Annotated in this window: 55 protein-coding genes (2 of these 55 only partly in view); 33 read left to right on the top strand and 22 right to left on the bottom strand. The window is 71.3% G+C overall.

The annotated features are described in order from the left end of the window. Nucleotides 1-79: the end of an FAD-binding protein gene (locus AQJ64_RS14525; protein WP_055632038.1), read on the top strand. 1,421 nt of this gene lie to the left of the window's left edge; 79 of the gene's 1,500 nt are visible here — the last part of the coding sequence; its start codon lies beyond the left edge, outside the window; it ends in the stop codon at nucleotides 77-79. An 18-nt stretch (nucleotides 80-97) separates the two neighbouring features. Next, nucleotides 98-541, top strand: a complete 444-nt coding sequence (locus AQJ64_RS14520; protein WP_055632037.1) for an SMI1/KNR4 family protein — start codon at nucleotides 98-100, stop codon at nucleotides 539-541. A gap of 6 nt (nucleotides 542-547) precedes the next feature. On the opposite strand, the gene AQJ64_RS14515 is transcribed toward AQJ64_RS14520, so the two are convergent. The 6 genes from AQJ64_RS14515 to AQJ64_RS14490 all read right to left on the bottom strand — a co-directional run bounded on the left by AQJ64_RS14515 (nucleotide 548) and on the right by AQJ64_RS14490 (nucleotide 5,502). Further along, complete coding sequence (locus tag AQJ64_RS14515) at nucleotides 548-1,147, bottom strand: Uma2 family endonuclease (RefSeq protein ID WP_055632036.1); 600 nt, start codon at nucleotides 1,145-1,147, stop codon at nucleotides 548-550. 167 nt (nucleotides 1,148-1,314) lie between these two features. Then, nucleotides 1,315-2,076 carry a succinate dehydrogenase iron-sulfur subunit gene (locus tag AQJ64_RS14510; RefSeq protein WP_055632035.1) on the bottom strand — a complete coding sequence of 254 codons (762 nt, stop codon included), beginning with the start codon at nucleotides 2,074-2,076 and terminating at the stop codon, nucleotides 1,315-1,317. Beyond that, a complete protein-coding gene (sdhA, locus tag AQJ64_RS14505; protein ID WP_055632034.1) occupies nucleotides 2,076-3,833 on the bottom strand; it encodes a succinate dehydrogenase flavoprotein subunit in 1,758 nt (585 codons plus the stop codon). The genes AQJ64_RS14510 and sdhA overlap by 1 nt, the downstream gene beginning before the upstream one ends. A gap of 19 nt (nucleotides 3,834-3,852) precedes the next feature. Further along, complete coding sequence (locus AQJ64_RS14500) at nucleotides 3,853-4,335, bottom strand: succinate dehydrogenase hydrophobic membrane anchor subunit (protein WP_055632033.1); 483 nt, start codon at nucleotides 4,333-4,335, stop codon at nucleotides 3,853-3,855. 5 nt (nucleotides 4,336-4,340) lie between these two features. Then, on the bottom strand, nucleotides 4,341-4,721 hold the full coding sequence (sdhC, locus tag AQJ64_RS14495) for a succinate dehydrogenase, cytochrome b556 subunit (protein ID WP_079061657.1): 381 nt from the start codon (nucleotides 4,719-4,721) through the stop codon (nucleotides 4,341-4,343). 190 nt (nucleotides 4,722-4,911) lie between these two features. After that, on the bottom strand, nucleotides 4,912-5,502 hold the full coding sequence (locus tag AQJ64_RS14490; protein ID WP_079061656.1) for a 2-oxo-4-hydroxy-4-carboxy-5-ureidoimidazoline decarboxylase: 591 nt from the start codon (nucleotides 5,500-5,502) through the stop codon (nucleotides 4,912-4,914). 201 nt (nucleotides 5,503-5,703) lie between these two features. On the opposite strand from AQJ64_RS14490, the gene AQJ64_RS14485 reads away from it, so the two are divergent. From AQJ64_RS14485 to AQJ64_RS14450, 8 genes are all read left to right on the top strand, one after another. Beyond that, complete coding sequence (locus AQJ64_RS14485) at nucleotides 5,704-7,368, top strand: beta-N-acetylhexosaminidase (protein WP_079061655.1); 1,665 nt, start codon at nucleotides 5,704-5,706, stop codon at nucleotides 7,366-7,368. Between the two features lie 128 nt (nucleotides 7,369-7,496). Then, entirely contained in the window at nucleotides 7,497-8,048 is a 552-nt protein-coding gene (locus AQJ64_RS14480; RefSeq protein ID WP_055632031.1) for a hypothetical protein, read from the top strand. Between the two features lie 200 nt (nucleotides 8,049-8,248). Then, entirely contained in the window at nucleotides 8,249-8,689 is a 441-nt protein-coding gene (locus tag AQJ64_RS14475) for a hypothetical protein (protein ID WP_055632030.1), read from the top strand. 87 nt (nucleotides 8,690-8,776) lie between these two features. After that, nucleotides 8,777-9,229 (top strand): hypothetical protein, encoded by a 453-nt coding sequence (locus AQJ64_RS14470; protein WP_240512484.1) that lies wholly within the window; start codon nucleotides 8,777-8,779, stop codon nucleotides 9,227-9,229. 122 nt (nucleotides 9,230-9,351) lie between these two features. Then, on the top strand, nucleotides 9,352-9,987 hold the full coding sequence (locus AQJ64_RS14465) for an RNA polymerase sigma factor (protein ID WP_055632029.1): 636 nt from the start codon (nucleotides 9,352-9,354) through the stop codon (nucleotides 9,985-9,987). Between the two features lie 130 nt (nucleotides 9,988-10,117). Continuing rightward, nucleotides 10,118-10,873 (top strand): hypothetical protein, encoded by a 756-nt coding sequence (locus AQJ64_RS14460; RefSeq protein ID WP_055632028.1) that lies wholly within the window; start codon nucleotides 10,118-10,120, stop codon nucleotides 10,871-10,873. A gap of 345 nt (nucleotides 10,874-11,218) precedes the next feature. Further along, nucleotides 11,219-11,878 carry an RNA polymerase sigma factor gene (locus tag AQJ64_RS14455; protein ID WP_055632027.1) on the top strand — a complete coding sequence of 220 codons (660 nt, stop codon included), beginning with the start codon at nucleotides 11,219-11,221 and terminating at the stop codon, nucleotides 11,876-11,878. Next, nucleotides 11,878-12,957, top strand: a complete 1,080-nt coding sequence (locus AQJ64_RS14450) for a hypothetical protein (RefSeq protein WP_055632026.1) — start codon at nucleotides 11,878-11,880, stop codon at nucleotides 12,955-12,957. The genes AQJ64_RS14455 and AQJ64_RS14450 overlap by 1 nt, the downstream gene beginning before the upstream one ends. A gap of 228 nt (nucleotides 12,958-13,185) precedes the next feature. On the opposite strand, the gene AQJ64_RS14445 is transcribed toward AQJ64_RS14450, so the two are convergent. After that, nucleotides 13,186-14,034 (bottom strand): L,D-transpeptidase family protein, encoded by an 849-nt coding sequence (locus tag AQJ64_RS14445; RefSeq protein ID WP_397800730.1) that lies wholly within the window; start codon nucleotides 14,032-14,034, stop codon nucleotides 13,186-13,188. Between the two features lie 56 nt (nucleotides 14,035-14,090). On the opposite strand from AQJ64_RS14445, the gene AQJ64_RS14440 reads away from it, so the two are divergent. Both AQJ64_RS14440 and leuE read left to right on the top strand, forming a co-directional pair. Beyond that, a complete protein-coding gene (locus tag AQJ64_RS14440) occupies nucleotides 14,091-15,671 on the top strand; it encodes an acyl-CoA mutase large subunit family protein (protein WP_055632043.1) in 1,581 nt (526 codons plus the stop codon). Nucleotides 15,672-15,701: 30 nt separating this feature from the next. Next, complete coding sequence (gene leuE / locus AQJ64_RS14435; RefSeq protein ID WP_055632025.1) at nucleotides 15,702-16,349, top strand: leucine efflux protein LeuE; 648 nt, start codon at nucleotides 15,702-15,704, stop codon at nucleotides 16,347-16,349. Between the two features lie 99 nt (nucleotides 16,350-16,448). Here the strand turns inward: leuE and AQJ64_RS14430 are convergent, their stop codons facing one another. Then, entirely contained in the window at nucleotides 16,449-17,792 is a 1,344-nt protein-coding gene (locus AQJ64_RS14430; protein ID WP_055632024.1) for an FAD-dependent monooxygenase, read from the bottom strand. 94 nt (nucleotides 17,793-17,886) lie between these two features. Between AQJ64_RS14430 and AQJ64_RS14425 the strand changes: the two genes are divergently transcribed. Continuing rightward, the gene (locus AQJ64_RS14425; RefSeq protein ID WP_055632023.1) at nucleotides 17,887-18,543 is read left to right on the top strand and encodes a TetR/AcrR family transcriptional regulator; all 657 of its coding nucleotides are present in this window, start codon (nucleotides 17,887-17,889) and stop codon (nucleotides 18,541-18,543) included. Between the two features lie 15 nt (nucleotides 18,544-18,558). On the opposite strand, the gene AQJ64_RS14420 is transcribed toward AQJ64_RS14425, so the two are convergent. Beyond that, a complete protein-coding gene (locus AQJ64_RS14420) occupies nucleotides 18,559-19,701 on the bottom strand; it encodes an acyltransferase family protein (protein WP_240512485.1) in 1,143 nt (380 codons plus the stop codon). Between the two features lie 338 nt (nucleotides 19,702-20,039). On the opposite strand from AQJ64_RS14420, the gene AQJ64_RS14415 reads away from it, so the two are divergent. The 3 genes from AQJ64_RS14415 to AQJ64_RS14405 are packed head-to-tail and all read left to right on the top strand — an operon-like array spanning nucleotide 20,040 to nucleotide 25,427. Continuing rightward, complete coding sequence (locus AQJ64_RS14415) at nucleotides 20,040-21,422, top strand: glycosyltransferase family 29 protein (RefSeq protein ID WP_240512483.1); 1,383 nt, start codon at nucleotides 20,040-20,042, stop codon at nucleotides 21,420-21,422. Then, on the top strand, nucleotides 21,419-23,746 hold the full coding sequence (locus AQJ64_RS14410; protein ID WP_055632020.1) for a glycosyltransferase: 2,328 nt from the start codon (nucleotides 21,419-21,421) through the stop codon (nucleotides 23,744-23,746). Before AQJ64_RS14415 ends, AQJ64_RS14410 begins: the two co-directional genes overlap by 4 nt. Before the next feature lie 4 nt (nucleotides 23,747-23,750). Further along, complete coding sequence (locus AQJ64_RS14405; protein WP_055632019.1) at nucleotides 23,751-25,427, top strand: hypothetical protein; 1,677 nt, start codon at nucleotides 23,751-23,753, stop codon at nucleotides 25,425-25,427. 70 nt (nucleotides 25,428-25,497) lie between these two features. On the opposite strand, the gene AQJ64_RS14400 is transcribed toward AQJ64_RS14405, so the two are convergent. From AQJ64_RS14400 to AQJ64_RS14380, 5 genes are all read right to left on the bottom strand, one after another. Further along, the gene (locus tag AQJ64_RS14400) at nucleotides 25,498-26,760 is read right to left on the bottom strand and encodes an NAD(P)/FAD-dependent oxidoreductase (RefSeq protein ID WP_240512482.1); all 1,263 of its coding nucleotides are present in this window, start codon (nucleotides 26,758-26,760) and stop codon (nucleotides 25,498-25,500) included. Continuing rightward, on the bottom strand, nucleotides 26,757-27,182 hold the full coding sequence (locus AQJ64_RS14395; protein ID WP_079061654.1) for a GtrA family protein: 426 nt from the start codon (nucleotides 27,180-27,182) through the stop codon (nucleotides 26,757-26,759). The genes AQJ64_RS14400 and AQJ64_RS14395 overlap by 4 nt, the downstream gene beginning before the upstream one ends. Continuing rightward, complete coding sequence (locus AQJ64_RS14390) at nucleotides 27,175-28,173, bottom strand: glycosyltransferase family 2 protein (RefSeq protein ID WP_055632017.1); 999 nt, start codon at nucleotides 28,171-28,173, stop codon at nucleotides 27,175-27,177. Before AQJ64_RS14390 ends, AQJ64_RS14395 begins: the two co-directional genes overlap by 8 nt. 111 nt (nucleotides 28,174-28,284) lie before the next feature. Then, on the bottom strand, nucleotides 28,285-29,610 hold the full coding sequence (locus tag AQJ64_RS14385) for a polysialyltransferase family glycosyltransferase (protein ID WP_055632016.1): 1,326 nt from the start codon (nucleotides 29,608-29,610) through the stop codon (nucleotides 28,285-28,287). Next, nucleotides 29,610-30,596 carry a glycosyltransferase family 2 protein gene (locus tag AQJ64_RS14380; RefSeq protein ID WP_055632015.1) on the bottom strand — a complete coding sequence of 329 codons (987 nt, stop codon included), beginning with the start codon at nucleotides 30,594-30,596 and terminating at the stop codon, nucleotides 29,610-29,612. Before AQJ64_RS14380 ends, AQJ64_RS14385 begins: the two co-directional genes overlap by 1 nt. A 197-nt stretch (nucleotides 30,597-30,793) precedes the next feature. On the opposite strand from AQJ64_RS14380, the gene AQJ64_RS14375 reads away from it, so the two are divergent. The 4 genes from AQJ64_RS14375 to AQJ64_RS14360 are packed head-to-tail and all read left to right on the top strand — an operon-like array spanning nucleotide 30,794 to nucleotide 35,485. Beyond that, on the top strand, nucleotides 30,794-32,164 hold the full coding sequence (locus AQJ64_RS14375; protein WP_059202676.1) for a DUF6716 putative glycosyltransferase: 1,371 nt from the start codon (nucleotides 30,794-30,796) through the stop codon (nucleotides 32,162-32,164). A 20-nt stretch (nucleotides 32,165-32,184) separates the two neighbouring features. Further along, a complete protein-coding gene (locus tag AQJ64_RS14370) occupies nucleotides 32,185-33,402 on the top strand; it encodes an N-acylneuraminate cytidylyltransferase (protein ID WP_055631420.1) in 1,218 nt (405 codons plus the stop codon). A 13-nt stretch (nucleotides 33,403-33,415) separates the two neighbouring features. Continuing rightward, on the top strand, nucleotides 33,416-34,354 hold the full coding sequence (locus AQJ64_RS14365; RefSeq protein WP_055631421.1) for an N-acetylneuraminate synthase family protein: 939 nt from the start codon (nucleotides 33,416-33,418) through the stop codon (nucleotides 34,352-34,354). Between the two features lie 39 nt (nucleotides 34,355-34,393). Continuing rightward, entirely contained in the window at nucleotides 34,394-35,485 is a 1,092-nt protein-coding gene (locus tag AQJ64_RS14360) for a hypothetical protein (RefSeq protein WP_055631422.1), read from the top strand. 53 nt (nucleotides 35,486-35,538) lie between these two features. On the opposite strand, the gene AQJ64_RS14355 is transcribed toward AQJ64_RS14360, so the two are convergent. Beyond that, complete coding sequence (locus AQJ64_RS14355) at nucleotides 35,539-36,204, bottom strand: class I SAM-dependent DNA methyltransferase (RefSeq protein WP_055631423.1); 666 nt, start codon at nucleotides 36,202-36,204, stop codon at nucleotides 35,539-35,541. A gap of 295 nt (nucleotides 36,205-36,499) precedes the next feature. On the opposite strand from AQJ64_RS14355, the gene AQJ64_RS14350 reads away from it, so the two are divergent. The 10 genes from AQJ64_RS14350 to AQJ64_RS45685 all read left to right on the top strand — a co-directional run bounded on the left by AQJ64_RS14350 (nucleotide 36,500) and on the right by AQJ64_RS45685 (nucleotide 47,514). Beyond that, nucleotides 36,500-37,741, top strand: a complete 1,242-nt coding sequence (locus tag AQJ64_RS14350) for an amidohydrolase (protein ID WP_055631424.1) — start codon at nucleotides 36,500-36,502, stop codon at nucleotides 37,739-37,741. A 320-nt stretch (nucleotides 37,742-38,061) separates the two neighbouring features. Next, nucleotides 38,062-39,099: a BMP family lipoprotein gene (locus AQJ64_RS14345; RefSeq protein ID WP_079061653.1), complete on the top strand. Its 1,038-nt coding sequence runs from the start codon at nucleotides 38,062-38,064 to the stop codon at nucleotides 39,097-39,099. Between the two features lie 243 nt (nucleotides 39,100-39,342). Further along, a complete protein-coding gene (locus tag AQJ64_RS14340) occupies nucleotides 39,343-40,395 on the top strand; it encodes a BMP family lipoprotein (RefSeq protein ID WP_055631426.1) in 1,053 nt (350 codons plus the stop codon). Nucleotides 40,396-40,618: 223 nt separating this feature from the next. Then, nucleotides 40,619-42,271, top strand: a complete 1,653-nt coding sequence (locus AQJ64_RS14335) for an ABC transporter ATP-binding protein (RefSeq protein ID WP_079061652.1) — start codon at nucleotides 40,619-40,621, stop codon at nucleotides 42,269-42,271. Further along, entirely contained in the window at nucleotides 42,268-43,383 is a 1,116-nt protein-coding gene (locus AQJ64_RS14330) for an ABC transporter permease (protein ID WP_055631428.1), read from the top strand. Before AQJ64_RS14335 ends, AQJ64_RS14330 begins: the two co-directional genes overlap by 4 nt. Continuing rightward, on the top strand, nucleotides 43,383-44,645 hold the full coding sequence (locus AQJ64_RS14325) for an ABC transporter permease (protein WP_055631429.1): 1,263 nt from the start codon (nucleotides 43,383-43,385) through the stop codon (nucleotides 44,643-44,645). The genes AQJ64_RS14330 and AQJ64_RS14325 overlap by 1 nt, the downstream gene beginning before the upstream one ends. Continuing rightward, nucleotides 44,642-45,055, top strand: a complete 414-nt coding sequence (locus tag AQJ64_RS14320) for a cytidine deaminase (protein ID WP_055631430.1) — start codon at nucleotides 44,642-44,644, stop codon at nucleotides 45,053-45,055. Before AQJ64_RS14325 ends, AQJ64_RS14320 begins: the two co-directional genes overlap by 4 nt. 97 nt (nucleotides 45,056-45,152) lie before the next feature. Next, entirely contained in the window at nucleotides 45,153-46,436 is a 1,284-nt protein-coding gene (locus AQJ64_RS14315; RefSeq protein ID WP_055631431.1) for a thymidine phosphorylase, read from the top strand. A 95-nt stretch (nucleotides 46,437-46,531) separates the two neighbouring features. After that, on the top strand, nucleotides 46,532-47,116 hold the full coding sequence (locus tag AQJ64_RS14310; protein WP_055631432.1) for a Uma2 family endonuclease: 585 nt from the start codon (nucleotides 46,532-46,534) through the stop codon (nucleotides 47,114-47,116). A gap of 44 nt (nucleotides 47,117-47,160) precedes the next feature. Further along, on the top strand, nucleotides 47,161-47,514 hold the full coding sequence (locus AQJ64_RS45685) for an STAS domain-containing protein (protein WP_157880794.1): 354 nt from the start codon (nucleotides 47,161-47,163) through the stop codon (nucleotides 47,512-47,514). Here the strand turns inward: AQJ64_RS45685 and AQJ64_RS14305 are convergent. The 3 genes from AQJ64_RS14305 to AQJ64_RS14295 form a co-directional block, all read right to left on the bottom strand. After that, the gene (locus tag AQJ64_RS14305) at nucleotides 47,398-48,423 is read right to left on the bottom strand and encodes a sigma-70 family RNA polymerase sigma factor (RefSeq protein WP_055631433.1); all 1,026 of its coding nucleotides are present in this window, start codon (nucleotides 48,421-48,423) and stop codon (nucleotides 47,398-47,400) included. The genes AQJ64_RS45685 and AQJ64_RS14305 overlap by 117 nt on opposite strands. A gap of 109 nt (nucleotides 48,424-48,532) precedes the next feature. Then, nucleotides 48,533-49,678 (bottom strand): DNA polymerase III subunit beta, encoded by a 1,146-nt coding sequence (gene dnaN, locus AQJ64_RS14300; protein ID WP_059202709.1) that lies wholly within the window; start codon nucleotides 49,676-49,678, stop codon nucleotides 48,533-48,535. A 107-nt stretch (nucleotides 49,679-49,785) separates the two neighbouring features. Beyond that, nucleotides 49,786-51,066 carry an MFS transporter gene (locus AQJ64_RS14295; RefSeq protein WP_059202675.1) on the bottom strand — a complete coding sequence of 427 codons (1,281 nt, stop codon included), beginning with the start codon at nucleotides 51,064-51,066 and terminating at the stop codon, nucleotides 49,786-49,788. Between the two features lie 63 nt (nucleotides 51,067-51,129). Between AQJ64_RS14295 and AQJ64_RS14290 the strand changes: the two genes are divergently transcribed. Beyond that, nucleotides 51,130-52,089 carry a LysR family transcriptional regulator gene (locus tag AQJ64_RS14290; RefSeq protein ID WP_055637977.1) on the top strand — a complete coding sequence of 320 codons (960 nt, stop codon included), beginning with the start codon at nucleotides 51,130-51,132 and terminating at the stop codon, nucleotides 52,087-52,089. A 61-nt stretch (nucleotides 52,090-52,150) separates the two neighbouring features. On the opposite strand, the gene AQJ64_RS14285 is transcribed toward AQJ64_RS14290, so the two are convergent. Next, nucleotides 52,151-52,912 (bottom strand): prolyl oligopeptidase family serine peptidase, encoded by a 762-nt coding sequence (locus AQJ64_RS14285; RefSeq protein ID WP_055637976.1) that lies wholly within the window; start codon nucleotides 52,910-52,912, stop codon nucleotides 52,151-52,153. Between the two features lie 113 nt (nucleotides 52,913-53,025). On the opposite strand from AQJ64_RS14285, the gene AQJ64_RS14280 reads away from it, so the two are divergent. Beyond that, complete coding sequence (locus AQJ64_RS14280) at nucleotides 53,026-54,189, top strand: adenosine deaminase (protein ID WP_055637975.1); 1,164 nt, start codon at nucleotides 53,026-53,028, stop codon at nucleotides 54,187-54,189. A 138-nt stretch (nucleotides 54,190-54,327) separates the two neighbouring features. Beyond that, nucleotides 54,328-54,705, top strand: a complete 378-nt coding sequence (locus tag AQJ64_RS14275) for a hypothetical protein (protein WP_055637974.1) — start codon at nucleotides 54,328-54,330, stop codon at nucleotides 54,703-54,705. A gap of 80 nt (nucleotides 54,706-54,785) precedes the next feature. On the opposite strand, the gene AQJ64_RS14270 is transcribed toward AQJ64_RS14275, so the two are convergent. From AQJ64_RS14270 to AQJ64_RS14260, 3 genes are all read right to left on the bottom strand, one after another. Beyond that, entirely contained in the window at nucleotides 54,786-54,986 is a 201-nt protein-coding gene (locus AQJ64_RS14270) for a PspC domain-containing protein (protein ID WP_055637973.1), read from the bottom strand. Nucleotides 54,987-55,114: 128 nt separating this feature from the next. Beyond that, nucleotides 55,115-55,666 carry a VanZ family protein gene (locus tag AQJ64_RS14265; RefSeq protein ID WP_055637972.1) on the bottom strand — a complete coding sequence of 184 codons (552 nt, stop codon included), beginning with the start codon at nucleotides 55,664-55,666 and terminating at the stop codon, nucleotides 55,115-55,117. Between the two features lie 173 nt (nucleotides 55,667-55,839). Next, a protein-coding gene (locus tag AQJ64_RS14260) for a hypothetical protein (RefSeq protein ID WP_055637971.1) crosses the window boundary here: on the bottom strand, nucleotides 55,840-55,954 show its final stretch. The gene runs 491 nt beyond the window's last position; the window shows 115 of its 606 coding nt (coding positions 492-606); its start codon lies beyond the right edge, outside the window; it ends in the stop codon at nucleotides 55,840-55,842.

The following is a 55,954-nucleotide window of genomic DNA, read 5'->3' as shown; positions in this document are numbered from 1 at the left end:
CGCCTGGCCCGCCTTGGAGAGGGCGAAGCACACTTACGACCCGAACGGAATCCTGACCCCGGGTCAGGGCGTCTTCTGACTCATGAAGGATCACCGTATGTGGACCGAGCTCATCTCCTCGCTGTCGTCGGACGTGGACCTCGCCCACGGTCCCGGATGCGAGGAGCAGATGCGGGTGGCGGAAGTGGTGCTGGGGCACCCGCTGCCCGGGGCGCTGAAGGAGTTCTGGAGCGTGGCGGACGGGGCCCGGGACAAGTACGGCACCGGGATCGTGTGTTCCGTCGGCGAGGTCGTGGACCGGAACCTGGAGTTCAGGAGCTCGGCCGACTTCCGGGAGCTCTACATGCCGTTCGATCCGCTGCTGCTCTTCGGCGAGAGCGCGGGGGGCGACCTCTTCGGTTTCGTCGTCAGGCCCGAGCGGCCGGACATCTTCGTCTGGGAACACGAGAGCGACAGCCGCCGCTGGGTGGCCGGCAATCTGGAGGACTATCTGCGCCGCCGCCTGGGCAGCGGGGATCCGGAGTGGTACGCGTCCTGGTGACCGGGGTCAGTCCTCTGTCTCCGGGCGTCCGGCCTCCAGCAACCGGCTCACGTCCAGGACGACCTTGCCGCCGATGGATTCGGGCAAGGTGACCGACTCGCCGGCGGTGTGGATGTGGTGGGTCGTGTAGCTGTCCCGGACCGGGGCGGTGAGGACGTGGAGGCGCTGATGCCGCCGGTCGATGATGACGTAGACGGGGATTCCGGCCCTGGCGTAGGACGTGACCTTGGTCCGGAGGTCGGTCTTCCAGTTGCTGGAGGTGACTTCCATGACGAGCCGGAAGCAGGCCGGGTCGTAACAACTGTTCTCGACCCGGTGGTCGCGGTAGTCGTCGTCGACTACCGACAGGTCGGGGATCACATAGTCCTCCGGTCCTGTCGGCAGCCAGAGGCCGATACCCGGAAGCGCTCGCACCAGACCGAGTTGCAGGAAAGGAACGGCGAACAGCATCAGGGCTTCGGAGTGCGGGCCGTCCGGTGCTGGGCTCACGAGGATCTGGCCTCCGATGATCTCGACGCGGCGGCCAGGAAGACTCTCCATGATGAGGTTCGCCTCGGCGATCAGCGGCCGGTTCTCTCGGGGCCGCTCGACAGCTGCTGAGGACATCTGGCGCCTCCTGTGGGCTGGTGTCGAGGCCATCATCGTAGGCCGGACGCCCCCCGGATGTCCCTCTTGATCACGTTCACCCGATCGTGGTGTTTGAACGCCCGAGGGCCCCGCCCCCGGTGACGAAACCGGGAGACGGGGCCCTCGTGGACGTACCGGAACGCAGCTCAGAAGCGGCGCGTGATCAGGGCCTTCTTGACCTCGGCGATCGCCTTGGTGACCTCGATGCCGCGCGGGCAGGCGTCCGTGCAGTTGAACGTGGTGCGGCAGCGCCAGACGCCGTCGCGGTCGTTCAGGATCTCCAGGCGCTGCTCGCCGGCCTCGTCACGCGAGTCGAAGATGAAGCGGTGCGCGTTGACGATGGCCGCCGGGCCGAAGTACTGGCCGTCGTTCCAGAAGACCGGGCACGAGGACGTGCACGCGGCGCAGAGGATGCACTTCGTCGTGTCGTCGAAGCGCTCGCGGTCCTCCGCCGTCTGGAGGCGTTCGCGGGTCGGCTCGTTCGTGTCCTTCGTGATGAGGAAGGGCATGACGTCGCGGTACGCCTGGAAGAACGGGTCCATGTCGACCACGAGGTCCTTGAGCACCGTCAGGCCCTTGATGGCCTCGACCGTGATCGGCTTCTCGGGGTTGATGTCCTTGATCAGCGTCTTGCACGCGAGGCGGTTCTTGCCGTTGATCCGCATCGCGTCCGAGCCGCAGATGCCGTGGGCGCAGGAGCGGCGGAAGGTGAGGGTGCCGTCCAGGTCCCACTTGATCTTGTGGAGACCGTCGAGGACGCGCTCCTTCGGGTCGATCTCCAGCTGGAAGTCTTCCCAGACCGCCTCGGCCGAGACCTCGGGGTTGAAGCGGCGGATCCGGAAGGTGACCGTGATGTAGGGGGACGCCGCGGCCTCCGCCTCGACCTTGTCCAGAACAGGGGTTGCCATCAGTACTTACGCTCCATCGGCTGGTAGCGGGTCTGGACGACCGGCTTGTAGTCGAGACGAATGGAATCCGTGCCGTCGTCGCCGACCTCGCGGTACGCCATGGTGTGCCGCATGAAGTTGACGTCGTCGCGGTTGGGGTAGTCCTCGCGGTAGTGACCGCCGCGGGACTCCTTGCGGGCGAGGGCCGACACGGCCATCACCTCGGCCAGGTCGAGCAGGTTGCCCAGCTCGATCGCCTCGAGGAGGTCCGTGTTGAAACGCCTGCCCTTGTCCTGGATCGAGACGTTCTTGTAGCGCTCGCGCAGCTCCGCGATCTTCTCGACCGCCGTCTTGATCGTCTGCTCCGTGCGGAACACCATGACGTTCGCGTCCATGGTCTCCTGGAGCTCCTTGCGCAGGGTCGCCACCCGCTCGGTGCCCGTGGAGCTGCGCAGCTGCTCGATCTGGTCCACGACGAGCTGCGCCGGGTTCTCCGGCAGCTCGACGAACGTCGCGGTCCGCTGGCTGTACTCCGCCGCCGCGATGCCGGCCCGGCGGCCGAAGACGTTGATGTCCAGCAGCGAGTTCGTGCCGAGGCGGTTGGCGCCGTGGACGGACACGCAGGCGACCTCGCCGGCCGCGTACAGGCCCGGCACGACGGTGGTGTTGTCCGCCAGGACCTCACCCTCGACGTTGGTCGGGATGCCGCCCATGGCGTAGTGCGCGGTGGGCTGGATCGGGATCGGGTCCGTGTACGGCTCGATGCCGAGGTAGGTGCGCGCGAACTCGGTGATGTCCGGGAGCTTGGCGTCCAGCTGCTCCGGGGGAAGGTGCGTCAGGTCCAGGTAGACGTGGTCGCCCTCGGGGCCGCAGCCACGGCCTTCGCGGATCTCCGTGTAGATCGAGCGGGAGACGACGTCACGGGACGCGAGGTCCTTCATGACCGGCGCGTACTTCTCCATGAAGCGCTCGCCGTCCTTGTTGCGGAGGATGCCGCCCTCACCGCGGGCGCCCTCCGTCAGCAGGATGCCCATGCGCCAGATGCCGGTCGGGTGGAACTGGAAGAACTCCATGTCCTCCAGCGGCAGCCCGCGCCGGTAGACCGCCGCCTGGCCGTCACCGGTCAGCGTGTGCGCGTTCGACGTCACCTTGAAGAACTTGCCGCAGCCGCCGGAGGCGTAGATGACGGCCTTCGCCTGGAAGACGTGGATCTCGCCGGTGGCCAGCTCGTAGGCGACCACACCGGCGGACTTCCTGACGCCGTCCTCTTCGGTGATCAGCTGGTCGAGGACGTAGAACTCGTTGAAGAACTCCACGCCCTCCTTCACGCAGTTCTGGTACAGCGTCTGGAGGATCATGTGACCGGTGCGGTCGGCCGCGTAGCAGGAGCGGCGGACCGGGGCCTCGCCGTGGTTGCGGCTGTGCCCGCCGAAGCGGCGCTGGTCGATCGTGCCGTTCGGGGTCCGGTTGAACGGCAGGCCCATCTTCTCCAGGTCGAGGACGGAGTCGATGGCCTCCTTCGCCAGGATCTCGGCGGCGTCCTGGTCGACCAGGTAGTCACCGCCCTTGACCGTGTCGAAGGTGTGCCACTCCCAGTTGTCCTCCTCCACGTTGGCCAGCGCGGCGGCCATGCCGCCCTGCGCGGCGCCCGTGTGGGAGCGGGTGGGGTAGAGCTTGGTGAGCACAGCGGTGCGGCTGCGCTTCGTCGACTCGATGGCGGCGCGCATGCCGGCGCCGCCCGCGCCGACGATGACGGTGTCGTACTTGTGGATCTTCATGAGTCTCGTAACCCCGTGCCTAGCGGATGTTCGGGTCGAAGGTGAAGATCACCAGCGTGCCCAGCAGGATGGTGAACACCGTGGCGGTGTAGAGCAGGCCCTTCAGCCACAGCCGGGTGTTCGCGCGCTCCGCGTAGTCGTTGATGACCGTGCGCAGGCCGTTCGCGCCGTGCAGCATCGCGAGCCACAGCATCAGCAGGTCCCAGACCTGCCAGAACGGGGACGCCCAGCGGCCGGCCACGAAGGCGAAGCCGATCTTCGACACACCGCCGTCCAGCACGAGCTGGATCAGCAGGTGGCCGATGACCAGGACGACCAGCACGACGCCGGACAGCCGCATGAACAGCCACGCGGCCATCTCGAAGTTGCCGCGGGTCGAGCGCGGGGTCTTCTTGGTGCGCTTGCGCGGGGCTTCGATGAGGGGCGCCGGGTTGTCGACGTTGTAGATCGAGGGGCCCTCGACGGGGCCGATCCCGGACGCGGTGGTTTCAGTGGTGGCCATCGGTCTCAGCTCCCGAACAGTTCACGAGCGGCGTGGCCGAGGACGGGGTAGATCGCCCCGAGCATCAGCACGACCCAGATGCCCACGACACTCCACAGCATCTGCTTCTGGTAGCGCGGGCCCTTCGACCAGAAGTCGACGGCGATGACCCGCAGGCCGTTGAGCGCGTGGAAGAGGATGGCGGCCACCAGGCCGTACTCGAGGACGGCGACGATCGGGGTCTTGTACGTGGCTACGACCTTGTCGTAGTCCTCGGGGGAGACACGCACGAGAGCGGTGTCCAGCACGTGTACGAACAGGAAGAAGAAGATGAGGACGCCGGTGACTCGGTGAGCCACCCAGGACCACATTCCTTCCCGGCCGCGGTACAGCGTTCCAGCCGGCACGGAAGAACCCTCCGGGAGCGGGGATTGGGGCCTGCCGGCTTGTGCTGTCGGACGGGCCCGGCCGGGTACGGTCCACCGGCCCCCAGCATCGTAGCCACGCCGCGGCGCTGGGCTTACAGCGGGCCTACCGGTGTGATCAAAGTGGCACGCGGATGGGTGAGCGGTGCGGCTTCTGTGGGGGGTTGTGCCGTCATGTGCCGGGTGTGGTGCCGTCTGGGCTGGTCGCGCAGTTTCCCGCGCCCCGCAGGCGGGACATCAATCGCCCTCGTGCGAGGCGGCGGAGTTCGTCTGCCGCCAGTACCCGTTCGTCCTCCGGATCGTTTGTCAATCGTGACCGGATGCCTTCCAGGACGCGGTCCAGGGCCTCGTTCCGGGGTGTGCCGTCCAGGCAGATGACGAAAGCGTGTCCGAATCTGGCCTCGTATGCGGCGTGTGCCGCGCTCAATGCCGTGTGGGCCGCTTCATAGGCGTCTTCCGGCAGAACCGGCGAGGTCTCGGCGGCCAGCGCTTCGGTGAGGTCGGCGGCCGTGAGGTCGTAGGCCGCCTCGTCGCAGGCGGCGAGGAGGGCGTCGACCGTGGGGTAGGGGCGGTGGTCCGCGACTCTGCGTGCCCAGCAGAGGCTGTTCAGGCAGGCGAGGAGGGAGGCGAGGGCCTCTTCGGCCGGGACGGTGTTGAAGGTGTCCACCAGGGTGGCCGGGGGTGTCCGGGTCTGCGCCGGTATCGGAAGGCGGCCGGTGAGGTGGGGAAGACGGTGCGCAGGCAGCGTGGATCCTCGCGTCACGAGTGATGTGGCAGGGGATGTGGTGAAAGGTGTGGCGCAACGTTATCGGGAGTGGTCATCCGGTGTCCGACGCTTGCCCGAATTTCACTCGAACGAGAGAGTTTCGGAACCGTTGGTGGACGCTCTCGGTGACCGTTCGGTGACGTGTTCGGTGAACCGGTCGGCGCGCCCCCGTCACCCGGGCGACGTACGGTTGGCGGGATGAGCAGGCACAGGCATCGGCGTCCGGCGCCGCGGAAGAAGGCCAGGGAGCGGGTCGCGCTGCGGGCCCTGATAGCCGGCGGGCTGGTCGCCGCCCTCGGGGCCGGGGTGGGGCTGTGGGCCTCCGGCGGGGACGACAGCACGCCCACCGCGTCGGCGGCGGGGCAGACCTCCCGGAGCGCGTCCGGCGGTGAGCGGTCCGCCGCCGCCGCGCCGTCCGCCAGTCCCCGCCCGAGCCGCACGTATCCGCTGTCCACCGCCCCGCGCACGATCCCGGCCGTCCGGGGCTTCACGGCGGCGCGCGGACCCGGCTGGCGGCCCGCCGCCGGGCACCGGGTGGTCGTGACCGACCCGCGCCTCGCCGACGAGGGCCGGCTGATCGCCGGTGAGCTGGGGATGTCGTACGCCGGGCAGAAGGGCGACAGCCGGTCCGGGGATCTGCGGCTGACGCTCGGCGGGGGCGGCGGCGCGGAGTCGTACACCCTGACCGTCCGGGACGGGCGGGTCACCGTCAGCGGGCCCTCCGACGCCGGGGTGTTCTACGGGACGCGCACGCTCAAGCAGGAGGTCCGCAAGGGCGGCACGGCCCCGGAGGGCGTCGTCAAGGACGCGCCGGCCAAGCCGCAGCGGGCCTTCTCGCTGGACATCGCCCGCAAGTACTTCTCGCCGGGCTGGATCGAGGACCGGATCCGTGAGCTGGGGGACCTGAAGTACAACCAGTTCGGGCTGCACTTCTCCGACGACCAGGCCTTCCGGATCGAGTCCGACACCCATCCCGAGATCGTCGCCGCGCAGCACCTCACCAAGGCGCAGGTGAAGCAGATCGTCGACCTCGCCGCGTCCCGGCACATCACCGTCGTGCCCGAGATCGACTCGCCCGGGCATCTGGGGGCCGTGCTCGCCGCCCACCCCGAGCTCCAGCTGCGCAATGTCAACGGGGTCGCCAGGCGCGGGGCCATCGACATCTCCAAGGACGCCTCCGCGAAGCTGCTCGACGACCTGCTCGGCGAGTACGCGGGCCTCTTCCCGGGTGCGCAGTGGCACCTCGGCGGCGACGAGTACCAGGCGCTGACCGTGTCGAACCCGGCGGCCTCCTTCCCGCAGCTCGCCGCCGCCGCGCGGCAGCGCTACGGCTCCGGGGCGGGCGTCGCCGACCTCGCCACCGGGTGGCTCAACGACCGCGCCGACACGATCCGGGCCCATGACCGGACCATGCGGGTCTGGAACGACGGCTTCTTCCGCAACTCGACCGTGAAGCCGGCCTCCGACCTGGTGGTCGCGTACTGGACCGGCAAGGAGATCGGGGCGCGGGTGCCGGCCGAGTATCTGAGCGCGGGGCGCAAGGTGCTCAACTACAACGACGAGTACCTGTACTACGTCCTCGGCGAGCCGCAGACCTTCGTCTATCCGACGGGGCAGCGGATCTACGAGCAGTGGACCCCGCGGGTGCTGCGCGGGAGGACGCCGGTGTCCTCGGCGTACGACGCCCAGATCCTCGGCGGGTCCTTCTCCGTCTGGTGCGACCTCGCGAACTCCCAGACCCAGGACCAGGTCGCGGCGGGGATCCGGATGCCGTTGCGGGCCACCTCGCAGAAGCTGTGGGACGCGCGCACGCCGGCCCTGACCTGGGCGCAGTTCAGGACACTCGCGGGGCGGCTGGGCTGAGGCGGGCCCGGTCGGCCCGCCGATCACCCCTTGGCTGAAAATCCACTATGTGACAGTCTTCCTCCGTCGCACGCAGTAAGGGAAAGTGCGGGCTCCGTGAGGGCGGCGCCCTGGCGAGGGAGACGTGGATGAGCCTGGTGGAACTGATCGCTCAGGCCGACGAACGCGGACTGGCCGCCAGTGGGCTGGCTTGTTTGGACCGGTGTGTGCCGCTGCTCGGCGGTGACGACGGGATCCTTCGGCCGCTGTGGGCGAGCCTCGCCGAGGCGGGTGCGGACGAGGACTGGGACAGCGGGCTCGAACAGGTGCGCGGGAAGCTGGAGTCCGGGGAGAACGGCGGCGAGGCGGCGCTGCTCGCCCGCCGGATGCTCGACGCGGCCCCCGCCCGTCGGGCCCCCGCCGAGGTACGGGTGTGGGCCGACGCCTGCTCCGTCGCCTCGCTCCAGATACACCGCCTCCTCGACCCGGCCGAGGACGCCGACTCGGTCGACTCCCGCCGCGCGGGCCGCACGGAGGGCATGCCGCCCCTCGTCGCCGCCGAACTGCGCCGCCAGATCACCGTCCTGGAACTCCTCGCGACCCACGGCCCGGCCGGCCTGCGCCGCGCCCTGGACGTCTCCACGGAGGGCCGCCGAGTCCTGCGGGCCGTGGTCTCCCGCCGAGCCCGCGGCCGCATCTGACCCCACGCCCCACGCCCCTGCGCCGCCGCGGGGAACGCGGCGACCTGCGCCGTCCGCGCCGCCGGGCCCGAGGCGCGCGCTCGTCACCCAAGGAGCGCACGAGGACGCGGAACCCTCACTCCTGTGCGGGTTCCGGGCCGGTTCCGGGAAGGTGCCCGGAACCGCGTGACGGATCATGGCCGCGTGACGCTCTCCCGTACATGACCTGGACGACTCACCCGTTCCCCGCCCGGCCCCAGGCCGCCGTGAAGCCGGTGCGCTGGGCCGCCGACACGCTGATCGCGCTGCGCGAGGGCGCCCGCCTGCACCTCGACCACTCCGCGCAGAGCCTGTGGCGCGTCGACCGGCTGATCGAGGACCTGCGCGCCGAGGACACCCCGTACCCGGCCGTCGAGAACGTGCTGCGCGGCCTCGGGGCGTACGCCGGTGAGGTGGTCGTCCGCCACACCGGCGCCGAGTGGTGGACGGCCGGCGGCGACCACTGGATCCGCACCCCCGACGGCCGCCTCTGGGACCCCATCGACGAGGCCCGCCGGTGCTTCGGCGGCCATGGCTCGCTCCGGCTGCTGTGCCGGGACGCGATGCGGGGCGGACGGGAACAGCGCGACGGACGTGACGGACGACACGTCGGTGACCTGTGATGCTCCGGCGCCGCCGTCCGCTGGGACAGCGGGGAGCCGAGCCGGTTCCCCCTGGACCGAGCGGGCCGAGCGAAGGGGTGGGGACCCATGGGCAGCAGGACGGACGAGCAGCACGGAACGGACCCGTGGGACAGGGGCGCGGCGGACATGCGGGCATGTGCCGGCGCGTTCGTCGAGCGCGCCACCGCACGGCACCGGCTGCCGCTCGACTACTCCCCGGCCAGCCTGCGCCTGGTCGACTTCCTGGCCGACGGGCTGCGCAAGGGCGGCGCCGACCGGGCGCGCGCCCACGACACGCTCGTGGGACTGGGCGCGTACGTCGGTGAGGTGCTGGTCCGCCGCGCGGGCGCGGTCTGGGTGGACCTGGACGAGCCGCAGCGCGGCTGGTTCGGGCAGCCGGTCGGGGTGCGGATGCCCGACGGCCGGGTCTGGAACCCGCTCGGCAAGGTCGTCAACCGCTTCGAGACGGGTGCCCCCGAGGAGTCCCTGCGGACCTTCTACCTCACCCTGCACGGCCGCTCGCGCCGGGTGGCGGCCTGAACGCGGTGAAGGGCCCGCCCCTGACCGGGGCGAACGGCCCACCCTGTGACACTTCTGTGCGGCCGGGCGCTGAAGACCGTGGGGGTGCACCCCCAGCGAATTCCGTACGAACGAGGACAGTCTTGGGCCAGGGAGGGGAACCCCGGCGCGCACAGGCGTACGACGGGGAACTGGGCGCGGCCGTGGCACGGGCCCAGGACGGCGACGAGAGTGCGTTCGCCGTCGCGTACCGGATCGTCCAGCCGGGGCTGCTCGGCTATCTGCGCGGGATCGTGGGGGACGACGCCGAGGACGTGGCCTCCGACGCCTGGCTGGAGATCGCCCGCGACCTCGGGCGGTTCAAGGGCGACGGTGCCGGGTTCCGCGGCTGGACGGCGACCATCGCCCGGCACCGGGCCCTGGACCATCTGCGCCGGCTGCGGGTGCGGCCGAGGGCGGCGGCGCTGGAGCACGAGGTGGTCATGGACCTGCCCGGTCCGCACACCACGCACGACCAGGCGCTGGAGTCGCTCTCCACCGCGCGGGCGCTGGAACTGGTCCGGGGGCTGCCGCGGGACCAGGCGGAGGCCGTGCTGCTGCGGGTCGTCGTGGGGCTGGACGGCCCCGCCGCGGCGCGGGTCCTCGGCAAGCGCCCCGGCGCGGTCCGCACGGCGGCGCACCGCGGCCTGAAACGGCTGGCCCGCCAGCTCGGCGTCACGGACACGAACGGCCGAGGTGTGACGGATGACGGACCCCGCACGCTGGGGGAGTCGAAATGAACGGCCACGGCCGAGCGGTCGGCGGGGCAGCCCGCGGCCACCTGAACAGTCATGATCTCGGGCCGTGTGCACCAGCGGCCGGATCGGCGGCACGCGCGGACGCACGCACGGGACAGAGGCGGAAACGGACATGGGTGAACGGCTGAACGACGGCGGGGAGCCGGTCCGTCGGCGTCCGCACCCGGCCGGGACGGGCCCGGCGGCGGACACGGTCGACCAGGAGCTGGAGGCGCTGCTCGCCGAGGTCCTGCGCGTCACGGGCGGCCCCGTCGCACCGCCCGCGGGCAGCGAGGGCGAGCTGCGGGCCGTGGCCGCCTTCCGGGCCGCCCGGGACGCGGGCGCGCACACGGCCCGTACCCGCCGCCGGGACGACTGGCGGCCCCGTACCCGCCGGTCCGCCGCCCGCTCGCTGCGGGCCACGCTCTCCGTCGCCGTCGCGAGCCTCGCCCTCGGCGGGGTGGCGTTCGCCGCGATCGGGTCCGCCGGCGGGGACCCGGCCGACGCCAAGCGCCCGGAGCGGTCCGCGAGCGCGTCCGAGGGCCGCTCGCAGGCACCGTCGCTCACCCCGTCCCCGGCCGCCCCGGGCACCCCGGCCGGCCGGGACCGCCCGGTGACCGCCGAGGACACCGCGGCCCACTGCCGTGCCTACGAGCGGGTCAAGGACCGGGGCAGGGCGCTGGACTCCACGGCCTGGCAGCGGCTGGTGACGGCGGCGGGCGGCGAGGAGAACGTCGAGGCGTACTGCGCGGCGCGGACGGCGTCGGCCGAGAACGACGGCGGGGCCAACGGCAAAGGCAACGGCAAGAGCAACGGCACCGGCGGCACCACCGACAAGGGCGGGCAGCAGGCCGGGAAAACCCCCAAGGGCAACGCCGGGAAGCAGTAGCCTCTCGCTGCCGAGGCAACGACCGGGGTCGCCACCCCCCACAGGAGAGACCCCGGCCGTCGCGCGGCACGGACCGCGCGGCGGCCCGTACTTCCTTCAGCGCCGGGAGTGCGTTTTCTGTCACACCCCGGTGCCGGTCCGGGACCGTCCCCGACGGGATCACGACTCAGTTGCATGTTGTACGGACATGGACGGGCGACGCTTTCAGGTCGTAACGTGCCTTTCGCGCCGGACGGCCAAGCGGCAGACCACCGCAACGACCAGCGGTCCACCGCAATGACCAGCGGTCCACCGCAACGACCAGCGGTCTCGACCGCGACCATCGACCGACCGAGGAACCACGACGTGGGGGACGACGCGGAGCTGACAGCCGCGGTGCTTGCGGCACAGAACGGGGACGAGACCGCTTTCCGGGCTGTGTACCGCGCGGTGCACCCGCGGCTCCTCGGGTACGTGCGCACACTCGTCGGCGACCTCGACGCCGAGGACGTGGCCTCCGAGGCCTGGCTGCAGATCGCCCGGGACCTGGAGCGGTTCGGCGGTGACGCGGACCGCTTCCGCGGCTGGGCCGCCCGGATCGCCCGCAACCGCGCGCTCGACCACATACGGATGCGCGGCCGGCGCCCCGCGATCGGCGGCGACGAGACCGAACTGACCGGCCGGGCCGCCGAGTGCGACACCGCGGGCGAGGCCATCGAGGCGCTGGCCACCGGCCGCACCCTCGACCTCATCGCCCGGCTCCCGCAGGACCAGGCCGAGGCCGTCGTGCTGCGGGTCGTGATGGGCCTGGACGCCAAGACCGCCGCCGACACCCTCGGCAAGCGTCCCGGCGCCGTCCGCACCGCCGCGCACCGCGGCCTGAAGAAGCTCGCCGAACTGCTCGGCGACGATCCGGAGACCGCCGGGGTGCTCGACGCCCTGCCTCCCCAGCGAAGGCCGCGTTCACGCGCGGTAACGTCCGCGAGTGTGACGCAAGCGAGCGCGCGGACGCAGAAGGACATGTGATGGCCGACAAGCAGGACAGGTGGCTCGACCGCGAGACGGCGGAGCGTCTGCTGCGCGGTGAGTCACCCGAGAACGCTGTCGCCCCGGAAGCCCATGACCAGGCGGAACGCCTCGCCAGAACGCTTGCCGCGCTCTCCGCGCTGGGCGCCGAACCGCTGCGGGCCGACGAGGAGCTCCCCGGTGAGGCGGCCGCCCTGAAGGCCTTCAGCGAGGCCCGGGCAGCCCGTGAGTCGCGCACCGAGTCCCACACGTCACAGCAGTCGCGTACGTCACACCCGTCGGCGTATCCGGGCGACGCCGGACTGGTCCGCATCGGCGGCCGCCCCGGCGCCGATCGCAACGGCGAACGGGCACACCGCCGTTGGAGCCGCCCGCTCAGGCTCGGGCTGGCCGCCGCGGTGGCCGCCGGGATGCTCGGCGGGGTCGCGGTGGCCGCCGGTACCGGAGTGCTGCCGAGCCCCTTCGACGGGGCCGGACCCGAACCCGGGGCCTCCGTCTCCGGCGCCGCGAGCCCCGACCGCCCGCTGGTCTCGCCCTCCCCGGAGGCCTCCGGCGGCGGCCCGGACGCGGTGGCGCCGGACGGCGGCACCGACCGCGACACCACCGGGGGCACGAAGAGCACCGACGGCTCCTCCACCGCGCCCGGCGCCCGCGGCGGCTGGCCGAAGGGCGTGACCTCGTCCTGCCGGGACATCGAGGCCGGCCGGACGCTGGGCACCCAGCGCCGCCGCACCCTGGAGGGCCTGGCCGGCGGCTGGTCCCAGGTGACGACGTACTGCGCGCACGTCCTCGAGGGCGGTTCCGGCCGGAACACGGGCGACGGGCAGGACGACTCGGACTACCGGAACTCCTGGGGCGACGACTACAGCGGCACCGACCGTGGCGGTCACGACGAAGGGTCGGCCGGGCTGTCCGCCGGTCCCGACGCCGGTTCGGCCGGCACGGGGTACGACCAGGACGACGACCACTCCGGCGGCACCGGCTCGGACGACGACGGCGGCGCCCGGAACGGCGGCACCGGCACCGGCGGCGGGGACAACGGGGGCACCGGCCGCACCGGCGGCACCGGCCGCCACTGACTCCCCGCCCCCGCACGCCCCCTCTGACCTGCGACTTCACAATCCATGGAAATTCTTTCGCGCAGGGTGTGACGTTTTCGGGGACCGCGACGCAGTACCTAGTGAGCCGACTGGTCATCGGCCTTCGCACGGAGCCGGGGTTCCCCCCGTACCTACGGCTCGTGCACCTGGCGCGGGCGGGACACGTTCCCCCGGTCCCGCCCGCGCCCCGAACTCACCAGGACGACCTCACCAGGACACCACGACCTTGTCGCCACTGCGGACCTGGGCGAAGAGCGCCGAGACCGCCGCCTCGTCCCGTACGTTCACACAGCCGTGCGAGGCACCCGCGTAGCCCCGGGCCGCGAAGTCGGCCGAGTAGTGCACCGCCTGGCCGCCGCTGAAGAACATCGCGTAGGGCATCGGCGTGTGGTAGAGCGTCGACACATGGTCACGGGACTTCCAGTAGACCTGGAACACCCCCTCGCGGGTGGGCGTGTACTGGGAGCCGAACCGGACGGACATCGTCGACACGGTCCGTCCGTCGATCATCCAGCGCAGGGTGCGGCTCGTCTTGTCGATGCACAGCACCCGCCCGGTCAGACACCGGGAGTCGGGCGCCGCGGCGGGCTGACCGCCCATCAGATACAGCTCCCACTGCCCCGGTTCACGCGTCATCCCCACCAGCCGGTCCCAGGTGACGGTGTCCGTCGTCCCGGTCCGCGGCAGCCCGCGCTTGCCCTGGAACCCCTTCACGGCCTCCTCGGTGGACGCCTCGTACCGCCCCGTGGGCCCCTCGAAGAGCCAGGCGAGCTGCCGCAGCCGGGCCTGGAGTTCGCGTACGTCCCGCCCGGAGTCGCCGCGTCTGAACAGCACGGCCGGGGCGGGCGACGGGGTGCCGGGGGTCCGGGCCGCGCTCGGCTTGTCGTCCGGGGCGGTGCCGCCCGGCTCCGGGGTGGGGGCCGTACGGGGAACGCCGGCGTGCACCGGCGGGCGCGCCCTGCCGTCCTGGGTGTCCGGGGTCCGCACGGTACAGCCGCACAGGGTCGCCAGGGCCGCCGTGCCGGCCAGGGCGATGATCGATCTCCGCATCCGCATGCCTGAGATGTTCCCCCCGGATGACGCCGGGCGAACGGAGCGGCATGGTGGTGGGCATGGTGCGTGAGTCGGAGTCGGGACTGCCCGTCGAGCCGGTGTACGGGCCGCGGGCCCTGGACGGCTGGGACCCGGCCGAGCGGCTGGGCGAGCCGGGCCGTTACCCCTTCACCCGGGGTGTCCACCCGTCCATGTACACCGGACGCCCCTGGACGATGCGCCAGTACGCGGGCTTCGGCACGGCGGCCGAGTCCAACGCCCGCTACCGGCGGCTCATCGCCCACGGCACGACCGGCCTGTCCGTCGCCTTCGACCTGCCCACCCAGATGGGCCACGACTCCGACGCCCCGCTCGCCCGCGGCGAGGTCGGCAAGGTGGGCGTGGCCGTCGACTCGGTCGACGACATGCGGGTGCTGTTCGGCGGGATCCCGCTGGACCGGGTGTCCACGTCGATGACGATCAACGCCCCGGCCGCGCTGCTCCTGCTGCTGTACCAGCTGGTGGCGGAGGAGCAGGGTGTCGCCGCGGACCGGCTGACGGGCACGATCCAGAACGACGTGCTGAAGGAGTACATCGCCCGCGGGACGTACATCTTCCCGCCCCGGCCCTCCCTGCGCCTGACCGCCGACATCTTCCGGTACTGCCGGGCCGGGATCCCGCGGTGGAACACGATCTCGATCTCCGGCTACCACATGGCGGAGGCGGGCGCGTCCCCGGCGCAGGAGATCGCGTTCACCCTGGCGGACGGTATCGCGTACGTCCGAACGGCGGTGGCGGCGGGCATGGACGTCGACGATTTCGCCCCCCGGCTGTCCTTCTTCTTCGTGGCCCGTACGACCCTCCTGGAGGAGGTCGCGAAGTTCCGCGCCGCCCGCCGGATCTGGGCGCGGGTGATGCGGGAGGAGTTCGGGGCGCGGGATCCGAAGTCGCTGATGCTGCGCTTCCACACCCAGACCGCGGGGGTCCAGCTGACGGCCCAGCAGCCCGAGGTGAACCTGGTGCGGGTCGCCGTCCAGGGCCTGGCCGCCGTCCTGGGCGGCACCCAGTCCCTGCACACCAACTCCTTCGACGAGGCGATCGCGCTGCCCACGGACAGGAGCGCGCGGCTGGCGCTGCGGACCCAGCAGGTGCTGGCCCACGAGACGGACGTGACCGCGACGGTCGACCCCTTCGCGGGCTCGTACGCCGTCGAGAGCATGACCGACGACGTGGAGGCGGCGGCGGTCGGGCTGATGGGCCGGATCGAGGAGCTGGGCGGCGCGGTCGCGGCGATCGAGCACGGCTTCCAGAAGAACGAGATCGAGCGCAACGCCTACCGGATCGCCCGGGAGACCGACGCCGGTGAGCGGGTGGTCGTGGGCGTCAACCGCTTCCGGCTCGACGAGGAGGAGCCGTACGAGCCGCTCCGGGTGGACCCGGCCATCGAGGCCCGGCAGGCGGAGCGGCTCGCGCGACTGCGTGCCGGGCGCGACCGCACGGCGGTCGGGAACGCCCTGTCCGCCCTGCAGAAGGCGGCCGAGGGCGAGGACAACGTCCTGTACCCGATGAAGGAGGCGCTGCGGGCCCGGGCCACGGTGGGGGAGGTGTGCGGCGCCCTGCGGGAGGTGTGGGGGACGTACGTCCCGACCGACGCGTTCTGACGGCGGAACCCCCATGCGACACTCGTCCCCATGTTCGGAGTCGTCGACCTTCCCACCTATCTCGCGGGACTCGTCCTGATCGTCCTGCTTCCGGGACCCAACTCCCTGTACGTCCTCTCCGTCGCCGCCCGGCGCGGGGTGCGCGCGGGCTACACCGCCGCGGCCGGGGTGTGGTGCGGGGACACGGTGCTGATGACGCTGTCGGCGGCCGGGGTCGCCTCGCTGCTCCAGGCCAACGCCGTGCTGTTCGGCATCGTGAAGTACGCCGGCGCCGGCTATCTGACCTGGCTCGCCCTCGGGATGCTGCGGGCCGCGTGGGGGATGTGGCGGACGCGCCGGGAGCGGGTTCTCTCCGAGGGGGAGGCCGCCGTGTCCGATGAGCGTCCCTTCCGGCGGGCGCTGGTCGTCAGCCTGTTCAACCCCAAGGCGATTCTGTTCTTCGTCGCCTTCTTCGTGCAGTTCGTCTCAAGCTCGTATGCCTACCCGGCGCTGTCCTTTGTGGTGCTGGGTGCGTTCGCGCAGGTCGCGAGCGTTCTGTATCTCACCGTGCTGATATTCGGCGGGACTCGGCTGGCGGGTGCGTTCCGCCGGCGGAAGCGGGTCGCGGCGGGGGCCACCTCGGCCGCCGGGGTGCTGTTCCTCGGGTTCGCCGTGAAGCTGACCCTCGCGAGTGCCTGATGCCGGGTGCGGGGTCACCCCGCGCAGCGTGCGGCGTTGTCACGCCGAGCGACTGCGGCTGGAGCCCGTGCGGGCGCACCGGCCCGCCTCCGCGCGGGGTCAGCAGCCGACGCGTGCCCGGTACTCCGTCATGCCCGTCTCCGTCTCGCCCGCCCAGCCCACATAGCCGTCGGGGCGGACCAGGAGGACGCCCTCCTCCAGCGTGATCACCGTCCAGTCCGGGCCCCTCAGGCGGTCGAAGAGGCGTTCGCCGTCCAGCGTGCGGTCCGGCACGCGGTCGCCCGCCCGGATCCCGCCCGGCGTACGGCGGGTCTCCTCGGTCAGTGACGAGTCGCGGTAGTTCAGGCCCAGTTGGCGGGTCTTCGCACCCCGGCGTGCCTCGCCCCGGTGGATGGCGGTCGACAGGCCCAGCATGGCCGCGGCGTTCGGGCGGCGCTCCTCCTCGTAGGTGTCCAGGAGGGACTCCGGGGCCCGCCCGCCCAGCACCGCCCCCAGTTTCCAGCCCAGGTTGTAGGCGTCCTGGACGCTGGTGTTCAGGCCCTGGCCGCCGGCGGGGGAGTGGACGTGCGCCGCGTCCCCGGCGAGGAGGACACGGCCCTCGCGGAAGCGGTCGGCCAGGGCGGCGCGCGGGCGGAAGTCCGAGGACCAGCGGACCTCGGTCACGTCCCCGGGGTCGAGGTGGGTGCGGTCGGCGATCACCGCGCGGACCCCGGCCAGGGACAGCAGGGGCTCCAGGTCGGTGCCGTCCGGGAACTGCGCCACCAGCTGGAAGTCCGCCGTCCCGGCCAGCGGGCACAGTGCCAGGAAGCCCGTGCCCTCCCCGGCCGGCGGGAAGACGTGCCACCACGTCCGGTCCAGGCCCGTGATCCGTACGTCCACGACCAGCAGCGGGTCCGGGTCGACCGTCTCGCCCGTCATGCCGATGCCCAGTGCCCGGCGCACCGCCGAGCGGCCCCCGTCGGCGGCGACCGCGTACCGGGCGCGCACCGGATCGCCGGCGGCGAAGTACGCCGTGACCCCTTCGCCGTCCTGCTCGATCCGCGTCAGCTCGTGGCCGAAGGCGATCCCGCCGCCGAGTTCCGCCAGCCGTGCCCGCAGGATCTCCTGGTTGCGCCACTGCGGGACCATCCACGGGACGGTGAAGCGTGAGCCCTCCTCGCCGTCCTGCGCCGGGTCGAACATCTCGTGCTCGCCGGCCTGCTTCCCGTCCTGCCAGATCATGCCGACCGGGTAGGGGCCGCCGGCGGCGAGGATCGCGTCGAGGACGCCCAGATCCTCGTAGATCTCCAGGGTGCGCGGTTGCAGGCCCTTGCCGCGGGAACCGGGGGTGAGGGTGTCGCCGCGCTCCACCACCAGCGCGTCCACCCCGCGCCGGGCCAGGTCGATGCCGAGGGCGAGCCCGGTCGGGCCCGCGCCCACGATCAGTACGTCCGTCTGTCGCATCACCGTCTCCTTAACGCCGTTAAGCCCCGTCGCCGACGACTGTGCCCTTAACGGCGTTAAGCTGTCAACCGTTAACGGCGTTAAGCTGTCACCCGTGAGCACCGAACGAGCCGCCCGGCCCCCCCTCGACCGCAAGCGCGTCGCCGGCACCGCCCTCGCCCTGCTGAACGAGACCGGCCTGGACGGGCTGACCCTGCGCGCGATCGCCGGCGAGCTGGACGTCAAGGCGCCGGCCCTGTACTGGCACTTCAAGGACAAGCAGGCGCTGCTCGACGAGATGGCCACCGAGATGTACCGGCGGATGGTCGCCGGGATCGCCCTCGACCCCGCCGACGGCTGGCGGGAGTGGACGCGCAAGGCCAACCGCGGGCTGCGCGAGGCCCTGCTCGCCTACCGCGACGGCGCGCGCGTCTTCAGCGGCTCACGCTTCACCGGCACCGAGCACGCCCCACGGATGGAGGACACCCTGCGGCTGTTCACGGCCGCCGGGTTCGGCCTGGGCGAAGCCGTCCGCGCCTCGTCGACGGCGTACGCGTACACCATCGGGTTCGTCGTCGAGGAGCAGGGTGTGCGGCCGCTGCCCGACGAGCGGCGCGAGGGCTACGACATCGAGGAACGCGCCCGGCTGCTCGCCGACTTCCCGCTGACGGCGCGGGCGGGCGCGGAGATCTTCGCCGATTACGCGAAGCATTTCGAGGAGGGTCTGGAGATCGTCCTCGCGGGAATCGCGGCGCGGTACGGGGTTTCCTGAAAAGCGCCCCGCAATTCACCCGGAATTCACTGGCGGGGGCACTGGCGGGGTTACTCGGGGGGTCGTGAGCGCCTTCCGCAGTCGCGGCGTCACGCGTTCCTCCACCAGTTTGTTCAGCGCGTACGCCAGCAGCAGCATCGCCGCGATCGTGAGCGGGAAGGTGGCGTAGGACGGGACGCCCAGCCGGCGGTGCAGGGCCGCGACCACGACCCAGCCCAGATGCTCGTGCACCAGGTAGAACGGGTAGGTCAGCGCGCCCGCCACCGTCAGCCAGCCCCGGTTCACCCGGTCCAGCCAGCCCAGGGCGATCGCCCCGACGGCCAGGAACCCGAAGGCGACGACCGCGATGATGCCGTACGAGGTGCGGTGGGCGAAGGCGTTCGGGTCGGAGACGTTCCACAGGCTGCGGACCGCGTAGTGCTGGCCGATCAGGAAGCTCACCGCGGTGATCCCCCACGCGTAGGGGTCCCGGCGGTCGCGGTGCACCAGGTAGAGCCCGACCCCGCCGACGAAGAACGGCGCGTACTCCGGCATCAGGACGATGTCGAGCAGCGGCTGGTGCGCGCCCTGCGTGATCGCCGCCGCCAGGATCCAGCCCGCGCAGAACAGGATCACCCGGCGCCGGTTCGCCCCCGGCAGCACCACGCACAGCGCGAACAGCGCGTAGAAGCGGACCTCCGCCCACAGCGTCCAGTCCACGCCCAGCACCCGGTCCACGCCCAGCGGCTGCTGGAGCAGGGTCAGGTTCACCAGGACGTCACTGGGCGAGACGGCGTCGTAGACGACCACCGGCAGTGCGAAGACGGCCGTCACCAGCAGGACCGCCACCCAGTACGCGGGCATCAGCCGGGCCACCCGGGAGGCGAAGAACGAGCGCAGCGGGCGGCCCCAGCCGCTCATGCAGATGACGAAACCGCTGATCACGAAGAAGACCTGGACGCCCAGGCAGCCGTAGGCGAACGGCGTGTGCAGGGTCGGGAAGACCGTCGACGCGGAGGTGCCCCAGGCGCGGGTGATGTCGCCGCCCCGGCCGCCGTAGTGGTAGCAGGCCACCATCAGGGCCGCGATCAGCCGCAGGCCGTCCAGCGCGCGCAGCCGGCCGCCCCGCGGTGCCGCCTTCGGGGTGGCGACCGGCAGGCTCCCCTGTGTCGTGTTCACGACCGTCTGTGTCACGCGGGTGTCCCTAGGAATGCGGATGAGTGCCGTCTATGTGGACCCTATGGCGTCACCCGCGAAACTTCTGTTCGACAGCCTCAGCATTCGCTCCTCTGTTCCGAGGGGTTCACCTGGGCGTCGTTTTCCTTTCTTACGTTCTCCCAACCTCACCAGGTTTCAGTACGTCAATACGCTTTTCATGCGTCCAGTTCATACGTCCCGTTCCTACGTCCAGGAGAACCATGACGAGGGTCCGCAGCAGAGGGTCAGACGCCAGGCCGCACAGGCCCTCGTCAGCGCCATCCCCGGTCTCGCTCGACGACTGCCTGCGCGCCTGTTCCGTGCACAGCGGCAAGCTCGTCGGCAGCCTCGACCCGCGCCGCCAGGCGGTCGCCGAGGCGCTGCGCCAGCTCCTCGCCACCTGGGCGGTACAGGAGCAGTCCGCGCCCGCGCCCACCGCCACGAGCCTGCTGCGGCGCACCAGGGCCGCCGCGACCGGCAGCGGCGGCAACCTCAGCAACGAGGTCCTCGACGCCCTGCTCAACGTGGGCAACAAGGCCGTCGTCTGCGCCTACGACGACGAGCTGAACCTCACGGTGACGATCACCGACACCATCCTCCACCTGCGCCGGAGCTCCCGCGCCGGCTGGCGGCTGCGCGGTCGGATCCTGGAGGCCCTCGGCCTGCCCGAGGAGGCCGCCGAGGCCTACGAGCGCTACCTCGAGCTCACCAAGGAGGACGGCTTCGGCGTCCGCGCCCGCGTCGACGGCATCCACGCCGCGACCAAGGCCCGCGCCGAGCTGCTGACCCTGCTGGAGCGCACCGTCCCCGAGGCCACCCGCTTCGGCGCCGGACCCGCCACCGACGTCTGGGCCGAGGGCCTCGCCGCACACGCCGCCGGCGACCCGTCCGGCGCCGAGGCCCGGCTGGCCGGCGCGCTGCTCGCCATGGACCGCGAGGGCGCCCCCGAGGACGAGGTCCAGGAGGCCCTCGCGCACTACCTCGACCTGGCCGGCGGCCGGCGGACCCGGCCCACCCCCGAGCTGACCCGGGCCCTCGCCCTGTACGCCGACGTCCGCCGCAACCGCATGCGCGGCCCGGTCCCCGACCCCCTGTTCGGGGGCGTGCAGTGGCTCAGCCTCGGCGAGTTCCGCAACCGGATCGCCGGCAAGTCGGTCTGCCTCGTCGCCAACTCGGGCAAGGTCGGCGAGAGCGGCCTCGGCCACGACATCGATGCCTACGACCTCGTCGTGCGCTTCAACTCGTACCGCATCGACCCGGCGCACACCGGCCGCAGGACCGACGTCCACGTCACCATCCACAAGCACAACTACAACTGGGACAAGCCCGTCGACACCCGGCTCGTCCTCAGCGGCAGCTCACCGGACTGGAAGTACTCCGTCCGCAACAAGCTGATCCCCGGCGCCCAGACGTACGTCAACGACGAGTCGCTGCGCTGGCCCGTGCGCAACATCGGCGGCTGGACCACCGAGCAGTTCGCGGCCATCCCCACCTCCGGCTTCAACATGCTCTGGCTGCTCGACTTCCTCGATGTCAGCCCCACGCTCGACCTGATCGGCTTCGACTTCTACGAGAGCGGCGCCTACCGCCTCCCCGAGGCGATGAAGCTGGCCATCACCAACGTGCACGAATACGGCAGCGAGAAGACATGGGTCATGGAACGGGCCCAGAGCGTCTCCGGCATGAGGATTTCCCTGCGATGACGACCACCACCCCCGAGACCTCCGCGCCCGCCACGGACGCCAGCGCCCTCACGGGCAAGCGCCGCATCGCCTTCGCGAGCTTCGTCGACGAGAACTACCTCCCCGGCTTCCTCGTCCTGCTGCGCTCCCTCGCGCTCTCCAACCCGGAGGTCTGCGAGGACTTCCTCGTCCTCCACGACGACCTGCGCCCCGCCTCCGTCGCCGCGATCCGCGATCTGCACCCGCGCGTGCGGTTCCGCCGGGTGGACGCCGGCCACTACGACTCCTACGTCAAGGGCGACCAGGACAACTACCTGGTCCGCAAGGCGTACTTCATCCTCGACGTCTTCCGGATCCGCGACTACGACACCGTGATCACCCTGGACACCGACATGGTGGTCCTCGGCCCGGTCGACGAACTCCTGACGCTGCGCCACGGCCTCGCCGCCGTCCCGCAGTTCTTCTACGGCGACAAGACCCGCATGCTCAACAGCGGACTGCTCGTCATCCAGAAGGAGTACCTCACCGACGCGTTCTGCGCGAAGATCGACGCGATCGGCCGCGCCGGCACCTACGAGCTCGACAAGCACGACCAGGGCATCCTCAACGCCCTCCTCGACGGCGACTTCGTCGACCTCGACCCCAAGTTCAACTACGTCAAGCGCCGCCTCTCCGGCGACCTCCCCGTCCCGGACGACGTCGCGGTCCTGCACTTCACCGGCCGCCACAAGCCCTGGCAGGGCGGCGAGGCCGGCTACGGGCTCGCCCAGGAGCGCTGGGCCGACTTCGAGCTGACCGACGCCGAGTTCCACGCCGCCTACCTGGAGGCCGGCGACACCCTCCACCACGACCTGCTCGTCCACTACGGCACCCCGCACGTCGAGCGCACCGGCGACGTCGACACCGCCCGCAAGGTCGCCCTCGCCCACATCGGCGCCGGCGACTTCCAGGCCGCCGTCGACATCCTGGAGCGGGTCCACCTGCCGGTCGACGAGGCCTGGCCGCACGAGGTGTACGGCAACGCCCTGCTGAGCGTCTCCCGCTACGAGGAGGCCAAGGCACAGCTCCACCTCGCCTCCGCCGCCCCCAACCGGGCCGCCACCGCCTTCTCCCGGCTCGCCCAGATCGCCTGGGTGCACGGCGACGACACCGAGGCCCGCGCCTACGCCACCGCCGGCCTCACCGTCGACCCCACCCACCGCGCCAGCCGCATCTGGCACCAGCGCACCACCGGCATCCCGGCCCAGCCCGCCGGCCGCCCCGAGGACCAGCTCGCCCACGTCGCCTTCTACATGGACCGCCAGGGCAACGCCGGCGACAAGCTGCTCCCGGAGAGCGTCCGGCTCGGCTTCGACCGCGACACCACCTCCCGCCGCTGGCACTCCGTGCACGCCCACCGCCTCTTCGACGAGGCCGCCCTGGAGCGCGTCAACGCCCGCCGCGGCCTGGTCATCGGCGGCGGCGGCCTCTTCATCCCGGACACCATGCCCAACGGCAACAGCGCCTGGCAGTGGAACGTCCCGGACGCGATGCTCCAGGGGATCGACGTCCCGATCGCGGTCTACGCCGTCGGCTTCAACGCCTTCGACGGCCAGTCCTACCGCGCCACCCGGTTCCGCGAGTCACTGCGCCTGCTCGTCGAGAAGTCCGCCTTCTTCGGCCTGCGCAACCACGGCTCCATCGAGAAGGTCCGGGCGATGCTCCCCGCCCACCTCCACGACAAGGTCCGCTTCCAGCCCTGCCCGACCACGGTCACCCGCCAGCTCGTCGACGGCTGGCAGGACCCCGCGCGCCGCGACGACACCATCCTCGTCAACGCCGCCTACGACCGCGCGGGCCTGCGCTTCGGCCACGACTACGGCTACTTCCTCGCCCAGATGGCCAAGGCCGTCGAGGGCCTGCGCGAGCTGGCCGACGTGAGGTGCGTGGCGCACTCCCTCGACGACGAGAAGATCGCCTTCGACCTGCGCCGCGAACACGGCGTCTCGCTGCCCGTCATCCCGATGTACGACTTCGACAACGACGGCATCCGCGAGCTGTACGCGCGCACCAAGCTGGTCATCGGCATGCGCGGCCACGCCGGCATGATCCCGTTCGGCTGCGGCACCCCGATCATCAGCCTCATCTCGCACCCCAAGATGGCGTACTTCCTGCGCGACATCGACCGCCCCGAGTGGGGTGTCTCGGTGCACGACCGCAACCTCGCCGCGCTCCTCGTGGAACGCTCCCGCGACCTGCTCGCCGACCACGACCGCACGGTCGCCGACGTACACGGCCGCCAGCAGGAACTCTGGAAGGTCACCGAGGCCAACTCCGCCGACCTGCGCACGATCCTGGGCGGCTGAGCGCATGGCGACGACGACCGCCCCGGTCGACGCGCCGTCCGCCCCCCGCGCCCGCCGGTCACCCCTGTGGTGGCCGGTGGTCGCGGCCCCGGCCGCGGCGGTCGTCGTGTACACGGTCCTCACCCGGCGGCTGACGGGCGACCTCCAGTACGTGCTCGCCGCCCTGCGCCTCGGCGGCGAGGCCGGCTACTCCCCGTCCGAGGTCTTCACCCACCGCCCCTTCTTCTACCGCTGGTTCATCGCCCTGCTGGACCTGCCCACCTCCGGCGGCGTGGCCGTACGGGAGACGATCATCGAAGCCGAGGGCGCGCTCGTCGTCGCGGCGGCGGCCTTCGCCCTCCACACCGCGCTGCTGCGCCGGATCACCCCGCGCGAGGCCGCCCTCACCGCGGGCACCACCGGACTCGTCCTCGGCCTCGCCCCGCGCACCGACTTCCTCCAGCCGGAGTGGACGGCGGTGGTGCTGACCGTGTTCGGTCTCGCCGCCGCCCTCGGGATCCGCAGGGCCTGGCCCGCCGCCCTGATCGCCGCGCTGCCGCTGGGCCTCGCGGTGATGATGAAGTACTCCACCGCCTCCACCGCCGCCTTCGGCGTCCTGATCCTGTGGGCCGCCGACCGCGGCCGGGCGATCCGCGTCGCCCTGGCCGCCGTACCCGGCGCGCTCGCGCTGTTCGCACTGAGCGTCCTCGCCGGCTCGCACGAGCTCCAGTGGACGCACGACATGCCGCAGATCAACCAGTCCGCCCTCAGCCGCACCGGCATCCGGCCGGGCTTCATCCTGCACCGGTCCGTCGAGTTCCTCGCCGACCGGTCGGTCCTCACCCCGGTGCTGCTGCTCCTGCCCGGCGCGCTGCTGCTGCTCCTCACCCGCGTCCAGGGCCGCGCCCGCCGCCTCGAACTGCTGACGATCGCCGTGCTGATCGGCTTCGGCTCACTGGCCGTGGTGATCGTCCAGGGCAACTGGTTCCCGTACCACGCCGTCCAGCTCACCGTCTTCGCCGCCGCCGTCTGGGGACTCGCGGTGGGCGGTTCCCCGAGGCCCCCGTGGTGCTTCGGCACGGTGTCCCTGCTGTACGGCACCCTCCCCGCGCTCTACACCCGGCTGCCGCACGGGCTCCAGCGCCCGGCGACGATGTGGGTGCTCGGTCTCGTCGCCCTGCTCGCCGCGCTGGCCGACACCCGGCCGACGGGCCCGCCCCGGCGCTCGTCGGCCCCGCTCGCGCTCGCCGGGGTCGTCCTGCTCGCCGGACCGGTCTGGCCGAGCTCGCCGCACCTGGCCCAGTACGGCAAGGTGTCGGTGACCAACGCCCGGTTCCACGAGAACGCGGAGACCAAGCAGCAGGACGCCGACAAGCTGCGCGCACAGCTCCCGGCGGGCGCCAAGGTCCTCTACCTGGCCTTCGGCGACACGGTCTACTACGTCGACCACCCGGCCCAGTGCCGCTACCCCATCGCCACCTTCCTCCAGCGCACCCGCTTCATCCCGGACGTGGCCGACCTGAAGTCCTTCCAGGAGAACGCCGACTGCGTCGACCACGACCCGGCGCCCTACGCGATCCTGGACCGGGCCTGGTTCCGGCTCGCCCACGTCGACGCCGGTCTGCGCAGACGCGTCCAGGCGACGTACGCCTGCCCGCCGCTGGAGCCGAAGACCCCGCTGGTGGTCTGCAAGCGGAAGTGAACGGCATGAGGAAGGGCCCCGGTCGCCGACCGGGGCCCTGAGGTACCGAGGTACTTCCTCATGACCCGGATCAGCGCAGCCCGAGGGACGCGGTCACCTTCCGCGCCATCTCCACCGAGTAGCTCTGCCCCCGGTCCTGCGGATAGATCTGCGCCATCGTCGCCAGCGTGACCCGGCTCATCGGGGTCTCGTGGCCCGGGATCAGCGCCCGGTACCGCGGGGTCACCACGGGCTGGGCGAAGCCGGCCTTCGAGAAGTGCCAGTTCTTGATCCAGGCCGGGTCGAAGGCCGGGTTGATCCGCCGCAGGTACGGCACGAACGCGTTCAGCAGCTCACCGGGGTCGCCGGTGAAGCGCCAGTCCTCGCGCTCGACGTAGTTGCCGACGTAGAGGACGTGCCGGCCGCCGTAGACCGCCGGGTCGATCATCCTGGTGTGCTCGACCACCGCGAGGAACGGGAAGTCCGGCTCGTTGATGTTGAGCCAGTAGTACGGGATCACACTGCGGTCCATCTCCAGGACGAAGCAGGTGGCGCCCAGGTACTGGTTCTTCCAGACCGCGTCCTCGGCGGGCAGCCCGGCGGCCTTGGCGAAGGCCGGCTGCGGTGTGGTGACGATCAGGTGGTCGAAGCGGTACGTCGACCCGTCCGCGCACGTCACGACCGGCGTGTCGCCGTCCTGCCGGACGGTCTCGACGGCCTTGCCGAACTCGACCTTCCCGCCCCGCTCCTCGATCCCGTCCCGCAGCGCCGCGTACACCCGCTCGAACCCGCCGTCCACATAGCCGAGTTCGAAGGTCCGGCAGTGGATACGGGCCCACAGCCACGCCATCGACACCTGCTCGGCGCGGTCCCCGAACTTGCCCCGCAGCAGCGGCTCCCAGATGGCCGCCGTGGCCTTCTTCCCGGCCCGCCTGCGCAGCCAGGCGAGGGCGGTGAGGTCGTTGTACCGCTCGCCGTCGCGCACGGCCTTCAGCACCGCCGAGGAACCGGCGAAGCGCACCGCGTCGACGGGCGAGAACTCCGGGAAGCGGAGCATGTCGAACGGGGTGGTGAAGTCGATGAGCCTGCCGCCCCGGTAGATCCCGGTGGTCGGCCGGTGGAACCGCAGCGCGTCGCCGAGCCCCAGCTCCCCGATGAGCGCGATCATCGCCTTGTCGCTGCGGAAGATGTGGTGGTAGTACCGCTCCAGCGGCACCCCGCCCACCTCCAGCGAGGCGGCCAGCCCACCGAGTTCACCGGCGGCCTCCAGGATGGTCACCCGGTGCCCGGCGCGCACGGCGTCCCAGGCGGCGGTGAGGCCGGTGGCTCCGGCGCCGATGATGCCGAGGTTCACGCGAAACTCCATTTTTTGTTGAGCACGAACTGGAGCGCCAGGACCAGGGGCATCGAGCCCACCTTGACGAGGTTGGCGTTGATCCCCAGGCCGTCGGTGAGGGCGAGGAAGAGCAGGTCGGTGAGGGCGATGCCGGTCAGGCCGACGGCGTAGAAGCGCAGGAAGCGGACGAACAGGCGGTCGCGGCGCTCGAAGGTGAAGCGGGCGTTGAGGACGAAGTTGTTGGTGATGGCGAGCGTGGTGCTGATCGCGTTGGCGATCTGCTCGTCCATCCCGGCCCAGTTGTGCAGCAGCAGGAAGACGACGAGGTCGAGGGTGACCCCGCTGCCGCCGATGAGGGTGTAGCGGACCAGTTGGCGCACGGTCCCGGAGGACGCCGAGGACGCCGAGGGCGCCTGGACGCCGGCCGTGGTCTCAGTCATCGGCCCGGGAACCGCCGATCACCTCGCGCACCAGGTACAGCGGACGGCCCTGCGCCTCGCTGTAGATGCGGCCGATGTAGGTGCCGATGACCCCGAGGGACAGCATCTGCACGCCGCCCAGGAACAGCACGACGACCATCAGCATCGTCCAGCCGGAGACGGTGATGTCGGGCCGGAAGAACTTCATCGCGAGGGCGTAGAGGATGCCGACCATCGACAGGGTCAGGACGGCGAAGCCGAGCCGCGTGATCATCTTCAGTGGCACGGTGGAGAAGCTGGTCACGCCGTCGATGGCGAGCTTGGCCATCTTGCGCAGCGGGTACTTGGTCTCGCCGGCGAAGCGTTCGTCGCGGTCGAAGGCGACCTCGGTCTGCCGGTAGCCCATCGAGGCGACGATCCCGCGCACGAACCGGCTCTTCTCGCGGTACTTGCGCAGCTCGTCGGCGACCCGCCGGTCGAGGAGGCGGAAGTCGCCGGTGTCCAGCGGGATGTCGACCTCGGTGGAGGAGCGCAGCACGCGGTAGTACAGGTGCGCGGTGGTCCGCTTGAACGCGGTGTCCTGGCGGCTGCGGCGCCGGGCGTGCACGATCTCCGCGCCCTCGCGCCAGGCGTCCACCAGTTCCAGGCTGACCCGGGGCGGGTCCTGGAGGTCGGTGTCCATGACGATCACGGCGTCGCCCCGGGCGACGTCCAGGCCGGCCGTGATGGCGATCTGGTGGCCGAAGTTGCGGGCGAAGTCGACGATGCGTACCCGGACGTCCCGCTCGGCCAGCGTCCTGAGGATCGCCAGCGAGCCGTCGGCGGAGCCGTCGTTGACGTACACCATCTCGAAGTCGAGCTCGGGGCGGCCGGCGAGGGCTGCGGTCAGCTCGGTGTGGAAGGCGGCGATGCCGTCCTGCTCGTTGTAGACCGGCAGGACGTAGGAGATCAGCGGCCGGTGTTCCGGTGCCGGGGCGGCGACCGGTTGTTGGGAGAGCGCTGTTTGCAGCATTCGGGGAAGCTATGGAGCGTTGGTTAACCGCGGCCCAACTCCGCCCGTCCGAAAGCGGGCTTCCCCGTTGCTCTTCATCTTTTCGGGTTTATTTGACCGGGTGGGGGCGTATCACCGCTTGATCGCTTTCCGGAGCGCCTTCGCCCGCCGTACGACCCGACGGGCCGTGGAGTTGTGCGGAAGGAACGCCAGCCGTTCCGGGATACCGCCCGGAAGCCCCAGCGAAGTCAGCCGCTTGCGCTTGAAGTAACGCTGGGTGCGCGGGCCGAGACGGGTGCGCAGATAGTTCTCGGCCTCAGGGCGAAGACCGGAAAGGATCTGCGGCTGCATGACGAATCCGACGGCGGACAGCAGCCCGCTCAGCGTGTCGGCCGCGACGGTCTTCTCCTTGTCCTCCAGGTCCGCCAGCAGCGCGTCCGCGAGCACCACCGGCACCCGGTTGCTGTTCTGGTACGGCGTCAGCCGGTCCAGCAGCGGCCCGGTGCCGATCCGGGCCACCGGCAGGTCGTAGAACGCCGACGCGGTGAACAGCGCGGTGGAGAAGCAGCCGACGACCAGCGCGGGCCGCGCCTTCTGGAACAGCACCTCGGCGAGCACGGGGACGTCCAGCACCGTGAGGTCGACCCCGAGCTTCGCCGCCTCCGTCTCCAGGATCCGGCTGTAGCGGGCCGGGGCGGACGGATGCGGCTTGAAGACGACCGAGCGGTGCCCCTTGGCCACCGCCCCCCGCATCATCCGGACGTGCAGGTCCTCCTCCTCCCGCGCGGACATGATGTCCAGCGCGGAGAGGTACTGCCCGAGCAGCAGCGCCGGCTCGTCGGGCAGCACCGGCAGCTCCGGTACGGCGTCGGCGACCTGCCCGAGCACCTTCAGGAACGCGGCCGCCGGGACCGTGCGCGCGGGCACCTCGAACTCGGTGAGCAGCAGCGGTACGAGCCCGGGGACCAGGTCGAGATGGAGCAGCCGGCGCACCCGCGTGCCGATCAGCGGGTCGAGCTTGTTGCGGGTGGGGCCGTAGCTCATCAGGCCGTCGGCGTAGACCTCGATCGGCGCGCCCGGGAACACCTGGGCGACGGCCTGCGCCGGGTTGACCTGGATGGATTCCAGGACGATCTCCACCCGGTCCGCGCCGAGCCCCCACAGCAGCCGCAGGTACCGCTCGAACAGCGGGACGTCGTCGGGGCGCGGTGTCCAGGCGCCCGGGTGGAAGGGACTGATCGCCTCGTTCCAGGAGAGGACCTCGTCGAAGCGGTCGCGCAGGGGCGCGAAGCCCGGCATCTCGTCGAGGGCCGGGGCGGTCTCGGGGTTCGTCGCGTTGTTGCACACCAGCAGCAGCCGCCGCTCGGCCGCCGGGAAGCAGCCGGCGTCCAGGGCGGCGGCGAGGGTGGCCGCGCCGTACAGCGTGGAGGCGCAGAAGATCTGGGTCGTGGATGCCATCAGGCGGCCGCCTTCGCGCTGGTGATCTGGCGCCTGAGCCGCCGCAGCCTGGCGGAGCGCCGCAGGTCCATGGTGTCGAGAACGTCGGTGAGCAGCTCCTGCGGCATCCGCTTTATGGCCGCCGAGCTCATGGTGCGCAGCTGCTTGGCCACGGCGGGCTCGAACTTGTCGATCTCCGCGAGATGGTGGGCGATGATCGCGCAGTAGGTGCGCACCGCCTTCGGCAGCAGCCGGTCCGCCTCCCGGTCCTGCGCGGTCTCCTCGATCACCTGGTCGAAGGCGCGGATGAAGTCGAGCTGGCGGGCGTCGCCGATCTGGGTGAGGGAGGAGGCGACCCCACGGCGGTAGAAGACGCCGTGCAGGTTCAGCACCGCGAACGACTCCGCCTCCCGGTGCAGCTTCCAGATCCACGGCCGGTCCTCGGCGGTGCGCAGCCCGTGCGTGAAGTGCAGCAGCCCGCGGTCGAGGAGGCGGCGGTGGTAGGCGCCGGCCCAGGCGTAGGCGTAGTCGACGGACGTGGAGCGGTCGACCGGCAGGATCGCGTCCCGCGGGCTCAGCACCTCCTCGCGCCGCCCGAGCGGATGCCGGACGATCGTGCGGGCACGCCCGGTGGCCTGCACATGGTCCGTCCGGACGAAGTCGCAGCCCAGCGTCTCGATCGCGGTGACCAGCGCGGTCAGATACCCGCGCGCCAGCCAGTCGTCGCCGTCGAGGAACGTCAGGTACTCGCCGCCCGCCGCGTCGAGTCCGGTGTTGCGCGCGGTGGCCAGCCCCCCGTTCTCCTCATGGCGGACGTAACGCACCTGGGCGACCTCGGAAAGCTCCTCGACCGCCCGTTCGAGAATGGCCGGAGTTTCGTCCTTCGATTTGTCGTCCACCAGGACGAACTCGAAGTCCGGGCGGGCGTTGAGACGAAGGCTTCTGAGGGTGTCCGGCGCGTATTGCTGGACGTTGTAGAACGGCACGATCACCGAAAGCTTTGGCACGGCGAAATCCTAGGAGCGCCCCCGACAACGGAACTTTCCGCTGGGGGGACAAGGGGTGAACTCAATGTGTCGGAATGGTGCACCGGGCGTGCGTCACCGCTTCCGGAGAGCCAGTTCGGCCGCCGGTGGGCTGCTGTTAACTTTTCGTTGAATCGAGGTTGGGCCAACCCTGGGTTTTGCTTTCTAGCGTCATCGACGTGCCAGCAAGTACTGCGAACCCCCCACGGATTGCCGTCCTCGCGGACTCGGACACCCGATGGAAATGGGGTGCGCTGACCGCCTCCAGGATCGTGCCCGGATCCGGAAGCGGGGTGCAAGCCGACCCCGCCCTCCCGGCCCTCGACGGGTTCCTCCTGCGTGGCCGCGCCACCCCCACCCCGCGCCAGCTCGCCGAGGTGGGCGTGCGCGCCGACTCCCTGCGCGAGGTCACCGCCGTCGAGTTCCTGCGCGCCATGACGCAGACGTCGTACGACGTCCTCGTCCTCGCGCTGGTCGGCGGCGGCGTCCAGGCCGTCCTGCACGGCCTGAAGCGGGTCTGGGAGGACAGTCCGGACCGCCCCGTCGTCGTCACCGGCTATGTCGGCGTCGTCTACGAGAAGCTCGCCGACGGCCTGCTGCTGCGGCACGGCGCCGACCTCGTCCTCGCCAACTCCCGCCAGGACGCCGAGCGGTTCCGCGCGGTGTACGAGGGCGTGGGCGCCGACGCCTCCTCCGTCACCGAGGTGGCCCTGCCCTTCCTGGGCGGCGCCCCCTACTCCGGGGAGCACGACCCGGCTGCGGAGCGGCCCTACACGGTCGTCTTCGCCGCGCAGCCCTCCGTGCCGGAGAGCCGCAAGGACCGTACGTACCTGCTGAACCGGCTGGTGCAGCACGCCCGGCTGCACCCCGAGCGCGAGGTGCTGCTGAAGCTGCGCTCCAAGCCCGGCGAGCACACCACCCACATCGAGGAACTGCCGTACCAGAAGCTGGCGCAGCGGCTCGACCTGCCGCCCAACTTCCGCCTGGTGTACGGCAACATGGGCGAGGTCCTCGACCGCACCGACCTCCTGGTGACGATCAGCTCCACGGCGGCCCTGGAGTCCCTCCACCGCCGGGTCCCCACCGTCGTCCTCAGCGACCTCGGGGTGCGCGAGGCCCTCGGCAACCACCACTTCGTCGGCTCCGGCTGTCTCGCCTCCTGGGACCAGCTCGACGCCGGCCACCGGCCCACGCCCGACGAGGAATGGGTGTCCCGGCAGGGCGTGGCCGCCGGGGGTACCTCCTCTGCGGGAGGTTCGTACGCCTCCTCATGGGATGTGGCCCGCGAGCGCATCGCCAAGCTGCTCGACCGGCCCGGCGGACTGCCGCCCCTCACGCCCTACTACACGCCCGCCACCGCGCCCGGCTATCTGCCCGGGATCCTCGCCCGCCACCACCTCGGCCCCGACGGCAGCCCGCTGCCCGGCGCGCCCGCCGCCGACAGGGAGCCCGGCCCGGTCCGGCAGATCGTGCGCCGGGCGGCGCGCGGCGCCTACCGGCACGGAGTGCAGCGGGTGGCGCCCGTCATCCGGCGGATGGGGGAGCTGTGACCCTTCAAGGAGAGAAGCCGATGTCCGACTCACCAGCGGGGGTGCGCCGCATCCTCGCCGTGATCCCCGCGCGCGGCGGCTCCAAGGGAGTGCCCGCGAAGAACCTGGCTCCGGTGGGCGGTGTCCCGCTGGTGGCCCGCGCGGTCCGCGAATGCCGTGCGACCCGGCTCGTGACCGACGTGGTGGTGTCGACCGACGACCAGGCCATCGCGGCCGCGGCGCGCGAGGCGGGCGCCGAGGTCGTGCTGCGCCCGGCGGCCATCGCCGGTGACACCGCCACCTCCGAGGCGGCCGTCCTGCACGCCCTGGACGCCCACGAGGCCCTGCACGGCGCCCCGGTCGACGTCGTCCTGCTCGTGCAGTGCACCAGCCCCTTCCTGGTCCGCGAGGACGTCGACGGGGTCGCCGGGGCGGTCGCCGAGCAGGGCGCCGACACGGCGGTGACCGTCGCGCCGTTCCACGGCTTCGTCTGGCGCCACGCCGACGAGACGGCCGAGGGAGGTCACGGCGTCAACCACGACAAGTCCTTCCGCCCGCGCCGCCAGGACCGCCCCCAGGACTTCCTGGAGACCGGCGCCGCGTACGCGATGGACGCGGCCGGCTTCCGCGAGCACCGGCACCGCTTCTTCGGCCGCACGGAACTCGTGCGCACCGACCCCGCCCGGGTCCTGGAGATCGACGACCCGCACGACCTCGCGCGCGCCCGTGCCCTGGCCCCGGTCTTCGACGCGGACCTCCCGGGTGCCCTGCCCGCCTTCGACGACATCGACGCGGTCGTCCTCGACTTCGACGGCACCCAGACCGACGACCGGGTGCTGATCGACTCCGACGGACGGGAGTTCGTCTCCGTCCACCGCGGCGACGGCCTCGGCATCGCCGCCCTGCGCAGGAGCGGCCTGAAGCTGCTCATCCTCTCGACCGAACAGAACCCGGTCGTCGCCGCCCGCGCCCGGAAGCTCAGGCTCCCGGTCCTGCACGGCATCGACCGCAAGGACCTCGCACTCAAGCAGTGGTGCGAGGAACAGGGCATCGCGCCGGAGCGCGTGCTCTACGTCGGCAACGACGTCAACGACCTCCCCTGCTTCGCCCTCGTGGGCTGGCCGGTGGCGGTCGCGAGCGCCCATGACGTCGTACGCGGCGCCGCACGCGCGGTCACCACCGTCCCCGGTGGCGACGGCGCGATCCGGGAGATCGCCGGCTGGATCCTCGGACCCTCTCTCGACACCCTCACCAGGTAAGGAACGTTCCGCCATGAGCACCAACTCCCGTCTGCGCACGTTCGGTTCCCGCGAGGTCGGCCCCGGCCGCCCGGTCTACATCTGCGGCGAGATCGGCATCAACCACAACGGCGACCTCGAGAACGCCTTCAAGCTGATCGACGTGGCCGCCGAGGCCGGCTGCGACGCCGTCAAGTTCCAGAAGCGCACGCCCGAGATCTGCACCCCGCGCGACCAGTGGGACATCGAGCGCGACACCCCCTGGGGCCGGATGACGTACATCGACTACCGCCACCGCGTGGAGTTCGGCGAGGACGAGTACCGCCAGATCGACGCGTACTGCGAGGAGAAGGGGATCGACTGGTTCGCCTCCCCGTGGGACACCGAGGCCGTCGCCTTCCTGGAGAAGTTCGACGTCCCCGCCCACAAGGTGGCCTCCGCCTCCCTCACCGACGACGAGCTGCTGCGCGCCCTGCGCTCCACCGGCCGCGCGGTCATCCTCTCCACGGGCATGTCGACCCCGAAGCAGATCCGCCACGCCGTCGAGGTGCTCGGCAGCGACAACATCGTCATGTGCCACGCCACCTCGACCTACCCGGCCAAGGCCGACGAGCTCAACCTCCGCGTGATCAACACGCTGGAGAAGGAGTACCCGAACGTCCCGATCGGCTACTCCGGCCACGAGACCGGCCTGCAGACCACGCTGGCCGCCGTCGCCCTCGGCGCCGTCTTCATCGAGCGCCACATCACCCTCGACCGCGCGATGTGGGGCTCCGACCAGGCCGCCTCCGTCGAGCCGCAGGGCCTCACACGCCTCGTCCGTGACATCCGCACCATCGAGGCCTCCCTCGGCGACGGCGTCAAGAAGGTCTACGACTCCGAGCTCGGCCCCATGAAGAAGCTGCGCCGCGTCAGCGGTGTCGTCGCGGAGGCGGAGATCGCCGCGGCGGCGGGCGAGCCGGTCGCGGTCTGAGCCCCCACCACTACGGGACGGTCGTACGAGGATGAGCCGTTGAGACCCCGCGCCGGCACCGGCACCGGCAGCACCCCCCACACCCTCGCCTTCGTCGAGAGCCCGGTGCAGCTCCTGAACGTGCTCGAGTGGGCGCACACCCAGCCCCCGCCGCACGCCCAGGAGGAGTCCGGCGCGGAGCTCACCCTCGTCGTCCTGTCCCCGACCGACCCGATGACCCGCGGCCAGCTCCGGCGCATGGCCGAACTGGCCCGCGACGAGGGCCACGCGGTGCGCTGGGAGGAGGCACGCGGCGGTACGACGGCCCCCTTCCGCACGATCGGCGGGCTCGCCCCGCTGCTGCGCCGCGCCCGGCGGGTCGTCATGGGCGACCCGTTCTCCCGGTACGTCCAGCTGCTCCTCTCCATCACCAGGGCCACCGACCTCGTCGTGGTCGACGACGGCACCGCGACCATGGAGTTCGTCGGCCAGCTGGCCCGCGGCGAACGCCTGGTGCGCTGGCACCGCAAGGGCGGCCGGCCCGGCCCCCGCGACCTTCTCTTCGCGCCGGTGTCCGCCTCGGCCCGCCGCCGGCTCACCCCGTCGGCCGACACCCGGGTCGAGGTCTTCTCGGCGATGCCGGTCCAGGACGTCCCCGAGGGCGTCACCGTCACCGCCCACACCTTCACCTGGACCCGGGCCCGCTTCGGGCCGCCGCGCGTGACCAAGGGCGCGGACATGGTCGGCACCTCGCTCGTCGAGACCGGCGTGGTGGACGCCGACCGCTACCTGGAGGCCGTCCAGGCCCTCGCCCGGGCCCACGGCGCGGCCCGCTACTTCGCCCACCGCCGTGAGAGCGCGGACAAACTCCACCGGCTGGCCGTGGAGACGGGCCTGGAGGTGGTCCGCCCGGACCTCCCCCTGGAACTGATCGCCCGCCGTGGTCCGATCGGCCGTACGGTCCTCAGCTTCCCGTCCACCGTCGTCCACACCCTCCCGCTGGCGCTCTCCGGCACGGACGTGCGCGTGGCGGTCTGCGACATCGACCCCACGTGGCTGACGGAACACGCGTCACCGCGGGCACAGGGCTTCCTGTCCGGGGTGACGGGGACGGCACGGGACGTGCACCGCCTGGCCGCCGTGATGCCGTAGGCCGTCGCTCGGACGCGGGTCCGTCGTGGCCGGTCGCGCAGTTCCCCGCGCCCCTAGGGCGTTGCGGTCGCCCGGGCCAGGAGGTAGGCCCTCGGGTGTACGCGTCCTTCCTCCGGGGCCAGTACCACCCGGGCCAGCACCTCGAACCCGGCCTCCTCCAGCAACCCCGCCACCACCTCCGGATCCCGCAGCCAGTAGCGCAGTGAGATCTCGTGGCCGAAGCGTTCCGTGATGTGCAGTTTCTCGCCCCGGCCGGCCTGGAAGGCGAGCAGGAGGTGTCCGCCGGGGACCAGGACGCGGCGGAACTCCCGCAGCACTGAGGGGAGTTCGCCGTCCGGTACGTGGATCACGGAGTACAGCGCCATCAGCCCGGCGAGCGAGCGGTCCGGCAGGTCAAGACCGGTCATCGAGCCCACGTGGAACCGCAGGTGCGGATGCGCCCGCGAGGCCAGCGCCACCATGCGCGGCGACACGTCCACCCCGAACACCGGCAGCCCGAGCGCGTCCAGCCGCCGGGTCACATACCCGGGCCCGCTCCCGACGTCCGCCACCGGCTCACCGCCCCCGCGCTCCTTCACCAGGTCCGCGAAGCCGGAGAGCAGCGCTCTGTCCAGGTGCCGGTGCCCCAGCCCGTCGGGGAACTCCTCGGTGTAGGCCTCGGCTATCGCGTCGTACGAGGTGCGGGCGGCGTGCAGGAAGTCGACGTCCAGGTCGGTCATGGGCGCGCACACTACCGGCGCGTGCGGTGGGCCGTAGGAACGTCGGTCAAGGCCCCGCGGGCCGCCCGGTGAACGATTCCGGAACGTGGACACAGCAGGCGCCCCACCCGCACCTCATGGTATGGGTGAGGTTAGGAAGAGGGACGGCGCCAGATGAAAATTCGGCGAGTTTACCCACCCTCTAAGGCAACCATGCGCCGCGCGGCCAACTTTTCTTCCTCCAACAGGTTGAAGTTTTGTTGATCGGGTCAGTTGACCGCTTCGGCGTCCTACCCTTCAGAGGGTGAAGCAACTGATGTCCCGAGAGTCCGAGGCCGATCCTGCGCAGCGCCCCGCCCTGCCCGGCACGCTGCCCGAAGCCCTGCGCGTGGAGCTGGTCGCCTTCCGGCGCGACATGCACATGCACCCCGAGCTGGGCAACCAGGAGTTCCGTACGACCGCCGCGATCAAGGCACGCCTGGAGAAGGCAGGCCTCAAGCCGCGTGTCCTCACCATCGGAACGGGCCTCATCTGCGACATCGGGCTCGAGGAGGGGGAGCCGGTGTCCGGCGTGCCCATCCTCGCCCTGCGCGCCGACATCGACGCGCTGCCCATCCCGGACACCAAGACCGAGTGCGCGTACCGCTCCACGGTCCCCGACCGCGCCCACGCCTGCGGCCACGACGTGCACACCACGGTCGTCCTGGGCGCCGGCCTGGTCCTCGCCGAGCTGCACCGGCAGGGCCTGCTGCCGCGCCCCGTGCGGCTGATCTTCCAGCCGGCCGAGGAGGTGCTGCCCGGCGGCGCCGCCGACGCCATCGAGTGCGGCGCGCTGGACGGCGTCGGCCGGATCATCGCCGTGCACTGCGACCCCCGCGTCGACGCCGGGATCATCGGGCTGCGCGAGGGCGCCATCACCTCCGCCTGCGACCGGCTGGAGATCACCCTGGACGGCCCCGGCGGCCACACCGCCCGCCCCCACCTCACCACCGACCTGGTCACCGCCGCCGCCCGGGTCGTCACCGACGTGCCCGCGCTCGTCGCGCGCCGGGTCGACACCCGGGCGGGCCTCGCGGTCACCTGGGGCCGGATCGAGAGCGGCCACGCCCCGAACGTGATCCCGCAGCACGCCGAGCTGTCCGGCACGGTCCGCTCGCTGGACATCGAGGCCTGGCGGCAGGCCCCGGACATCGTCGTCGCGGCGATCGACGAGGTCGCCAACCTGCACCGCGCCAAGTCCGAGATCAACTACGTCCGGGGCGTCCCCCCGGTCGTCAACGACGGCGCGGTCGCCGCCCTGCTGCACGAGGCGATGGTCGCCCGGCGCGGCAAGGACGCCGTGGAGGGCACCGAGCAGAGCCTCGGCGGCGAGGACTTCTCCTGGTACCTGGAGCGGGTGCCGGGCGCGATGGCCCGGCTCGGCGTGCGGCCCCCGGGCGAGCGCACGGTCCGCGATCTGCACCAGGGCGACTTCGACGCCGACGAGTTTGCGATCACCGTGGGCGTGGAGCTGTTCACGGCCGCCGCCCTGCTGGACGCGGCGACGCGGGACGCCTGACAGCGGCAGGGGAGTGCGTGGGGACGAAGGGTGACCGAAAGGTTCCTCTTCGTCCCCCTGTGTCACCCGCCCGTAACTCCGAGGACGCGCTTGCAACCCAAGGTCGGCACGAATCGATAACGGGAGCGAGCAACCCCGTTCCCCTCCCCGTCTACGCGCGTTACTGTCGCCGAAATCGCCACCCGGGTACGGCTTGTTGGGGAGCCCTCCGGAACGGCGCCACCTAGGGGAAAGCGGGCCGGTCACGGCGCCGTGGGGATTTCGAAAGGGTGCTTGCTGTGCGTCTGACATCTCGGAGGAGCAGATTTTCCCAGGCAGCGGTGGCCGTCGCGGTCATCGCGCTCGCGGCCACCGGCTGCGGTGAGTCCAGTACCGGTTCCAAGACGAGCGACTCGGCTTCGTCGTCGTCCGGGAAGTACTCGGGCAAGGGCATCGGCCTCGCGTACGACATCGGCGGCAAGGGCGACCAGTCCTTCAACGACGCCGCCTACGCCGGTCTCCAGAAGGCCGAGAAGGAGTTCGGCCTCAGCGGCCGTGACGTCGAGCCGCAGGACAACGAGACCGACGCGGACAAGATCCAGCGTCTGACCCAGCTCGCCCAGGCGGGCTACAACCCGGTGATCGGCGTCGGCTTCGTCTACGGGCCGGCCGTCAAGGAGGTCGCCGCCAAGTTCCCGAACACCACCTTCGGGATCATCGACGACGAGAGCGTCACCTCGAAGAACGTCGCCGACATGGTCTTCCACGAGGAGCAGGCCTCCTACCTGGCCGGCGTCGCCGCCGCCAAGGCCTCCAAGAAGGCGCACATCGGCTTCATCGGCGGCGTGGACATCCCGCTGATCCACAAGTTCGAGGCCGGTTACGTCCAGGGCGCCAAGTCGGTCAACCCGAGCATCAAGATCGAGTCGCAGTACCTCACCGAGACGCCCCAGGAGGGTGGCTTCTCCAGTCCCGACAAGGGCAAGGACGCGGCGAGCGGTCAGATCGAGGCGGGCGCCGACGTCCTGTACGCCGCGGCCGGCCTGTCCGGTCAGGGTGTGATCAGCGAGGGCGCCGCCAAGAAGACCTGGGTCATCGGCGTCGACTCCGACCAGTACAACCAGAGCGCGCTCGCCAAGTACAAGGACTACATCCTCGGCTCGGCGCTGAAGAACGTCGGCGGCGCGGTCTACGACCTCGTGAAGTCCGTCTACCAGGGCAAGCCGCTGTCCGGCGTGGTCCGCGGCAGCCTCTCCAACGACGGGGTCGGATTCGCCGACTCCAACCCCAAGTACAAGGCGATGACGGACGTCGTGGCCGCCGTGGACAAGGCCAAGCAGGACATCATCGACGGCAAGGTCACGGTCAACACCAAGTAACGCCCCGGCGGGGCCGTTGTAACACCGGCCGCGTCCGTCTCTTACGCCCTTCGGGGCGTCCTTGCAGCCCAAGCGCCCCTTGCGTCCCGCAGGGGGCGTTCTGCTGTACGTAACCTGGGCTACAACTGTGGCCACAGCTCGATAACGGAGCGGACAGAAGGGTTTTTCCTCCCGGTCTACGCGCGTTACGCTGCGGCGGAACCAGCGCCTGGTTTGGGCGCTTGCACAAAGGAGTCTCGTTCCATGCGCCGGGTGTCCCGAATCGCCGTTGCGGGTGTTGCCACCGCAGCTCTCGCAGTGACCGTTTCCGCATGTGGAAGCTCGTCCACGTCGTCCTCCTCGTCCGAGAGCAGCAAGAACAACCTGGGCCTCGCGCTCGCGTACGACGTCGGCGGCAAGGGCGACCAGTCCTTCAACGACGCCGCCACCGCCGGCCTGGAGCAGGCCGACAAGGAGTTCGGTTACAAGTCCACCGCGGTCGAGCCGCAGGACAACGAGTCGGACGCGGACAAGGTGCAGCGCCTGGAGAGCCTGGCCAAGGCCGGCTACAACCCGGTCATCGGCGTCGGCTTCGCCTACGCGCCGGCCGTCAAGGAGGTCGCGGCCAAGTACCCGAAGACCACCTTCGGCATCGTCGACGACGAGACCATCAAGGCCGACAACGTCGCCGACCTGGTCTTCCACGAGGAGCAGGCCTCCTACCTCGCCGGTGTCGCGGCCGCCAAGGCCACCAAGTCGAACGTCGTGGGCTTCATCGGCGGCGTGGACGTGCCGCTGATCCACAAGTTCGAGGCCGGCTTCAAGCAGGGCGTCGAGGACACCAAGAAGGGCGTCACGGTCAAGTCGCAGTACCTGACCGAGACCGCCGCCGAGGGTGGCTTCTCCTCCCCGGACAAGGGCGAGAGCGCCGCCGACGGCCAGATCGACGCCGGTGCGGACGTCCTCTACGCCGCCGCCGGCCTGTCCGGCCAGGGTGTCATCAAGGCCGCCAACGCCAACAAGGTGTGGGCGATCGGCGTCGACTCCGACCAGTACAAGCAGGACGCGCTCAAGGCGTACAAGGACTCGATCCTGACCTCCGCCATGAAGAACGTCCAGGGCGCGGTCTTCGGCCTGGCCAAGTCGGTCGAGGACGGCAAGCCGGAGACGGGCGTCGTCCGCGGCAGCCTGGAGAACGGCGGCGTGAGCGTGTCGAACTCCAACCCGACCTTCGCCGACAACGCCGCGATCCAGGACGCGGTCAAGAAGGCCGAAGAGGGCATCAAGAACGGCACCATCACCGTCAAGACCTCCTGATCCGGGAAACTCAACCGGTCGGAAGCATTGGCCAATAGTGCGCTGTGATGACAGCGTTACGGCCACGGAACGGGGCGCAGAGAGGATGGTCTACCTGTGCCCCGTTCGCGCGGCAGAATGCTCGGAACGGATCGTGACCGAAAATGATCGATCGGATCCGGGCACTATTTAAAGCAGGGGCGCTACGCGCGTAGAGCGGCCCCTTTCCCAAGGAGAGTGCGCCATCGACGCGTCCAGCAGCCCTCCGCTCACCGCACAGTCGACGATCGCGGTAGAGCTGGCGGGGATCACCAAGCGCTTCCCCGGTGTCGTCGCCAACCACGACATCCATCTGACCGTCCGCAAGGGCACCGTGCACGCCCTGGTCGGGGAGAACGGCGCCGGCAAGTCGACCCTGATGAAGATCCTCTACGGCATGCAGAAGCCGGACGAGGGCACCATCGCCGTCGAGGGACAGCAGGTGAGCTTCTCCAGCCCCGCCGACGCCATCGCCCGCGGCATCGGCATGGTCCACCAGCACTTCATGCTGGCCGACAACCTGACCGTCCTGGAGAACGTGGTGCTCGGCAGCGAGAAGCTGCACGGCATCGGCGGCGCCGCCCGCAAGAAGATCAAGGAGATCTCCGACCGCTACGGCCTCGGTGTGCGCCCCGACGCCCTGGTCGAGGACCTCGGTGTCGCCGACCGCCAGCGCGTGGAGATCCTCAAGGTCCTCTTCCGCGGCGCCCGCACCCTCATCCTCGACGAGCCGACCGCCGTGCTGGTCCCGCAGGAGGTCGACGCGCTCTTCGCCAACCTGCGCGAGCTCAAGGCCGAGGGCCTCTCCGTCATCTTCATCTCCCACAAGCTGGGCGAGGTCCTCTCCGTCGCCGACGAGATCACCGTCATCCGGCGCGGCACGACCGTCGGCACGGCGGTCCCGTCCGAGACCACCCCCCGCCAGCTCGCCGAGATGATGGTCGGCTCCGAACTGCCCACCCCGGAGACCGCCGAGTCCACGGTCACCGACCAGGCCGTCCTCACGGTCGCGAAGCTCACCGTCTTCGCCAGCGGCGGCGCCTCCATGGGCACCGAGGCCGAGCCCACCGGCGGCATCACGCTGGCACCCGAGGGCGGCGAGATCAAGCGCGTCCTGGACGACGTCAGCTTCACCATCCACGCCGGCGAGGTCATGGGCATCGCCGGGGTCGAGGGCAACGGCCAGACCGAGCTGATCGACGCCCTGATCGGCACCAAGAACGCCGACTCCGGCACGATCTCCTTCCTCGGCGAGGACATCACCCCCTGGCCCACCCGCAAGCGCCGCGAGTCCGGCGTCGGCTACATCCCCGAGGACCGCCACCGCCAGGGCCTGCTCCTGGAGGCCCCCCTCTGGGAGAACCGTATCCTCGGCCATGTCACCGAGACCCCCAACGCCAAGGGCTTCTGGCTGAACCCCAAGGGCGCCCAGGCCGACACCCGCCGGATCGTCGAGGAGTTCGACGTCCGTACCCCCGGCATCGACGTCACCGCCGCCTCCCTCTCCGGCGGCAACCAGCAGAAGCTGATCGTCGGCCGCGAGATGAGCCACAACCCGAAGTTCCTGATCGCCGCCCACCCCACCCGCGGTGTGGACGTCGGCGCACAGGCCCAGATCTGGGACCGCATCCGCGAGGCCCGCCGCGAGGGCCTGGCCGTGCTGCTGATCTCCGCCGACCTGGACGAGCTGATCGGCCTGTCGGACACCCTGCGCGTGATCTACAACGGCAGGCTGGTCGCGGACGCCGACCCCGCCACCATCACACCGGAAGAACTGGGCTCGGCCATGACGGGTGCCGCCACCGGACACCTTGAGCACGTCGAGGAAGCGAGCGCCCCGGAGGACGAGGCCCGATGAAGAAGTTCGACAAGGAGCGCGTGCTCCTCGCCGTGGCCGGACCGGTCATGGCGCTCGTCGCGGCGATCCTGCTGACCTCGGTCGTGCTGATCGCCTCGGGCAAGAGCCCGATCGAGCCGTACACGCTCATGCTGGAGCAGATCGGCTACTCCGACGTCCAGGTCCTGATCATCAACCAGGCGTCGCTGTACTACATCGCCGCCCTCGCGGTCGCCCTCGGCTTCCGCATGAACCTGTTCAACATCGGCGTCGACGGCCAGTACCGCCTCGCCGCCATGATGACCGCCGTGGTCGGCGCCCACATGGACCTGCCGGCCTTCCTCCAGGTCCCGCTGCTGCTGCTGGTCGCCGCCCTCACCGGTGGTATCTGGGCCGGTGTCGCGGGCGTCCTGAAGGTCACCCGGGGCGTCAGCGAGGTCGTCGCGACGATCATGCTCAACGCCATCGCCACCAGCCTCATCGCCTACCTCACCCTGCCCGACGTCTTCGGCCAGCTGGTCGGCGACAACAAGACCACCGGCATCATGAAGGAGTCCGGCTGGGTCCCCGGCATCAACCTGGGCGCCGACGTCGGCGAGATCTACGGCCTGGTCTTCCTCGCCATCGCCCTCGGCCTCGTCTACTGGCTGGTCCTCAACCGCACCCGCTTCGGCTTCGACCTGCGCGCCACCGGTGAGTCCGAGTCGGCCGCCGCCGCCTCCGGCGTCGACGCCAAGCGCATGATCCTCACCGTGATGATCGTCTCCGGCGCGGTCTCCGGCCTCGCCGGTCTGCCGCTGCTGCTCGGCGACGCCCACACCTACAGCCTGAGCTTCCCGACCGGTGTCGGCTTCACCGCCATCGGCATCGCCCTGCTCGGCCGCAACAACCCCGGCGGCATCGCACTCGCCGCCCTCCTGTGGGCCTTCCTCGACAAGGCGTCCCCCGCCCTCGACTACGCGACTCCCGAGCCGTACGAGAAGGAGATCGCGATGATCATGCAGGGCCTGATCGTCTTCGCGGTCGTCATCTCCTACGAGGTCGTCCGCACCTGGGGTCTGCGCCGCCAGCAGAAGCGCGTCGGTGAGGAACTCGCCGCCGCCGCGAACACCAAGAAGGAGGTGGCGGTCTGATGAGCACCGCGACCATCGCGAAGCCGAAGTCCGGGCAGCCCGGCAAGGGCGGCCGCCGGATGTCGCTGCCCGTCCTCCTGCTGGTCATCGCGGGCGTCCTGATCCTGACCTCGGTCGTCCGCCTGATCACCGGCGCGGACGGCATCACGTCCACCGGCCAGATGTCCACCGCCCTGCGCGCCGCCGTCCCGATCGGCCTCGCCGGCCTCGGCGGTCTGTGGGCCGAGCGGGCGGGCGTCGTCAACATCGGCCTCGAGGGCATGATGATCCTCGGCACCTGGTTCGGCGCCTGGGCCGGCTACCAGTGGGGCCCGTGGACCGGTGTCGTCTTCGGCATCGTCGGCGGCGCGCTCGGCGCCGTCCTGCACGCCATCGCCACCGTCACCTTCAAGGTCAACCACATCGTCTCCGGTGTGGCCCTGAACATCCTGGCGCTGGGCGTCACCCGCTATCTGTCGAAGTTCACCTTCGAGGGCGCCCCGCAGGGCTCCTCCAAGCAGTCCCCGCCGATCGACTCGCTCGGCACCTTCGACATCCCCGGCCTGTCCAGCGGGCTGGAGACCCTCAACGACAAGCACTGGTTCCTGGTCTCCGACCTCGCCGGCCTGGTCGGCGGCCTCATCACCAACCTGTCGCCGCTCACCGTCGTCGCCGTCGCCCTCGTCCCCGCCACCTGGTACGTGCTGTGGCGCACCTCGTTCGGCCTGCGGCTGCGCTCCTGCGGCGAGAACCCGGTCGCCGCCGAGTCCCTCGGCGTCAACGTCTACAAGTACAAGTACATCGCCGTGATCATCTCCGGCGGCTTCGCCGGCCTCGGCGGCGCCTTCCTGTCGATCGTCGCGTCGAACGTCTACCTCGACGGCCAGACCGCCGGCCGCGGTTACATCGGTCTCGCCGCGATGATCTTCGGCAACTGGATGCCGGGCGGCCTCGCCCTCGGCGCCGGGCTCTTCGGCTACACCGACAGCCTCAACCTGCGCGGCGGCGCCACCAACGTCCACGCGCTGATCCTGCTGATCGCGATCCTGCTGGTCGCCGGCGTCGCCTACCTGGCCTGGAGGAAGAAGTACGTCCCGGCCGCCATCACCGCCGCGGTCTCGGCCCTGATGTTCATCTGGTACGTCAGCACCGACGACGTCCCCAACCAGGTCGTCACCGCCACCCCGTACGTCGTCACCCTGCTGGTCCTCTCGCTGTCCGCGCAGCGCCTGCGCATGCCGAAGGCGGACGGACTGCCGTACCGGAAGGGACAGGGCAAGTGACCCCCGCCGCGACCCCGGACGCCAAGGTCGACTGGGACGAGCTGCGCGCGGTGGCCCGCGAGGCGATGAGCCACGCGTACGCCCCCTACTCGGGCTACCCGGTGGGGGTCGCGGCCCTGGTCGACGACGGCCGTACGGTCTCCGGCTGCAATGTCGAGAACGCCTCCTACGGCCTCGGGCTGTGCGCCGAGTGCGGACTCGTCTCGGAGCTCCAGCGCACCGGCGGCGGCCGGCTCACGCACTTCACCTGCGTGGACGGCAGAGGCGAGATCCTGGTCCCGTGCGGCCGCTGCCGCCAGCTCCTGTACGAGTTCGGCGGCGCGGGCCTCCTGCTGGAGACCCCGGCCGGGATCCTGCCCCTGGCCGAGATGCTCCCGCAGGCCTTCGGCCCGGACCACCTCACCAAGTAAGCAAGCACCTCCGTACGGCCCCTCTGAACGCTGTCACCATGACACACACTCTCAGGGGGGCCGCACACTTTCTGGACCCTCGGAAGGAACGCACGCCATGGCCATGGACGCCATCTCCGTCATCCGCACCAAGCGGGACCGCGGCGAACTCAGCGACGAACAGATCGACTGGGTCATCGACGCGTACACCCGCGGCGAGGTCGCCGACGAGCAGATGTCGTCGCTCGCGATGGCCATCCTGCTCAACGGCATGAACCGCCGTGAGATCGCCCGCTGGACCGCCGCGATGATCGCCTCCGGCGAGCGCATGGACTTCTCGTCCCTGTCCCGCCCCACCGCCGACAAGCACTCCACCGGCGGCGTCGGCGACAAGATCACCCTCCCGCTGGCCCCCCTCGTCGCGGCCTGCGGCGCCGCCGTCCCGCAGCTCTCCGGCCGCGGCCTCGGCCACACCGGCGGCACCCTGGACAAGCTGGAGTCCATCCCCGGCTGGCGCGCGCTGCTGTCGAACGAGGAGATGCTCTCCGTCCTCGACGGCACCGGCGCCGTGATCTGCGCGGCCGGCGACGGCCTCGCCCCCGCCGACAAGAAGCTGTACGCCCTGCGCGACGTCACCGGCACCGTCGAGGCGATCCCGCTGATCGCGTCCTCGATCATGTCCAAGAAGATCGCCGAGGGCACCGGCTCCCTGGTCCTCGACGTGAAGGTCGGCACCGGCGCCTTCATGAAGACGATCGAGGACGCCCGTGAGCTGGCCTCCACGATGGTCGGCCTCGGCACCGACCACGGTGTGAGGACGGTCGCGCTCCTCACCGACATGAGCACCCCGCTGGGCCTGACGGCCGGCAACGCCCTGGAGGTCCGTGAGTCGATCGAGGTCCTCGCGGGCGGCGGCCCGGCGGACGTCGTGGAGCTGACCCTCGCCCTCGCCCGCGAGATGCTGGACGCGGCCGGCGTGCGCGACGCGGACCCGGCGAAGGCGCTGGCCGACGGCTCGGCGATGGACGTCTGGCGCCGCATGATCGCGGCCCAGGGCGGCGACCCGGACGCCGCGCTGCCGGTGGCCCGCGAACAGCACGTCGTCACGGCCCCCTCCTCCGGCGTCCTCACCCGCCTCGACGCCTACGACGTCGGCATCGCCGCCTGGCGCCTCGGCGCGGGCCGCGCCCGCAAGGAGGACCCGGTCCAGGCCGGCGCGGGTGTCGAACTCCACGCCCGCCCCGGCGACACGGTCACGGCGGGCCAGCCCCTGCTGACCCTGCACACCGACACCCCCGAGCGCTTCGACTACGCCCTCCAGTCGATCACCGGCTCCTACGACATCGCCGCCCCCGGCACGCCGTTCACGGCATCGCCGGTCGTGCTGGAACGTATCGCCTGACCTGCGATTTCCCCATTCGGGTGAACGGGATCGGTGGACCTGAACCGGTCCCGTTCGGCATGCTGTGATCGGTGACGCACCGATTGGAGACCGCCATGAGCGCACTCACCGTGGGCCACGACCCCGAGCAGAGCTGGGACGACCTCGTCCGGTTCTGGGAGGAGATGGAATGGCCCGAGGGCAGCAAGGTGGAGATCATCGAGGGGATCGTCACCGTGTCACCTGCTCCCGCGTACCGGCACAACGACATCGCGGAGCGCATTCAGCGCCGCCTCTACTCCGTTATTCCGGAGGACTGGGGGATCTATCAGACGCTGTCGATCGCTGTGCCCTCTCGTCTCGGCATGTTCATCCCGGACATCTTGGTGGCGCCCCGGCAGATCGAGACGGATGTGGACACTCACATCCCCGCTGCTCTCGCGGAGCTCGTCGTCGAGGTGACGTCTCGGAAGAACGCCCGCCACGACCGCGTCAGCAAGCCCGCGGCCTACGCCTCGGCAGGCATCCCGTTCTATCTCCTCGTCGACCGCTGGGCGCCCGACGGCCCCACCGCGACCCTCTACGGCGAGCCGCACGGCGATGTCTACCGCCCGCTGGCCGTCGCCAAGTTCGGCGAGCCCCTGGTGCTCCCCGCCCCCTTCGGCGTCACCATCGACACCAGCGATTTTCCCACCGAGTAGGGCCAGGCCCGATGAGTTGACCCCCGCCCCGAGGTCTACCGCACGTGGACCCCGAGACACCGCCCGTACTCGCCCTGACCGGCCCTGTCACCCCCGACCGGGTGCCAGGGCTCGTCGACGCCGTACGTGCCCTCCTGGCGGCCGGCGGTGACGGGGGCGTCGTCTGTGACGTGAGCGACCTCGGGCCGCCCGGGCTGGCCGCCGTCGAGCTGCTGGCCCGGCTCCAGCTGGCCGCCCGCCGGGCCGGAGGCAGGGTCCGGCTGCGCGGTCCCGACCCCGCCCTACGCGCCCTGCTCCACCTCGTCGGACTCCCCGTCGAGATGGAGGGGGAGTCCGAAAAGGGGGAACCAGCGCTGGGTGTCGAGGTAGAAGTGGAACCCGGTGAGGCGGCCGTCTGAGATCTCCAGGACCTGGATCGCCCAGGGGCTGAAGCCGCCCTTCTCCGGGTCCGGCTTGTACTGGGCGAAGCCCGGCAGCCCGTTCACCCGGACCGGCAGCAGCCGCGAGCCCTCACAGCCCGAGCCGAGCGTCGTCATGAAGCCCGTGATGTCGTCGTGGCCCGTCAGCCACAGGTCGAACGGCGGCATCGTCATGACGGCGTCCTCGTGCAGCAGCGCCGTCAGGGCGGCCATGTCGTAGCCCTCGAAGGCCGCCACATAGCGCTCCAGCAGCTTCTGCTGCTCCTCGTCCAGTGGGTCCGACACCGCCGCCTGTGCGCCCGCCTCGGCCCGCTCGGCCAGCGTGGCCCGCGCCCGCTGCAACGCGCTGTTGACCGAGGCGACCGAGGTGTCCAGCAGCTCGGCGACCTCACTCGCCCGCCACGCCAGCACCTCGCGCAGGATCAGCACCGCCCGCTGCCTGGGCGGCAGCTGCTGCAGCGCGGCCATGAAGGCCAGCCGCACCGACTCCTTGGCCACCGCCGCCTCCGCCGGGTCCTCCACCGTGGGCAGCACGCGCGCGTCCGGCATCGGCTCCAGCCAGGTGTGGTCGGGGCGGGGGGACAGGGCCGCCCGGGCGAGCGGCGTCGACTCGGAGAGGTCCATCGGCCGGGCCCGCTTGTTGCCCGCCGTCAGCATGTCCAGACAGACGTTCGTCGCGATCCGGTACAGCCACGAGCGCAGGCTGGAGCGGCCCTCGAACCTGTCGTAGCTCCGCCAGGCCCGCACCAGCGTGTCCTGCACCGCGTCCTCGGCCTCGAAGGAGGAACCGAGCATGCGATAGCAGTAGCCGGTCAGCTCGACCCGGTGCCTCTCCAGCCGGACATCGAGATCCTCGGCCGTCGCGGCGCCTGCCGTCCCGTCACCCATCCTCGTCCACCCACCCCTGTGGCCGTCCTGTCACGCGTCTGTGCGCCCAGCACTTCGGAAGCTACCCCAGCCCACTGACAACGGCCTGCCGAGCCGCCGAAAGCGCAGGTCAGGACGGCTGCTTCACGGACATCAGCAGATGCCGGTGCACCCCGGGCGCGTCCTTGTCGTCCAGCAGGGCCCGCTGCCCGGTCCCCAGCAGCTCCAGCCGCAGCGCCCGCACCCCGAAGGAGGTCAGCGCGTCCAGCAGGAACGCCGGGTCGAAGGCGACCGTCACCTCCTCGGCGCCGGTCAGCGAGGCGGGCAGCCGCTGCGCGGCCACGTCGTCGCCGTACCCGGCGCGCAGCAGCACCGACTCCGGCCCGAACTCCAGCCGTACGGGCCCGTTCGCCTCCGCCACCACCGCCACCCGCCGTACGGCCTCGGTGAGCGCCCCGCACTCCACCTCGGCGACCGCCGCCCCCGCCATGTCGAACAGCTTCCCGTAGCCCGGCAGCCGCCCGTCCAGCCGCCGCAGGACGGTCCGCATCCGCCCGCCCTCGAACCCGATCGACCCACCCCCGCCGGCCCCGCCGCCCCCGTCGAGCCCGATCCGCACCACCCCGCACCGCGCCAGCGACCGCGCCACCTCCAGCAGCCGCCTGGCGGGCACCAGCGCCTCCACCACGCCCCGGGCGGCCCCCTCGCCCTCCGCTCCGCCCGCCTCCGCCTTCCACGCCAGCCGCCGTACCGCGTACCGGTAGCGGTCGGAGGCGGACAGGGTCATCTCGTCGCCGTCCAGCCGCACCTGCAGGCCGGTCAGCGCGGGGAGTGTGTCGTCGCGGCCCGCCGCCACCGCGACCTGCCCGACGGCGGCGGCGAACGCGGACGCGTCCACGCTCCCGTACGCCCCCGGCGGCACGGGCGGGGCCGGATACTCCGCGCGCGCCAGCGTCGACAGCCCGAAGCGCGTGCCGCCCGCCTCGACCGTGAACCGCGACCCCTCCAGCGCGCAGCGCACCGGCCCGTCCGGCAGCACCTTGCAGATGTCCAGCAGCCGCCGCCCCAGGACCAGCACCGGTCCGCCCCGCGACACCTCGGCGTCCGTCTCGATCCGTGCCGCCGTCTCCAGGTCGGACCCGGACACGCTCAGCCGCCCGTCGCCCGCCTCCAGCAGCAACCCGCCGAGCACCGGCACCGGGGTCCGCGCGGGCAGCGCCCGGGCCGCCCACCCCACGGCCTCGACGAGATCACCCCGGTCGACCCGGAACTCCACCATGGACAAACCCCCTGCTCGGACCGGCGCCAGTGGCTGCGCACGCTAGGCGCGACCACTGACAACTGGCCCTGAACAGGGGGAACGTCGGTTCCGAGGCGTCGGCCTCAGTGGGCGGCCACCGGCACCCGCCGGGCGGCGACGCGTGCCGCCCGCGTCCCGAGGACCGTGATCGTCACGACCCCGAGGACCGCCAGGACACCCACCCCGACCGTGCCGGCCCAGCCGCCGGAGTGGAAGGCCATCGCGCCGACCGTGGAGCCGGTGCTGGAGCCGATGTAGTAGGCCGACTGGTAGAGGGCGGAGGCCTGGGCGCGGCCGGTGGTCGCCGTCCTGCTGACCGCGGAGGACGCCACCGCGTGCCCCGCGAAGAAGCCCGCGGTGATCAGGACCAGGCCCAGCAGGACCATCGGCAGCGTGTCCGCCAGGGACAGCAGCAGGCCCGTCGCGGTCGTCCCGGCCGCCAGGTACAGGGCCCCGCGCCGCCCGAGCCGGCCCACCAGCCGGCCGGCCGTCGACGCCGACACCGTACCGACCAGGTACACCAGGAAGATCGAGCCGACGATGCCCTGCGGGAGCGAGAAGGGCGCCTCGGTCAGCCGGTAGCCGACGACCGTGTACACCCCGCCGAAGACGGTCATGAACAGCGCGCCGATCGCGTACAGCCGGCACAGCAGCGGGTTCGCCAGGTGCTCGCGGACCGTGCGGGCCAGGACGCGGGGCCGCAGCGAGCCCGCCGTGAAGTGCTGCGGCGCCGGCAGCAGCAGCCGGAACGCGATCGCGCAGCCCACGGCCAGTACACCGATCACCCCGACGGCGACCCGCCAGCCCCACTCCTGCGCGACCCAGCCGGTGATCACCCGGCCGCTCATCCCGCCGACGCTGTTGCCCGCGACGAACAGCCCGATCGCCGTGACCAGGGCCCTCGGCCGCACCTCCTCGGCCAGATACGCGGTCGCCGACGCCGGAAGACCGGCCAGCGCCGCGCCCTGCACCGCCCGCAGCACCACCAGCGCGCCCAGCGACGGCGCGAAGGGGACCAGCAGTCCCACGGTCACCGCGACCGCCAGCGAGGCCGTCATCACCGTACGGCGGCCGTAGCGCTCGGAGAGGGCGCTCATCGGCAGCACGAACAGGGCCAGTCCGCCGGTCGCCGCCGCCACGGTCCAGCTCGCCTCGCTCGCCGCCACCCCGAAGTCACCGGAGATCAGCGGCAGCAGCGCCTGCGTGGAGTACAGCAGGGCGAAGGTCGCCACACCGGCGAGGAAGAGCGCGAAGCTCATCCGGCGGTAGCCGGGGCCACCGGGGGTCATACGGGAGTCGTCGACGGCGGGGACGGAGGAGGCGGCGCCCACGACGGTGGACGCCCCGGTACTGGCGGGAGACATGCCTCGAAACTACGTACGCCCCCGTTCATCCGTCCAATGCACGGACTCGCCATAATCGTTCCCATGGCGCATCAGCAGAGGTCACCGGCTCATCTGTCACCGTCCGGTGACACAGAAGACATGACTGACATGTCGATGTTGCTGGCGCCCCGGCTCGCCCACTTCGCCGGGGTGGCCCGTACCGAGCACGTCACCCGGGCCGCGCAGGAGATGCGGGTTCCGCAGTCGACCCTGTCCCGGGCGATGGTCCGCCTCGAACAGGACCTGGGTGTGGACCTCTTCGCCCGCCGTGGCCGCACGGTCTCCCTCACCCCGGCCGGCCGCACCTTCCTCACCTCGGTCGAACGCGCCCTCGCGGAGATCGAGAAGGCCGCCGAGGAGGTCCGCGCCGACGCCGACGCCGCCACCGGCAAGGTCGCGTTCGGATTCCTCCACACCCTGGGCGCCGAGACCGTCCCCGGTCTGATCCACGCCTTCCGCGCCGACCACCCCCGGGTCCGCTTCAGCCTCGTCCAGAACTACGGCGAGGCGATGCTCGAACGCCTCCGGGCCGGCGAACTCGACCTCTGTCTGACCTCCCCGGTCCCGGACGCCCCCGACCTGGTCGCCCGTCGCCTCGACGAACAGAAGCTCCGCCTGGTCGTCCCGGCCGACCACCGCCTGGCCGCCCGCAGACGCATCCGCCTCGCCGAGGCGGCCGACGAAACCTTCGTCACCCTCGAACCCAACTACGGCATGCGCCGCATCACCGACGACCTCTGCAAGGAGGCCGGTTTCAAACCCCGTATCGCCTTCGAGGGCGAGGAGGCGGAAACCCTGCGGGGCCTGGTGGCTGCCGGTCTGGGGGTAGCCCTGCTACCCCCGCCCGCGGTGGCCCGCCCGGGCGTGGTCGAACTGACGGTCACGGCCCCGAGAGCGGTCCGCGAAATCGGGGTGGCGTGGCTGGACGGCCACCCGGACACACCCCCGGTGGCGGCCTTCAAGAAGTTCCTGCTGTCAAGGAGGGGGAGTCTCCTGGCCTGAAGGGGCGCGGGGAACTGCGCGAACACCCCCCCCACGACCCGCACCCGAAACCCGGCCGGAACTACCTCCGCAACGACTTCCCGAACCCCGCAGCCAACGGCATCCGCAACCCCAACGGCGGCGGAGCCGCCAACGCATCCTCCACAGGCCGCGAAAACCCCCTCCCGAACAACACCCCCATCACGAAGTCCTCAGCCAACGCCAGGACTTCGTCCCGGTACTGATGCAACCCGTGCCCATCCGCATGCACCTCGAACCGGCACACATCCCGATTCGCCTTCTTCGCCCGCGCCGCCAGCCGGAACGACAACTCCGGGTCACTGCGGTCGTCATGGGTGCCGTGCACCACCATCACCCGCCGCCCCACCAACTGCTTCACCGGTTCGGGTGGCGCCGCCACATCCTCCTGCGGCAGCCAAGGGGCGAGGGCCAGCACGGAGTTGACGGCCTCATGACCCGCCGCCCGGAGCGCGGCCCGGCCGCCCATCCCGATCCCGGCGAGGCACACCGGAACATCCCCGTACCGCCGTACGACCTCGTCGGCCGCCCAGGTCGCGTCCGCGGCGAGATGCGCCGCGCCGCCGTTCCAGCCGCGGTAGCGGTAGTGCACGACATGGGTGACCAGCCCTTCCTCCCGGCCGGCCCGCGTGAGTCTTCGCCCGAGACCGCGCACGGAGGCGGCCGCCCACATCGGGGACGGTCTGCGCTCGGACACCTCCTCGCCGCCGGGGAGCAGCAGCACCACCCCGCTCACCGCCGTCGGCTCTGGTCCGAGCGCCTTTCCCAGCCGGGCCGTCCGAGCCGGCGTCAGTTGCTGTGCCATGACAGAACAGTGTCAGAAGCAGTGGTGTACTCCACCCGTCCGTGCGGTCACCATTGCGTATCGGCGGCGGGGTGAAGCGCGCGATCTACGCGCGTAGGAGTTAGAGTGCGGAAATGACGAGCCAGAGCATCCAGGCGGGCATCACCCCCAACCCGGACCAGATCCGGCGGGCGCCCAAGGTTCTGCTGCACGACCACCTCGACGGCGGGCTGCGCCCCGGCACGATCGTCGACCTCGCCCGGGAGACCGGGTACGCCCAACTCCCCGAGAGCGACCCCGACAAGCTCGGCCTCTGGTTCCGGGAGGCCGCCGACTCCGGTTCCCTGGAACGGTACTTGGAGACCTTCTCGCACACCGTCGGTGTGATGCAGACCCGCGACGCCCTGGTCCGGGTCGCCCGGGAGTGCGCCGAGGACCTCGCCCAGGACGGTGTCGTCTACGCCGAGGTGCGCTACGCCCCCGAGCAGCACCTCGATGCCGGGCTGAGCCTCGAAGAGGTCGTGGAGGCCGTCACCGAGGGCTTCCGGGAAGGCGAGCGGGCGGCCCGTCGGAACGGCCACCGCATCCGCGTCGGCGCCCTGCTCACCGCCATGCGGCACGCCGCCCGCGCCCTGGAGATCGCCGAACTCGCCAACCGCTACCGGGACCTCGGCGTCGTCGGCTTCGACATCGCGGGCGCCGAGGCCGGCTTCCCGCCCACCCGCCATCTCGACGCCTTCGAGTATCTGAAGCGGGAGAACAACCACTTCACGATCCACGCCGGCGAGGCCTTCGGGCTGCCGTCCATCTGGCAGGCCCTCCAGTGGTGCGGCGCCGACCGGCTCGGGCACGGCGTCCGCATCATCGACGACATCGAGGTCGCCGCCGACGGCAGCGTGAAGCTCGGCCGGCTCGCCTCCTACGTCCGCGACAAGCGCATCCCGCTGGAGATGTGCCCCAGCTCCAACCTCCAGACCGGCGCGGCCGCCTCCTATGCCGAGCACCCCATCGGTCTGCTGCGGCGGCTGCACTTCCGGGCCACGGTCAACACCGACAACCGGCTGATGTCCGGCACCAGCATGAGCCGGGAATTCGAGCACCTTGTCGATGCGTTCGGTTACACGCTCGACGATCTGCAATGGTTCTCGGTCAATGCTATGAAGTCAGCATTCATTCCTTTCGATGAACGTCTCGCCATGATCAATGACGTGATCAAGCCCGGCTATGCCGAGCTGAAGTCCGAATGGCTGTTCCAGCAGACGGCCTCCACCAGCGGTTCCTTGGCCACGGAGGACTGACCGCACGGTTTCCCCGGGTGCGAAATGCGGGCGCGTGTTCACAACCCGTCCGCATTTCGATGTTTGCGGCCTCCCCCTTTCCGTGTTTACGGTCGTGGACCGATCGGTTCCCCGTATCCCATTCGAGGACGCATTTTCATGAAGCAGTCTGCTGCCAAGACCCTCGGCGTCGCCGCCCTCGGTGCCGCCATCGCCGCCGTCGGCGCGGGCGCCGCCAACGCCGCCCCGGCCGTCCCCGACGCCTCGCAGGCGCTGGAGACGGTCACCGGCTCGCTGCCCTTGGAGAACGTCACGAACGTCACCAAGGCGCTGCCGGGTGCCGGCAAGGCCCTGGAGCAGGCCCAGCTGTCGCAGGCCCAGCCGGCGCTCGCCGCGGGCCTCGCCACCGTGCAGCCGGCTGTCGGGCAGGCGCTCGCCCACGGCCCGACCAAGCCGGTCGCCGGGCTGCTCGGAGGCCTTCCGGTCCAGGGCCTGCCCACCCACGGGCTGCCGGTGAACGGGCTGCCGATCGGCTGAACCCCCGGTACGACGTGACGCCGTCGGGGCGCGCCCGCAGTGCCGGGTGCGCCCCGACGGCGTTCTCGCGTGGACCCGGGTCACCAGGCCGTGCGCGCCTTGTCCTCCGACGGGAACATGATCCACAGCGCTATGTAGAGCAGGAACTGGGGACCCGGCAGCAGACAGGAGAGCAGGAAGATCACGCGCATGGTGGTCGCGGAGGTGCCGAAGCGGCGGGCCAGCGCGGCGCACACTCCGCCGATCATGCGGCCGTTGGTGGGGCGGGCGAGGCTGGACATCTGGGGCTCCTTCGTGAGCGTCGGAGAGAGGCGGCCCCTGCGGCCGTCCCATCTGCCTTCAACGCTACGGAGCCGAAGAGCGCGAAGCGTCACTCTCCGGAGCCATCCCGACCCCGAGATTCCTTCTCCTACGGGGCGATGCCGACCCTGGGAATCCTCGGGGTCCGACCCTGAGCCGCGTCCTCCTGCAAGGCCGCCGCCGGCATCCGGCGCTCCCCTCTGCGACGCAGCCACACCCGGGCCGCCGGCACCAGCGCGGTATGCGCGAGCGCCACCCCCACGGTGTTCAGCAGCAGCGAGTCCACGTCCACGACCTGACCGGGCACCCCGGTCTGGAGCAGCTCGATCGCCAGCGACAGCAGGGCGCCCGCCGTGACCGTGCGGATCAGGGAGGCGAGCGGCGAGACGCGGAGCCGGCCGTGCACCAGCGGCAGCAGGACGCCGAGCGGGGCGAGCAGCCCCAGCCCGCCGCCGATCCGCCGGGCCGCCTCGGGCCAGCCCAGTCTCAGGTCGGCGCGGATCCCGGCGAACGGATGCAGATTGGTGGGCAGCACCCAGGGCACGTCCCGGGGGCGCAGCGTGACCCAGGCCACGAACACGAGGTGTGCGGCCAGGAGGACAACCCCGGTCGCACGGAGACGGATCGCGGCGCTGCCGCCGATGGAGCCTTGACGCTGCACGACCCCCTAGACGCACCCCCCGGCACGATCGGTTCCGGCTCCCCGCCCGACACTCCCGCAAGCCCTTGCTGCTCCCGGCCGGGCGTCACCCCGCCGCCCGGCGGTGACCTGCGCAGACGCCGCCCGCGGACCCGCGCATGAGGCGTCCGCCACACCCGGCGGCGACGAGGCGCTCAGCTCCCGGTGACCGCCGACGACGGAGGTTCGGTGCTGCCGGGCCGGGAGCGGACCTCGTCCGTGCACTCGTAGCGGCGCAGGGGGTCGGAACCGGGGCCGCCCAGGACGACC

It is taken from the genome of Streptomyces griseoruber, assembly GCF_001514205.1.
Classification (GTDB): domain Bacteria; phylum Actinomycetota; class Actinomycetes; order Streptomycetales; family Streptomycetaceae; genus Streptomyces; species Streptomyces griseoruber.
The sequence above is the reverse complement of the archived record's forward strand: the minus strand, read 5'-3'. Positions and strand labels throughout refer to the sequence as shown.

Bases quoted from the DNA above. Each gene is read 5' to 3' on its own strand.
- AQJ64_RS14520 (WP_055632037.1), top strand. From the start codon at position 98: ATGTGGACCGAGCTCATCTCCTCGCTGTCGTCGGACGTGGACCTCGCC.
- AQJ64_RS14515 (WP_055632036.1), bottom strand. From the start codon at position 1,147: ATGTCCTCAGCAGCTGTCGAGCGGCCCCGAGAGAACCGGCCGCTGATC.
- AQJ64_RS14510 (WP_055632035.1), bottom strand. From the start codon at position 2,076: ATGGCAACCCCTGTTCTGGACAAGGTCGAGGCGGAGGCCGCGGCGTCC.
- sdhA (WP_055632034.1), bottom strand. From the start codon at position 3,833: ATGAAGATCCACAAGTACGACACCGTCATCGTCGGCGCGGGCGGCGCC.
- AQJ64_RS14500 (WP_055632033.1), bottom strand. From the start codon at position 4,335: ATGGCCACCACTGAAACCACCGCGTCCGGGATCGGCCCCGTCGAGGGC.
- AQJ64_RS14485 (WP_079061655.1), top strand. From the start codon at position 5,704: ATGAGCAGGCACAGGCATCGGCGTCCGGCGCCGCGGAAGAAGGCCAGG.
- AQJ64_RS14480 (WP_055632031.1), top strand. From the start codon at position 7,497: ATGAGCCTGGTGGAACTGATCGCTCAGGCCGACGAACGCGGACTGGCC.
- AQJ64_RS14475 (WP_055632030.1), top strand. From the start codon at position 8,249: ATGACCTGGACGACTCACCCGTTCCCCGCCCGGCCCCAGGCCGCCGTG.
- AQJ64_RS14470 (WP_240512484.1), top strand. From the start codon at position 8,777: ATGGGCAGCAGGACGGACGAGCAGCACGGAACGGACCCGTGGGACAGG.
- AQJ64_RS14460 (WP_055632028.1), top strand. From the start codon at position 10,118: ATGGGTGAACGGCTGAACGACGGCGGGGAGCCGGTCCGTCGGCGTCCG.
- AQJ64_RS14450 (WP_055632026.1), top strand. From the start codon at position 11,878: ATGGCCGACAAGCAGGACAGGTGGCTCGACCGCGAGACGGCGGAGCGT.
- AQJ64_RS14445 (WP_397800730.1), bottom strand. From the start codon at position 14,034: ATGCGGATGCGGAGATCGATCATCGCCCTGGCCGGCACGGCGGCCCTG.
- AQJ64_RS14440 (WP_055632043.1), top strand. From the start codon at position 14,091: ATGGTGCGTGAGTCGGAGTCGGGACTGCCCGTCGAGCCGGTGTACGGG.
- leuE (WP_055632025.1), top strand. From the start codon at position 15,702: ATGTTCGGAGTCGTCGACCTTCCCACCTATCTCGCGGGACTCGTCCTG.
- AQJ64_RS14430 (WP_055632024.1), bottom strand. From the start codon at position 17,792: ATGCGACAGACGGACGTACTGATCGTGGGCGCGGGCCCGACCGGGCTC.
- AQJ64_RS14410 (WP_055632020.1), top strand. From the start codon at position 21,419: ATGACGACCACCACCCCCGAGACCTCCGCGCCCGCCACGGACGCCAGC.
- AQJ64_RS14405 (WP_055632019.1), top strand. From the start codon at position 23,751: ATGGCGACGACGACCGCCCCGGTCGACGCGCCGTCCGCCCCCCGCGCC.
- AQJ64_RS14395 (WP_079061654.1), bottom strand. From the start codon at position 27,182: ATGACTGAGACCACGGCCGGCGTCCAGGCGCCCTCGGCGTCCTCGGCG.
- AQJ64_RS14390 (WP_055632017.1), bottom strand. From the start codon at position 28,173: ATGCTGCAAACAGCGCTCTCCCAACAACCGGTCGCCGCCCCGGCACCG.
- AQJ64_RS14385 (WP_055632016.1), bottom strand. From the start codon at position 29,610: ATGGCATCCACGACCCAGATCTTCTGCGCCTCCACGCTGTACGGCGCG.
- AQJ64_RS14370 (WP_055631420.1), top strand. From the start codon at position 32,185: ATGTCCGACTCACCAGCGGGGGTGCGCCGCATCCTCGCCGTGATCCCC.
- AQJ64_RS14365 (WP_055631421.1), top strand. From the start codon at position 33,416: ATGAGCACCAACTCCCGTCTGCGCACGTTCGGTTCCCGCGAGGTCGGC.
- AQJ64_RS14355 (WP_055631423.1), bottom strand. From the start codon at position 36,204: ATGACCGACCTGGACGTCGACTTCCTGCACGCCGCCCGCACCTCGTAC.
- AQJ64_RS14350 (WP_055631424.1), top strand. From the start codon at position 36,500: ATGTCCCGAGAGTCCGAGGCCGATCCTGCGCAGCGCCCCGCCCTGCCC.
- AQJ64_RS14340 (WP_055631426.1), top strand. From the start codon at position 39,343: ATGCGCCGGGTGTCCCGAATCGCCGTTGCGGGTGTTGCCACCGCAGCT.
- AQJ64_RS14330 (WP_055631428.1), top strand. From the start codon at position 42,268: ATGAAGAAGTTCGACAAGGAGCGCGTGCTCCTCGCCGTGGCCGGACCG.
- AQJ64_RS14325 (WP_055631429.1), top strand. From the start codon at position 43,383: ATGAGCACCGCGACCATCGCGAAGCCGAAGTCCGGGCAGCCCGGCAAG.
- AQJ64_RS14315 (WP_055631431.1), top strand. From the start codon at position 45,153: ATGGCCATGGACGCCATCTCCGTCATCCGCACCAAGCGGGACCGCGGC.
- AQJ64_RS14310 (WP_055631432.1), top strand. From the start codon at position 46,532: ATGAGCGCACTCACCGTGGGCCACGACCCCGAGCAGAGCTGGGACGAC.
- AQJ64_RS14305 (WP_055631433.1), bottom strand. From the start codon at position 48,423: ATGGGTGACGGGACGGCAGGCGCCGCGACGGCCGAGGATCTCGATGTC.
- AQJ64_RS14295 (WP_059202675.1), bottom strand. From the start codon at position 51,066: ATGTCTCCCGCCAGTACCGGGGCGTCCACCGTCGTGGGCGCCGCCTCC.
- AQJ64_RS14290 (WP_055637977.1), top strand. From the start codon at position 51,130: ATGGCGCATCAGCAGAGGTCACCGGCTCATCTGTCACCGTCCGGTGAC.
- AQJ64_RS14285 (WP_055637976.1), bottom strand. From the start codon at position 52,912: ATGGCACAGCAACTGACGCCGGCTCGGACGGCCCGGCTGGGAAAGGCG.
- AQJ64_RS14280 (WP_055637975.1), top strand. From the start codon at position 53,026: ATGACGAGCCAGAGCATCCAGGCGGGCATCACCCCCAACCCGGACCAG.
- AQJ64_RS14275 (WP_055637974.1), top strand. From the start codon at position 54,328: ATGAAGCAGTCTGCTGCCAAGACCCTCGGCGTCGCCGCCCTCGGTGCC.
- AQJ64_RS14270 (WP_055637973.1), bottom strand. From the start codon at position 54,986: ATGTCCAGCCTCGCCCGCCCCACCAACGGCCGCATGATCGGCGGAGTG.